Raw genomic sequence first — 44,550 nt, 5'->3', positions numbered from 1 at the left:
CGGGCCGCGTCCGGGTCGGACGGATCCACCCGCAGCCGGCGCACGATCAGCACGCGCCGATCCCGCGCGAGGTCGAGCGCGGGATGCAGCAGGGTCTCGGCGGCGGCCCTCGCCACGCCGGGCGGCGCGGCGGCGCGGAGGCGCTCGACCACGAGGTCGGTCACTGCTTGCCCTCCTCCTCGGCCAGCGCGAGCAGCAGCTCCTCCATCAGCGGCCTGACCGGGTAGGTCGTCTCCCGGCCCAGGCCCCAACTGGCGACGAAGAACACGTACAGCTGGCTGCTCGGCACCGCACCCAGGTCGGGGAGGCCCGCGAGTCCGGCCAGGTCGTCGAGCTGGAGGAGGGTCCGGGGGAACACCTGCTGGTGCACGACGTAGTACACGAACGGACGCCCGAGCTGTTGCGGGGCACGGTCGCTGGTGTGCAACCGCTCCCGCACGGGGTTTCCCTCTTCGTCCTCGCCCCACGGCGCCACGGTGGGCACGGGACGCCGGTGCCAGGAGTCGCGGAGCATCGACTCGGCGACGTCCCAGTCGATGAGCCCACCGAAGCGGGCCAGTCGCCCGAAGAACTGCTCCGGCTTGAACCCCGACGGGATCCCACCCTGCAACGAGTCCAGGCGGAGGAGCAGCCGCTGGAGCAGCGGGATCGCGACAAGCAGCGCGGCCGACCGGTCGCCGTCGAGGCGGAGCAGCCTCTCGTGGAGCGCAGCCAGTCCCTCGCCGAAGCTCGCGACGAGATCGCGGGCGACCGGCAGGAAGCCGGCCGGCGGGAGCAGGCCGAACAACTCGCTCGCCACCGCGTCGGACGCCCTGTTCTCCTTCCACAACTGGTTGGTCTGCTCCGTGAACTGGTGGAACCGGGCCTGCCCTGCCGCGATGCGCTCGTCACCGGTCAGCGTTCCGGTGTTCCCCCCGGCCGGTTCGGGGTGGACGATCCGCCGGCGCGCCGACCACAGGTCGAGGTCGGCGACGGACAGCCCGTCCCACCAGAACACCGCCAGCGGCAGGTCGTCGGTGGTCAGGTCGGTCAGGGTCGCGAGACCGGTCGGGACGTAGGGGTCGAACAGGCCTGCGGGCAGCCCGCCCCAACCGGGGGTGCCCAGGTCGGAGTCCGCCGCCGCGCACCACATCGCCAGCATGTTGCGGCGGTTCGCCGCCGTGACCTCCCGGCCGCCCACCTGCGTCAGTGCGGGAAGCGCGATCGCGCGGAACTCCAGTCCCGCGACCGTCCACTGGCCGGCGCACTTGCCGCCCTCGGTACGTTCGGCCGGCCGCACCGCGATGAGGTGGGCGCCCGCCTGCAACGGCGAGGCCGCGGTCGGCGACGGCGCCGAGCCGCAGCAGTGGAAACCTGTCAGGTCGGGCGCGGTGGGCGCCTCCAGCACGCCGAGCAGCGGGAGGGTGGTCTCGGCACCGAGGGTGACCGGCCGCCCGGACCTCGTGATGCCGGCGCCGGGGGCGACGGTGAGGGTGTTGCCGCCACTGCCTTGCGGCGCTCCGGCCGCAGCCCCGGCGCCGGTGGACACCCGCAACCCCGTGATGATGCCGTGCCCGGCGGCGCGACCCAGAAGCCGGTCACGCTCGCGCGCCGCATCCTGGTCGGCCGTCAGGTCGGTCGCGGTGAGGACGCGTCCGGTGCGGTAGCTCGGCCACCGCAGGCCGGCGGTGGTGCCCGGACTCGTGGTCTCCGGGAAGTGGCTCTGCAGGTTGAACGCGGTCACCGGGTCACCCCCGTTCGATCGTGTGCCGGCTGAAACACGTCACGAGACGCTCGGCCGGGTCCCATCCCAGGAACAGGATCCCCGCCTCATCGATCCACTGGCCCAGGGTCGTTTCCTGGCCCCGCACCTCGACCTTGATGTCGTCGACCGGAAACAGCAGCCGGAGGTAGGCCGGCCACGGGGGCTCCGACAGCTCCGTCCGCTCGCCCACGATCGTCCACACGTTGGGGTAGGTCGGGTGCCGCTGCACCTCGACGATGTTCAGCGGCGCGCCGGTCGGCTCCTCGAAGATCTTGATGCCGACGTCCTGGTCCCGGACCAGCAGCACGTCCTCGACCGCCCCCCGCGGTTGCGGGTGGAACCAGACCTCGATCACGGGCAGCTTCCGGTCCTGGACGGACGGGGTGAGGGTGGCGAACTCGACGGTGGCCTGCTGCGCCGCCGGGGCGGCGCCCACGTCGTCGATGAGGGCCACGGCGTAGGCGTCCACGTCGCCCTCGGCCGTGGCGTTGAGCAGCACGGGCGACCCGGACGCGACCACCTCCGCCAACCTGCGGTCGCCCCCGTCCGACTGGACCACGGTCTCCCCTCCGGGGAAGCGGACCCGCAGCATCTGGCCGTCGCGCACCGTCAAGTGCGTGGTCGGGGTGACCGGGACCAGGCGCCAGCGGTCGCCGAACCGCCCCCCGCCCTCCGGGGCGGCGCGATACTCGCGGCGGGTGCCGTCGTCCAGGTGGACGGCCACGCGGTCCGGGAGCGCGACCGGCGAGGCTCCCTCGGCGGTGAACCAGGCCCGGATGGCGGTCAGGCGGCCGTCCGCGGTGACCGTGGCGGAGAGCTGGGCGAACTCCTGCGGCTGCCCGGCGGCGGCGTCGTCGATCCAGGCCGTGGCGTAGGCGTCCACGTCGCCGTCGAGGCGGGCGTCGACCAGCACGAGGCCCGCCTCGACGGCCTCGGCGAGCGTTCGGTGGTCGTCGTCTCGCCCGACCAGGGTGTCGTCCCCGGGGAAGGTGACCCTCAGGAGTTCGCCGTCGGCGACCGTGAGCCCGGCGGCGTCGGGGGGCACCGACAGCCGCCACCGCTCGTCGAAGGGGCCCGCGCCGACGGGGGCGGCCCAGTAGGACGCCGACGTGCCGTCGGACAGCGTCACCGTGAGGGAATCCGGCAGGCGCACGTCCTCGCCGCTGGTGAACCACGCGCTCACCCCGGTCAGCGTGCCGCCGGCGTCCACCTCCGGCGAGAGGTGCGCGAACTCCAGCGGCCGGACCAGCGGATGCGCCCGCGACCCCAGCAGCTGCACGAGCTGGCCGTGCAGCAGGTACGGACGTCCGGTGTCGTCCGGCGCCTCGAACTCCTCGACCTGCGGGGACGCCACGTCGAACGGGTTCGCGGGCGTGAAGGTGAGGGTCGACAGCAGGATCTCCGGCACGGGGGTCGGCTCGCTCGGTGTCACCACCCCGGGCGGGGTCGTCAGGTCGGGCAGCAGCGCAGGGCGCACCCTGGTGACCCACTGGACGAACAGCCGGTCGAGCACGTCGGGGGCCGCCTCGGCGGGGATCCGGAACCGGCTGGCGCCGGACGGCCACAGGTCGTCGGGCCCGTCGCCGGCCGAGTCGAGCAGGCCGAGCAGGGCGACCAGCAGGTCAGGCTCCTCGGAGTCGCCCTCCGGCAGCCCGGCGACCGCGTCGACCCGCGCCAGCAGGCGGGCGAGTCGGCGGTCGGTGTCCCACCGCGGCATGGGCGGCCGGTCGAAGGTCAGGTCGACCTCCCAGCAATCCCGGATGCGGGAGGGCGTCATCAGCTCGTCACTGCTGCTGCACGGCGAGCCGGGCAACGGCACCAGGGTGTCGAGGACCTGCTCGTAGCGCGCGACGACGTACACGGTGAGCCTCCCGTCGGAGAGGCGGCTGGCGACCGTGCCCGGCTCGGCGAGTTCACGGGCGGCCAGCCACTGGCCCAGCCGCGCGCACTGGGGGCAGCGGATGACCGCGTCACGGCCGAACTGGTCGACCAGCAGGCCGGGGCTCACCGTGACCTCGACGTCGCTCTCGGCGCCGGCGGGTCGGCCGGCGGTCACCTGCAGCCCGTAGACCGTCCCCAGGCCCGCCAGGCCGCGCTGGGCGAGGTAGCGGTGGTACAACCAGTAGTTCTGCTCGGTCACGACGTCGTCGACGCCCAGCACCATGCCGTGGGCGTAGTTGACGCGCTGGTCCGGGCCGGACGTCACCGTGCCGGTGGAGATGCAGGTCTGGGTCATCGCTGGTCCTCTTCCCTGGAGTGGCGAATGCGTGGCGTCTCGGGGCGGGTCACAGGGGTGGCCCGTCGGGGAGGCGGTCGCGGCCGGTGACCATCCGGTCGGTGACGTCGAAGGGCCAGGTGGCGCTGAGGTGGCCGGCGGCCACGAGCGTGAGGTCGAGCACGATCGGCGTGAACCGCCAGCTGTCGCCCAGTTCCGTGTCCAGCCCGAGCCGGGCGGCGTCCACCATGAACGTGCTGTCGTACACCTCCAGGGTGTACTCGGCGTGCGCGGGCTTGCCCTGCTCGACGATGCGCCGGGCCAACTCCACCTTGTCCTGCTCCAGGCAGCGCGGCACCTGGAGGACGAACCGGTGGGCGTTCTGGCGGACGCGGTCCAGGCCCGGGCCGCGGGTGAGGAACCGTTCGACCAACCGGATGCGGGAGCGCGTGGCCGGCACCCCGTGGAGCCGGAAGACGCCGCGCTCGCTCACCGCGGGGTCGAACAGGACGCGCAGCATGCCCACCAGCCCGGCGGGCGTGCCGCGGCGGCGGTGGAAGGCGTCGACGTGCTCGATCAGGAAGCGCCGCCGGTCCACGGGCCAGGCGGGGTCGAGGAGCAACGCGAACCACCGGCCCAGCCAGTCCAGGTCGACGTCCCGGGCCGTCCGCGCGTCCAGCAGCAGGTGGGTGTGCTCGATCTTCTCCTCCAGCACGGTCAGCACCCCTTCCGGGTTGGCCAGCATCCGCTCCAGGAACCGGGCGCCGAGGTCGTGTTCGGCGTAGACGGCGGGCAGGTAGTGCTGCACGTAGGAGAACCGCGGGAACCAGGCGCGAAGCGACCGGATCGCTGCGGACGCGCGTCCGCAGCCGCTCAGCGTGACCCGCAGCTGCAGGTAGCGACCCACGACGTCCTGGAACAGCAGTTCGAGCGTGCCCAGCCCGTCCGGGAGCGGTGCGGCCGGGTCGCGCGGATCCCGCTGGTCACGCCAGGGGTCGGCCCAGGGCAGCTCCGAACCTCCGCCGCGCCGGAGCGGGGCCGGTTGGGTCACCCAGGGCTGGGCGGGGAGCACGTCGACCTCGTCGGCGGCCCGGGCCTCGACCAGGATCGAGGTGCCGGACGGGACCAGCGCGTCCAGCAGCAGGCGGTGCCACACGCACGCGGGCAGTCGGGAGTCGAACGGCTCGCCGGGCAGGTCGCCCACCGGCGGCGGAGTGACCAGGGTGGCGGTGCCGGCGAACCGGCACTCGGTGAACACCCCGACCTCGATCCACCGCTCGCCGAAGTCGTACCACAGCGACCCGGCAGCGCGGACCAGCGCACGGCCCGCCCACCGGCGCAGCGGCAGGAAGTCGTCCTGCGCCACGACCGCGCCCGTGCCGGGGTCGAGGGTGAAGGCCACCACCTGGTCACCCTGGGCGTCGGCGAGGTACAGCAGGGGGTTCTCCAGCGGGCGGGCGCTGCCGGCGGGCAGGTAGGCGAAGTCGTGGGCGAGCAGCGAGATCCGGCGTGGTGTGTGGGTGGGGTCGTCGCTGTCGATCACCTCGATGATGTCGCGCAGCGGACGCGACCACACCAGCGTCTCCCGGGCGAAGCAGTGCACCGTCGAGTAGCCGGGGTCGGCGTCGGACTCCAGCACCAGCACGGTGCCCGGCGGACCGGGCTCGATGCTGACCGGCCGCAGCGGGGTGCCGTCGCCGCCCCGCAGCGCCCAGCCGGGGGTGCTGGGCTGGGTCCGGTACGCCCGGGTCGTGACCGTGCCCTCGGCGTCGAGGTCGGCGAAGGTGCCGGGCCGGGTGTTCTCCTCGCCGGCCACGCGCAGGTTCCGGTCGAGGTGCCAGTAGGTGCCGTGGTCACGGTCCAGGACGAGCACCCCGCCCTCGGCGGTGTCGGCCAGATCCCACGGAGCGAACGGGGCGGCCCCGAAGGTGATCCGCTCGGGTCCCCCGCCGGCATGCAGGTCGAAGGCGAACAACCCGGCGCCGGCCGGCCCGTCATAGCCGACCACGAGGTGATGCGTGGTCGTGACGGCGAGGCCCACCAGCACCGCCGGGTCCACCGGGCAGGTGACCACGCTGCCGAACCGGGCACCGGCGGGGGCACGGCAGCCGCAGTGGGCGTGCAACTCGTCGATCGTCCACCAGGGTGCGGACGCCGCGGCTCCGACTTCCCGGTGGTGGATGGTCCGCCGGTCCGGGCCGATCCAGTACCACGCCCCGTAGCGGTCGCGCCCGGCGCCCCGGCGGGCTTCCGCGGTCATCGGCAGGGTGCGCAGCGCAGGCTGGAAGCGGGCCGTGTCGCGCCGCAGCCGCAGCCAGTCGCGTCGCGCGTCGTACTCCCAGGCGCTGTCGGGCAGGGAGAGTTCCGGCGACGGCCCGATCGCGCCGACGTCGCGCAGCGGGAGGTCGTGGACGGTGTCGAGGCACGCGCCCCAGTCCATCGGCCCGTGCAGCAGGTGGAACTCGGATCCCTGGACGTCCATGGTGGCCTCCTCAGCACGTGGCCGGCACGACCGGCACCGAGACGAGGGTGAGCGGGACGGGCTGCGCCTGGGCCCGCGGGTCCTGGGCCTCACCGGTGCCGACCAGGACGGTCGCGTCCGGGAGTTGCAGCCCGGTCATGGCGACCGTGGACAACGGCGAGACGACCACCGCGGCGCCGCCCGGGCTGGGCAGGGCGGCCGTCATCAGCACCGAGTGCACGTACCGCACCCCGGGGACCCGGGTCGCGACCGCCTCCACGTCCTGGGTGCGCAGGGTCAGCCCGAGGGGCCACCCGGTGCCGTCGAGGCCTCCGGTGAGCGGGCTGAGGAAGGTGCGCACCGCGGTGGCCACCGCCTGCTCCACCACGGTCGGCACCTGGCCGGGGACGGGCACGATGCCGACCGACACCCAGACACGCACGTACTCCGGGCCGCGGACATGCAGTTCGGTCGTGATCAGGCGGCGGGGCTCCAGCCAGCCGCAGACGGCGTTGAGGAACAACCGGTCCGGGCTGGGGGACTGCTGGTTGAGCGGGTCCGACCGCGGCACGACCAGCAGCGTCACCACGCCGGGCACCCTTTCCTCGGGTCCGGCCTGCGGGTGGAACAGGGGCAGCACCTCGACCCGGCCCAGGTCGACGCCGGGGGTGCGGCGGGTGAGGTCGGCGAAGTCGGTGGCGGTCACCAGGCGGTCGCGGTGCCGCAGCCAACTGCTGATGGCGGCCTCGCCGTCGGCCGCCGACTCGCCGGCGCCCGCCCCCCACGTCGGCAGCGGGTTGGTGACCGTGAACCCGCCCGGCAGGGTGGCGCCCTTGGTGATCGCCCCGATCGGCTGGGTGCCCTGCAGGCCCCCGCCGTACCAGTAGCTGGCCCGGACGAGGGCCCCGCGTGGCACGCGTGCGCCCGCGAGGCCCGAGCCGAAGGTGATCCGGCCGGACGCGCGATCGAGGCTGAACGACTGCCCGTCGCGGGGGGCGGCGAAGAGGTCGTCGATCTCCCGCCAGGCGACCCAGGTGTCGGGGTCGCGACCGGTGTCGTCGCGCACCTCGACGACGAGGGGGTGCTCTGCGTCGACGATGACCGGCTGGTTCGCCAGGGTGAACCCCTGGAACGGCGTGCCCGTGCCGAGGCCGAGTTGCTCCGCGGCGACGCGGACGGCCTGGGCGACCCGCACCGCGTTCACTCCGACCCAGGTGATCCGGGTGGAGGGCGCGACGGTCCCTGGCTGCTGGAAGCCGTCGTCGCAGCAGCACTCGTCGTCGATGGCCGTGGCCGTCGCCGGGGCCGGGCCGGGGGCGGGGCCGCCGGACCCCGTGGCCGGGGTGGACTCGGTGGGGTAGCGGAGCCGGAGCCAGGAGACGAGCCGGCTGGAGACCTCGGGGTCGTCGAGCCGCGGCGGGTAGTCTCCGGCGCCCTCCTCGGCCGGGTCGAAGGCCCACACCAGCAGCTTCTCGTACGCGGGCAGCCGCACCTGGATGATGCCGGGCCCCTGCAGGACGGGTTCGGCGTAGCTCAGCTCGAGCCGGCGGTACTTGGCCGGCCCGAGGCCGAACCCCTCGCCGGCCTGCGCGGACGGGTCGGGCTCGGCGATCTCGACGAACAGCCCCGGATCGGTCACGTCGCTGCCCACGGTCGGGGTGACGAGGGCACGCCCCTCGATCCGGGCGGCGGGGTACACGCCGATCGAGAGCACCTGGTTGGCGATGGCGGCCCGGACCTGCGCCCGGTCGGCGTTCGGCGGCGCCAGCAGGGCCAGCCACACGCAGCGGTCGATGGTGCCGTGCTCGGCGTCGGCCAGGTCCACGACCGGGTCCGGCCGGCCGGTGGCGGGGTCCTCCAGGCGCAGGGGCGCGTAGTAGGTCAACTGGGTGGTGTCGGTCTCCAGGAAGGACTCGTACACGGTCCGGTAGCGTTCGCGCGCCTCGGCGTCCGGCTGGTGCGGGCGCTTGACGTAGGCCTGTGCGGTGACGGGCAGCAGCGGCAGGTCGACGGCGGTCGCGAACGGGACCTGACCGGCCCGCAGTTCGGTCCCCGCCGGGAGCACCGGGCCCGCCTCGATCGCTCCCTTGGCGTTGGTGACGGTGACCAGGCCGAGCCCGGGTGTGGGCGGCTGGAGGGCGATCCCCAGCATCGACAGGAACTTGAGGCGGTTGGCCTCCGGGATCCGGTTGCTGCGGTAGAGCAGGTTGTCGGTGAGGAAGGCGAACAGCTCGAGCAGGGTGATGCCGGGGTCGCTGGCGTTGAGGTTGGTCCACTCCGGGGTGTGGACCGCGATGCGTGCCTTGACCTCGGCGACCAGTTGGTCGTAGCCGCGGTTGTCGAGGACGGGGATGTTCAGGCTCACGGGGGCCTCCTCAGGTGTCCCGGCTCAGGGTCATCGACACACGCTCCGCCACACCGGTGGCGACGAGGGTGTAGCTGACGGTGATGTCCACGGCCCGCACGTCGGCCGGGCTGACCGTGGCGGTGACGTCGTCGAGCCGGATGCGCGGTTCCCAGCGGGCGAGGGCGACCTGGATGTCCTCGACGATCAGCCGCAGGGTGGCAACGGTGTTCGGTTCGAAGAGGTACCGGTCGACCCCGCACCCGAAGCCGGGCCGCTGGACCCGCTCCCCCGGCCGGGTGCGCAGGATCGTGGCGAGGCACTCCCGGACGTTCAGCTCCCCGGTCGACCAGGCGACCGAGCCGTCGGGGCCGACGCGGGGTGGAAACGACATCCCGGCGCCGTAGAGCAGCGCCTCGCGGCTGGTGGGGATCATGGCCTGGGTCCCCTCGTGGTGCTGGCGACCATCGGGATCGGGAAGCAGATCTTCAGGAAGGGGAGCCACCAGAACACGATGTTCAGCAAAATCAGGAAGATGAACATCACGATGAAGGCGACCAGGAAGATGATCTGGAGCGACAGCGAACAGATCTTGCCGAGCTGGACCTCGAGGGCCTGCTCCAGTCCCTCCTCCTTCAGGATCTTCGGGGTGACCTGCGTGAGCACCTTGCGCAGGGACGGTGGCATCTCGATCGCGACGCCCCGGTTGAACTGCCTCAGGTTGTTGATGTCGGGCAGCTGCAGCAGGATCGGACGGGCCGGCGCGTCGGCGTCCATCGCGCGGGCCAACTCGAAGGCCCGCGTGGGTTCGCTGAGCACCGGGCGGCACGGCGGGCTGACCCACACCAGGCGGATCACGTAGCGGGGGTCCGACTCCGCAGTCCCGTCGGGGTTCGGGGTGCGTCCCGGCCCGTGCTCACGGATCATCCCCTGCAACTCGGGCGGCAGCGTCGGCGTGTTGCCCTCGACGGCCGCGGCGGCCAGTCGGGTGAGGCTGCCGCTGGTCTGGTGCCCGGCGAGCCAGGCGCCCGGAAGCGGAGGGCTGGTGGCCGACCGCAGGTCGTAGGCGCTGGGCGGGCTACCGGGGGAGTCGTCGCCCTCGGCCAGGGGCAGGTAGTCCGTGGGGACCACCAGACTCCTGAGCGCGTCGGTCAGCGACGTCTCGGTGCCGTCGACGAGCAACTCGACGGCCGTCAACCCGTCGTACAGGGCCTCGGCGGCCGATCCGCCGGGCAAGGCGGTTCCGAGCACGATCCGTTGGTAGACCGCCTTCTGCTCCTGCCGCAGCCAGGCCATGAGGTCGAGCAGGACGAACAGCGAGGCGTAGCCGACGTTCATGCCCGTGGTGCCCGGCTTGCGCAGCTGCGTCCACGGGACGACCACCCGGTCGACCAGCGTGTCGACCGCGGGGTCGTCCAGCGGGCCGAGTCCGAGCGGTTGCCGGAGGGCGGCCAGGGCCGCCGCGGGGTCGGCCATCACGGGCTCGACCGACTGGCGCCGGGCGACCGGGATGTAGCCGAAGTACACCCGGCGCGCCGCCTCGCGGCCGGCGGGCAGCCCCAGCCGGGCGGCGGTGCTGCCCGGCGTCCCGAAGCCTGTGACGGGGGCCGTGTGCAGGGGGTGCTCCTCCTCGCCGTCGGCGAGAGCCGCCCCGGCGACCGGCAGCCACTGCCGGCCCACCCGGGCACGCTCGGTGCCGTCGGGGGCCAGTTGCCTCAGCACGAAGAAGGCCCGGTCCCCCTCCCGTGCCGAGACCAGGTGATCCGGGATGCCGGGCCGTCGGCATGCCAGGGTGGCGGTCACGAGGTAGTACCGCATGCTGAGCGGCTGGTACAGCCGGAACGGGCCGGTCGCCGTGCTGGTCCCGGCGGCGACGCCGGACGGGGCGGTCTGCTCCAGGTCGTCGGCGTGCCCACCCGCCAGGAGCCGGGTGAAGTCGGTGACGAAGTCGTCGCTGGCGAACTCGGCGATCCAGGGCTGGGCGATGCCCGAGGCCGCCGGCCCGACCGGGCCGCGCCACAGCGGGGAGGGGGCGAGCCACTGCAGGTCGGAGGAGCTGTGCTTCGGGATCGGCAGCACCCGGGTGGGGATCATTGTCTGGGTCATGGGTCACCACACGTTCCCGGCGCCGGGGGTGTAGCTGCTGCCGATGACGGTGGAGGCGATGATCGCGTTGCACGAGATGGCCCCCGAGTAGGTCCACATGCCCGAGTTCACGGTCGCGGAGCCGCAGTCGACGGTGATCGTGGGCGCGGAGATCGACAGCTTGCTGGCCGCCGTGAGCGTGACCCCGCCCGGGGCCAGTTCGAGGGAGTTGCCGTTGCTGTCGGACGCCGTGACCGTGTTGCCGGCATCGGAGAGCTCGACCTGCTGCCCGCCCGGTGTCCGCAGGGTGAGCGTGACCGCGCCCCGGGTGTCGTCGAGCGTAATCTTGATGCCGCTGCGCGAGGTCAGCGAGCGGATGTTGTTGTCCGAGCCCACGCTCTCCGGGGCGGAGTCCCGGCCGTTCCACAGCGATCCGACCACGTACGCGTCGCGTGGGTTGCCGGCACCGAAGCTGACCAGCACCTCGTCGCCCACCTCGGGGACGAACCAGCTGCCCCGTCCATCGCCCGCGTTCATCGTGGCGAGCCGCGCCCAGGGGGAGAACTCTGCCGCGTCCGGGTCGGGCGCCCACGGCAACCGGACGCGCACGCGCCCCTGGCCGTGGGGGTCGGAGTTGTCGGTCACGAGCGCGGGGTAGACGCCGTAGTAGTGCCGCCCCGGGTCGCTGACGAGCGCCTGCAGGCTGAGGTCGACCGCATTCGGGTCGAGGCCGGTGTGGCCGCTCATCGCGCACCCCCGATCCCGGGGCGCTCGACGTCCAGGTGCGTGCGCAGCCCTGTGCGGAGGTCGTAGGTGTGCCGGACGCGGGTCACCGTGTAGCGCCCCTCGAACATCGTCCCCAGACCGCCGAGTTCGACCGGCCCCCCGACCCGGGCCGCGGGCGTGCCGCCCGTGACGGCGGTCCCGGTCACGAACCGGCGGGCGCGCTCGAGGTACGCGGCCCTGGCCAGCGCGCGGGCCTCGTCGGCCGCGAGCGGGACCCCGCGCACCAGCGGCTCCGTGCGTCGCCCCCGCGCCTCCTCCAGCAGCGCCGTGCCGGACGTGAGCGAGCCGAGTTCCGCGCCGAGTTCCCCGGCACCGATCGCCTCGTCGATGGCGTCCTTGTCGGCCACCGACCAGCCGGTCGCGCGCACCTCGCTGACTTGGTCGGCGAGGTCGGCCCGAACGGCGAACGACAGCAGGTTGGCGCCGTAGGCGAGCCGGGGGACGTCCGCACCCATGCCGCGTCCCGGACGCCGTGCGACGTGCAGGTCCCGGCCGTCGAGCCACACCTCGGCGTCCTCCTGCCGGGCCAGGCCGCGCAAGAGGGCGAGGTCGGACTGGTTGAGCTGGGCCACCACCGCGCGCTGGACGGTGGGCACATCGACCCGGGCCCGAATCCCGTGCTCCCCGGCGATCCGGTCGGCGACGGCGCCCAGCGAGCTGTCCTCGAAGGTGCGCGTGCGGCGGGTCAGGCGCAGGTCGTAGAGGGCGTCCTCTGCGTGCACCGTCGCCTGTGCCACGTCGTCGGGCCGGTAGTCGGCGGCGATCGAGCTGATGGTGCCGCTGAACACGGTGGTGCGGTCGGGCCCGAGCGCCACCGAGAGCTCTGCGCCGAAGTCGAGCAGGTCGCGGTCGGCGTACAGGAACCCGGGCCGCCCGTTCCGCTGGCCCCAGTTGCGCACCGTGAGCACGCAGCGGCTCAGCCCCACGATGTCGCACTCCACCTCCAGGGAGAGCAGGTTGTCGGCCAGCTCGGGCTGGTCCTGCCCGGCGACGGTCAGGCCCGGGGTGGCGACATAGGCGGCAAGGACGCTCATGGCTCAGTCGGCCCGCAGCCGGTGGGACAGACGCGCCCGCTCGCCCAGCCAGACGTCGAGCCGGGCGGCCAGGTCGGTCTCCGGCTCCGCGGCGGCGCGCGGCGCGGCGGGCGGGGGCGGGGGCGGGGGCGGGGGCTGGACGACCTCCACCTCGTTGATCTGGATGGGCATGGTCACGCTCCTTCGAAGGTGATCGTGGCTCGCGGGTTGATCACGGTGCCGGCGGTGAGCAGCCGGGGGTTGTCGATGCCGTTGGCGGTCGCCACGGCCTTCCAGTCGCCGCCGCCGGCACGCGCGGTGAGGGACGCGACGCTCTCCCCGGAGCGGCTCTGGGCGAGTGGTGTCGTCCCCACCCCGGCGCCGGCCGAGGCGCCCAGGCCCAGGGACGCCGAGGCTCCGCCGCTGATGCCGATGCCGGCCGACATCGACACGCCCGCGCTCACCCCGAAGCCGGCACCGATCGAGGCGCCGGCCCCGAAGGGGGTGTTCGGGCGGCTGGAGGGAGACGGCGCGTTGTCGCGGTTCGGCGGTCCCACCGAGGCGAAGCCGAGGTTCACCACGGCCCGCAAGGGCACGCCCTCGGAGGAGAAGAAGGTGAGGGTCTGGCTCAACGAGCTGACCGTGCCGAAGAACAGGAAGGTGCCCCAGCTGAACCGGACCACGCGCCGCTTCAGCTCGTCGGGCAGGGTGAGCCGCACCAGATGGTCGGTCTTCTCCTGCACCGAGGTGCCCGCCGTCGACGTGTCGAACGTCAGCTCGACGGTGAGCGTGGAGCTCTGACCGGTCTGCTGGGCCGCGGACTTGTTGGCCAGCCGGTCATCGGCGGGCGCGCTCCCGTCGGCGCTGCCGGTCGGGGTGTAGCTCAGGGAGAGGGAACCGGGGTCGAAGTCAACCGCCAGATCCACGCCGCCGGCGACGGCCTGTCCGCTGTCCCTGTCCCACTCGGTGATCGTCGCGTGGCCCATCAGAACCCTCCGATCGAGGCGGACGCCCCGGCCGAGAACGATGCGCCGGCCGAGAACGATGCGCCGGCCGAGAACGATGCGCCGGCCGAGAACGACGCACCGGCGGAGACCGAGCCGCCGCCGGAGACGGACAGCCCTGCGCTCAGGCTCACCGACGCGCCGATCCCTCCGACTGCCCCCAGCCCACCGGGAGGGACCGCGCGCAGGCTGCGGTACACCAGGGCCAGCTCCTCGATCGCCACCGCCTGGTCGCCCCGTGCCTGCAGGCCGGGGGCCTTGATCCGCACCGGCAGGCAGCCGTCGAGGGCGAACGCGATCGCGGGGTCGCCGGCGGCGGTCAACACGGTCACCTGCCCGTGCGCGGTCACCACCGAACCGGGACGCGTCCCCTGCGTGAACCACGTCCACAGCTGCAGGTCCGATGTCATGCCCCGCCGCAGCACGAGCTGCGCCCCGGTGACACGGCCGATCAGGTGCACCTGGGCGTCGTTCACGCCGCCCACCTCGACGGTGGCGGGCTGCATGGTCAGCTCGAGGCCGTCGCACTCGGCGAACGCACCGTCGCAGAGGGGGCTGGTCACACCGGGCAGCGGGTCGTCGAGGTCGAGCAGCACCTCGAACCGGAAGACTCCCAGCAGCCCGGTCATGACCCGGCCCCCAGCTCCAGCAGGCCGTCGCCGGTGCGCAGCAGGCTGATCGTGATGAACTCCACCGGTGACGTGGGCGCCACGTGCAGGTTGACGACGACCTGGGCGTCCGCGGCGGGGTCGGGGGAGGGTCCGGCCACCTCGACCCGCGCGGCATGGAAGGCGCCCGCCGCGGTGAGCTGGGCGAGCAGCGACTCGAACCGGCGCGCCACCATCGCGACGAAGCGGTCGTCGGCCACCTCGAAGACGTACCGGCGTCCGGCCCGCAGCACGAGCTTGCGGAGCCAGCTGACGGTGCGCCGGACGGAGAGCTGGAGCCACGGTGCGTCCGCCAGGGTGTGGGCGCTCAGGGGGGCGAACCCGTTCGGGCCCTGCCGGATCACGTTGAGATGGGCGTCGAAGAGGCGCCGGACGTCGGCGTCGGCCAGCGGCGTCCCGGCGAGTGCCACGGGGCCCCGCAGCGGGACGGCGGCGGGAGCGACCCACACGCCGCGGCGCAGTTCGCGGGCCGCGACCATGCCGGCCACCGGCCCGTCCGGGGGTATCGAGGCGTCCGCCGACAGCAGCAGCCACGGGTGCCAGAGCGTGGCGTGGGCCAGGGGCACCACGGACGCGTCGGCGCCCAGGGCCGGCTCCCCGGCCAGCCGCACCTGCCAGGCCAGCGCGTCCGGGGCGTCGAAGTGCAAGGGCAGGCTGAGCAGGGCGACCCGGTCGGCGAGGGCGGCACACAGGGTGACCAGTGCGACCTGGACGCGCTGGGCGGGGGCCGGGTCGTACGCCCGGGGGTCGACGAGCTCCAGGTGCAGCTCCTGCGGGGGCGAGGACGGCGTCGGCGGGGACGTCTCGACGGCGGGGGGTGCCTCCTCGGGTGGGGACGACACCTGCGACGGGCAGCAGCGGAAGTCCGACCAGTCGGTGGGCTCGGGCGGGGGCTCGGGAACGATCACCTCCACCGGCGGCGCCGCGGGCTCCCACTGGCGGTGACCGAGGTCGGGGCACGCCACCAGCCCGACCTCGTCGACGGCCGCGAGGACGTGGATGCCCCGCAGGGCGACCGGGTCGGGGCTCAGCGAGGTCAGGGCGTCGATGTGGGCGACCAGGGACGCCACCGTGTCGGACGCCACGTGCGGGTCGAGGAAACAGGCCACGGGGTCGAAGCTCGCCAGGTCGTCGTCCCCCCGGTCGATGGGCGGCGCACTCGTGGCGGTGGCGTCCGGGACGACGAGTCCCCCGGCGGCGAGGAGCGCCGTGGTGTCCGCGGAGGTCCGCAGCACCAGCGAGCGGCCCGGCACCGGGACCTCGGCGCCCGGCGGCTGGAACCCGGCGGGCCACGAGCCCAGGCCGAGGTCCGCGTGCCGTTCCAGCAGACGGGCCTCACCGTCGACGGCTTGGTCGACGCGCAGGTCGAACCGCAGCAGGCGCACCGACACCAGGGGGGTCACCGAAGGCAACTCCCCGAGGGCGCCCGGTTCCACCCCCGGCCCGACGAGTTCGCGGAGCACGTCCAGGTGCACCCCGGCGTCCGTGGTCCGTCGTGCGCCGGTCCGCACGTACAGGTGGGGCAGTGCCGCGCCGAGGTCGACCTCCAGCAGGTCGCCGTCGGCGACGCTTCCGGCGGCCCCGATCGGGAGCACGAGCTGGCCGGGGGCGTCCCCGTCGATCCGCTGGTAGGCGTGCCCGTGCGGCAGCGCCCTGCGCGTCACGCTGGTGGCCAGCTGGATTCCCGCCGACCAGGCCCCGGCCCAGGCGGCCTCGACGATCACCTCGTGCGCGACGCCGGTGAGGTCCACGACGCGCAGGCCGGGCACCGGCCAGCGCGCGGCCCGTGCGTTCGGCCCCGCGACGCGCACGACCCAGCAGCGGCGCCCGCCGTTGTCGAAGAAGGCCCGCACGGCGGCGGCGAGCCGGGCGAGCACGGGGCGTCCGTCGTCGAAGGCCAGCACCAGGTCGCCGCCGAACACCGTGCGGTAGCCGTTCGGGTCGTCGAGGGCGACGGGGGTGTGGAGCGGGCCGCGCTCGGCGAACCCGACGAAGGCGGCGACGTCCAGCCGGACGGGGGCCTCGCGCTCGGGCAGGGTCGCCTCGACGACGACTCCGGGGAGCCGGCCGTCGAAGGTGAGCCCGCACGCGGTCATGGCGCTACTCGACGACGAGGTCTTCGATGGACAGGACCAGCTCCTCGATCGCCACGTCGGTGCCGGTCTTGGCGTTCAGGCTCGGTGCCGTGTAGCGGATCGGGCGGGCGTTGACCAGCGTCCAGGTCATCACGGTCGCCGTGTGGGCCTCGTCCTGCAGCTGGATCTGCACGGTCCGCAGGCCGTCCTGGGAGCCCGTGCGGATCTGGTGCACCCACTCGTACAGGTCGAGGGCGCCCACCACGCCCCGCTTCAGGGTGACGTCCCCCACCTTGTAGAGTCCGTTGATCTTGACCGGGCGGTTGGCCTTCGAGTTGCCGGCCCGGTACTCCATCGTGGTGGTCTCGATATTGATGCCGGTGACCTCGGCGAAGCCGCCGCGCACGGTGTTGGCGTCCCCGGTCTGGAAGTCGACCAGGTAGTTGAAGTTGCCGTAGGGGTTCTCGCGTTCCTTGGCCATCGTCGTCTCCTTGTCGTGTGGTCGCCGGTCAGGACTGCGCCGAGGCGGTGAACTGGCTGATCCGGAAGATGACGAACTCGGCGGGCTTGGCGGCCGCGATGCCGATGCGGCAGATCAGGCGGCCGTTGTCGAGGTCGTCAGGGGTCATGGTCGACTCGTCGCAGTGCACGAAGTACCCCTGTTCGGGCGCGCGTCCCAGCAGGGCACCGTTCCTCCACTCCGTGTACAGGAAGCCCTCGACGGTGTGCCGGACGGCGTCCCACAGGGCCGGGCCGTTGATCTCGAAGACCACCCACTGGGTGCCCTGGTCGATCGAGCGTTCCACGTAGTTGAAGTAGCGGCGGATCGAGAGGTACTTCCACTCCGGGTCGTCGGAGATGGTCCGGGCGCCCCAGACCAGGAAGCCGGAGCCCGGGAAGTACCGCAGGCAGTTGACGCCCTCGGGGTTGAGCAGGTCCTGTTGGGACTTGTTGACCCTCAGTTCCAGATCGAGGGCGGACCGCACCACCTCGTTGGCCGGCGCCTTGATGACGCCGCGGGTGTTGTCGGAGCGGGCCCACACCCCGGCCAGGTAGCCGGACGGCGGCACGAGCACCCGCCCGCCGCTGATCGGGTGGGACACGACGAGCCACGGGAAGTACAGGGCTGCGTGCGTGGAGCTGCGCAGGTTGCGGTAGTCGAGCACCGTGGACGGCAGGCTGTCGGGCGGTGCGTCCAGGGCCGCGACCCGGTAGAGCAGTCGTTCACAGTGGGTGACCACTGCGCCGGCGATCGCCTGGGCGATCGGGGTTCCGGCCGCGGGGTCGGTGGACCAGCCGGTGGAGGAGCCGGGCGCCGCCACGATGGAGATGTCCTCGATCGACTCCAGGGCCAGCAGGCCGTTGGACGGCAGGGCGGTGGGATCGTCTTGGTAGTCGGTGTAGGTCGGCGAGCCGCCGTACTCGGTGACGTCGGGGGCGTTCCCGTCGGAGCCGTCGTGGAGCGCGATGACCCGCTGGCGGTCCGCCAGCGGGGTCGCCGGGTTGGACGCCGTGGCCAGGGCGTCGCCGCCGAACAGCACCCGGGCGAGCAGGCCCGCGGCTGCGTCGGCAGGCGTGCTCGGGTCCACCAGCTCGTCGGCACCCTCGATGGCCAGTGGCACGGTCAGCGCCTGCCGGCGGGTGGGCGGCCTCCTGGTCAGCACGGTGGTGAGGCCGGTGCCGATCGGGCGCGGGTCGAACCCGAACTCGCCCACCGTCACGGTGGGACCAAACGACGGGAGACCGCGGGCGTCGGAGGTCGGTCGCTGCACCTCGACGAGCACGCTGATCGGGTACACCGCGTCCACGTCACCGAGCGCCGCCTCGGTCGCCCCGGACAGCACCCAGTCGCCGGCGGCGTCGCGACGAACCACGAACACGTTGCCCGTCGGGGTCGACCCCCCACTGACCACCCAGACCGTATCGAACTCGCGGACGCGGGTCAGGGTACGGAAACCGCCGACCGTTACCAGGCAGTCGCCGCCCGACCGCAGCGTGAGGATCACCCGCAGGTTGCCGGCCGCGCCCGGGAATCGCGCCCGCATCGTGACGGTGGGCGCTCCCGCGTCGTCGGGGGTCGGCACGTCGACCCTCCCGTGGGCGTCCCCGGGCGCCGCCGGGTCCGGGTGTGCGAAGGTCCGGGCGACGTAGAGGCTGGCTCCCCCCTCGTCGAAGAATCCCTTGACGCCCAGGGCCATGTGGTTGGTGAACTGACCACCGCCGTCGAACACCAGGTCGGCCGCGTCGCCGTAGATGGTGACGAAGTCGGCGTACGACGTGAGCAGTTCGGGCCGGCCGCTTGTGGGCCCGAAGCGGGTGGGGCCGACGAACGCCGCCACGCTGGTGCTGACGCCCTGGATCGTTCGGGGACCCGGGATCTCCTCGACGTAAACGCCGGGTGCGAGGTACTGCGGCATGACTGGTCTCCGCTCGCTGGATGGTCGGTTCAGGCCGGGGTGGCCGTCAGGGATAGAGCCAGGACCTCGCCGAAGGTGAGCGTCCTGGTCAGGGTGGGGCCGCCGCCGGGGTCGAAGGTGGCTTGGGCTTGACCGAGCACCGACGCGGTGTCGGGGACATCGGGGTGCTGCGGATCGGTGAAGGTGAGGGTGTCCGGCGCGCTCGAGATCCCGATCTCGACCGTCCAGGTCATCGTGGACAGCCCGGGCCCGGCCGGCGGTGAGCCGAACAGCGGCGGCAGCGCCTCGGGGTAGGGGGCGTTCAGGAGGAACACCCCGGCCGCGTCGCACCGGGCGGTGTGGGCCCGGCCGGCGAGTTCGATGGTGAGCACGGCCCATGGCAGCGGCCGGGGGCCGCCGGCGCTGAGCACCTGACCGCGCACGACCGCCCAGCCGCCCCGGGGGAGTGAGGTGGGCGCCGCGTGGAGGGTCACCGTGTGCGGCGCTGGCTGCGGCACGGTGACGTCCGTGAGCACCGGCAGGTAGCGGCGCCGCGGGTCGGTCACCAAGACGCGATAGGGCCGCGAGGTGGCCGCGGGCCAGTCCAGCGGCCCGTCCCCCGGCGCGCGGACGCGCTGCTCGAGCGGGTGGTCGGGCAGCGTTCCGAAACCGAGGAGCTGCGACGTCGGCGAACGCCGGGCGGTACGCCGGGCGCGAGGGTCGGTGCGCGGCCACGCCTCGGCGACCAGACCGGAGACGACGGTGCCGCTCACCGCGTCCCGGCAGTCGAGGCTGAGGACGCCGCGGTAGCCGAGCCGCTCCAGGGGGACGGTGCTCACGAGGGCCTCCTGACGTCGAACTCCCGCACCCGCACCGGCGGGCCGACGGGGACGTCGGTCGCCGATTCGATCCGCACCACCTTGGCCTGGTAGGGGACCGACAGCTGGAGGCTGCCCGGGAGCGCCTGCCACAGCTGGAAGACCTCGTCGTTGGAAAGTTGTCCGGCGAGGACCTCGACCGTCTCGTCCTCCCGGAAGACACCCGGCATGGCGGCGTTCAGGAAGCCCGACGACAGGACGGGCTGGTCGGCGAAGGTGCGCATCGCGAAGCCGAGCAGGGCGTGTTCGCTGGCGGCGCTCGGCGCCCACGCGGTGAGCAGGAGGTACACGACGACCGGCAGCGGCCGGCGCTGGTCGGGGCCGGCTGCGGGCAGCGTGCGCTGCGTCGCGTCGATCGCGACCTGGTAGACGAAGACGGAGATCCCCGTGGCCATCGGGGTGGAGAAGGCGGCCCCGTTGTAGACGGCGAACTGGGGCTGGAGGCCGCCGGGGGTGTGCACCCACGACTGCTCCAGAAGCCGGCGCACCGCCTCGGCCACGGCACCGATCGCCTGGAAGGTGGCCACTCACGTCCCCTCTCCCGTCCCCCCGCCCTCGCCGGGCTCTGGGGGCTGACTGCGCAGCAGTCTGATCGGCGCTCGTTGCCCGGGCGTCACCGCGGCGTTACCGATCGTGCTCAGCCACATCCTCACCGTGTCGACGATGGCAGCGTCCGTAGGAGCGTTGTGCCGCACGAGCGCGGAGGAGTTCAGCAGATCGCCACGAGGGTCGGTGTGGCTCACCATCCTGCGCCGACCGAACCGCTCCGACCACACACTGACGACGAGAACGTTGACGGGGCTGGCAAGTTCATCCCGGGCGCTGACCATGGGAACAATGGTGGTCACGGAGCCCTACGGCGATATGACGGGCGGATGACCGCCAGTGTCACCGGCCCATCACCCCGGCCACCTCCCCACCAGGAAAGCACGCCCGCGGCAAGTCGGTCCTGCGCTCGGGAACCGACGACAGGCTACCCCCGCGCACAGCGGCATGAGCGAGTGTTCGCGGGGGTGTGGCGTGAGGCGCGGACGACCGGCCGCGCAGGTCGCGCAGAGTAGTGCGTTTGGCGTTGGCGATCTGCCTCGCCCTCATAAACCGAGCTGCAGGATGCGCTCGTTCCTAGCTCGGACGAACTCGATGCTGTTCTTCCGAAACGTGGCGTATTCCTCCGGGGTCGTGGCGTGGGCAGGGAGGGGGAAGTCGGTCACGACGCCAGGTTCTTCCTGCTCGACGACCTCGTGACCCCCGACCGCGGCGGCGTGTGGTCATTGCTGCATGGAGCGGGTCCAGCAGGAGCTGCACGGCCACCGCGGCCGCAAGGGCGACCCGCTGTACACCGCGCGGCGGACCCTGCACACCGGCGCCGACCTGCTCACCGAGCGCCAGCACGAGCGGCTCGACAAGCTCTTCGCCAGTGAGAAGCACGAGCAGGTCGAGCTGACCTGGGGTGCCTACCAGCGCCTCATCGCCGCCTACCGAGACCCCGACCGCGCCGCCGGCCGAGCCGAGGCCCGGTCGGTCATCGACGCCCTCACCGACGGTGTCCCGGCGCCGCTGGTCGAGCTGCGCAAGCTCGGCCGCATCCTGTCCAAGCGGGCCGAGGACGTCCTGGGCCTACTTCGAGCGGCCCCGCACCAGCAACGGACCCACCGAGGCCGTGAACGGGCGCCTCGAGCACCTGCGCGGCCTCGCCCTCGGCTTCCGCTACCTCACCAACTACATCGCGCGAGCACTCCTGGAGGCCGGCGGATTCCGACCCCCACTACACCCTGGATTGTGAAGGGCCGGATTGTGAAGAGCCTGATTAAGCGTCGCCGACCAGGTAGGGGTGCACCCCGAGGCGCTGCGGAGCTGGGTCCGGCAGGCGGAGATCGACGGCGGTGTCCGAGGCGGCACCACCACCGATGACGCGTGTGTCATGCTGGTCGTGCAGGGCGCGGCGGTCGAAGGGGGCGCGCGCCTGGGGCCGGGACGAAACAAACCCTGCCAGGGGCCACTGTCTTTTGCCCTCTTCGAGGCAGCTAAACATCAACGTCGTTCTAGCGACGCGGTCGACGAGCTCATTGTCCCCTCATGAGAACATAGTTGCGTGTGAAGGCTCGATGCTTTCCTCCGGCCGCGCAGCCGCCGTCTTCGCCATGAGGGAAATAGAAAAGGACATGACACTTTTCGCAGAAGCGCCAGTCATCCTGCTGAGAGGACCTGGGTGGCACGTCGAAGGGCAATAGGTACTCGCGCCCGTTTTCCTCGCCGACGTGGGCTAGGCGTGGCTTCGACCACTTTGGGCAGGCCCCCTTCGTCTCGCCACCGTCCCAGAATAGCTGGCTGCATCTGCGGCACTTCCGCCACTCCGTAGATCGATTGGGGCCCGGCTGGCCGAAGGGAACGCCCAGCGTGTGGCCTGCAGCTCGGTGGCCGAGATAGCGCGGCTCACCAATAGTAGTGCCGTCCGTCCCGACGACGACCGGCCTCGAGGTGCTTGTGTCGACGCGAGCAGGACACTTGCCTGGCCTCAGCTTGTGGAATAGACCCTTACAATCTGTGCAGGTCACCCAGTCAAAGTCGAAAGGTCCCAGAGTGGCTTTTTCTGTCACGACGAACTTGACGGCTACCTTCTTATTTCCGCCACTGATTATCCCCCAGCTGTCGTACAAGTCCTTGTGGGGGCCTGCTACGTAGTAGTTCTGTTCATTTGATGTTGAGATGAATGGTACGTTCCAGCGCATATAGAAATGAGTACCTTCGTCATCGAGGGTGTACCACAAGCGCCCCTCCGTTCCTGTAGCCACAGCACCTTCGGAGGATCTGCTACCCACAACTACAGAAGACATGGCCGCAATCTCCTGAGTCGGTAGCGATTCGCGCGCGAAAGCCCCGTGCTCATGCGCTTGCCTCGACATTTTAATGGGTCGGGACGTAGCATTTGTGATCTCGATGACTGCCGACCGGGCGGCGGTAGCGAGGATTCGAGAGACGGTCGCGATCAACTCTTCGGCCGCTTTGGCTTCCTTAGCGACATCCTGGATTGAAACCATGCTTGCACCCCCGTCCGTCAGGCGCAACAGCGCGCCTATCCACGGTACGCTCCTCGGCCCGAGGCTGGCAAGGCCCGATCCAATCCGCTACAGGTCGCGCACGCACATCGGCAGTTGAGGACGGATCACCGACTATCCCGGATGACCGGTCGACGGTCCGTATGAGCGCGAATCGGGACGGGGTCTGTCCGCTGAACGGTGTAACTGGCGTTCCATGGTTAGAGGTTCTCCGCTGCCGGCATGCGGTCGGCGAAGGTGATCGCGAAGGCGTTCAGGGCCGGCTTCCACCGGGTGACCCATCGTGCCTGCCCGAGCCCCTTGGGGTCTAGGGACCGGGTGACCAGGTACAGCGTCTTGAGCGCGGCCTGCTCGGTGGGGAAGTGGCCCTTGGCGTTGACCGCGCGCCGGTAGCGGGCGTTCAAGCTCTCGATCGCGTTGGTCGAGCAGAGCACCTTGCGGATCTCGATGTCGTAGTCCAGGAACGGGATGAACTGCTCCCAGCTGTTGCGCCACAGCTTGGGGATGGCCGGGTAGGCCTTGCCCCACTTCTCCTCGAACTCTTCGAACGCCGCCCAGGCCGTGAGGTGTGTGGCTCCCACCGGACAGTGACCAAAGAAGGGAGAATCTCCCCGAGGAGGAGAACAGGTCAATGTCCAAGTACAAGAAATATACGCAGGAATACCGCGATGAGGCGGTGAAGATGGTGCTGGAGAACGACCAGCCGATCGCGAAGGTCGCGCGGGACCTGGGCATGAACGAGGGCACGCTCGGGAACTGGGTCAACAAATATCGGCGTGAGCACCCGTCAGCGAGGAGCTCTCTTTGCCGGATCGTGCGCGGTTGCGGGAACTCGAACGCGAGAATCGCGAACTCCGGTTGATGAACGACTTCTTGAAAAAAGCAGCGGCCTACTTCGCGAGGGAGCAGCAGTGAGCGACAAGTACGCGCTCATTGCCGCGGAGCAGGCCACGGGCGAACCGGCTCCCTCGGTGAGTGCGATGTGCTCCGGCCTGGAGGTGTCGAGGTCGGGGTTCTACGACTGGCAGCGGGCTGAGCCGTCGAAGCGGCAGCGGCGGCGGGCCAAGGTCACCCGGCACGTGCACGGCGCTTTCGAGGCCGGCCGCGGCACGTACGGGGTGCGGCGGGTCCATGCCATCCTCACCCGCTGCACCGACCCCGAGGTAGCCTCGGCGTCGATCGACCTGGTCCGCGCGATCATGCGCGAGGAAGGCCTGGCCGCCTGCCAACCCCGCGCCTACAAGGTCACCACCGAGCAGGACCCGGACGCCGACCCGATCCGCGACCGCCTCCACCGGGACTTCACCGCCGACACGCCCGGAGCGAAGCTGGTCGGTGACATCACCTACATCAAGACCTGGGAGGGCTGGCTGTACCTGGCCACCGTCATCGATTGCTGCACCACACAGGTCCTTGGCTGGTCGATGGCCGACCACATGCGCACCGACCTCATCTGCGATGCCCTGACGATGGCCGCCACCGGCCACCAGCAGCCGGTTCAACTGCACGGTGCAGGGCGGCCTGAGCCGCCTCGGTGGCGTCGGCCAGGTAGCCGCCCAAGGCCTCGGCGTGATCGCCGGCCTTGGCGCCGCCGGCGCCGCGATCGGCGCCGACGTCACCAACCAAATGGGGGTCGGGCACAACACCTACCCCCCCGACTTCAGCCAGGCCGGACGCCGCGCCACCTACGCCGGTCAGTCCGACGCCGGTGACCGCGGCGGCGGCGAACCCACCAGCGACGGGGCGGACGGCGACCCCAGCGCCCCCTCAGTGCCCAGTAGCCCTCCGGACGCCAGCCCCGGCGATAGCGCCCCGAGCAAGCAAGGCGACGCGGGCTCGTTCTCCATCAGCAGTCCGTCGTCCAGCTCGGGGGCCGGACGCCCCGCCGTCCCACCGACCACGAGTGGAGCCGGTGGTTCCTCCGGTGCTGCGGCGGCCGGGGAGGTCAGCGCGTCGGATGCCGCCGTCCTCCTCGTCTGACCCAACCTCCAACACCCTGAAAGGGGACCGTGATGGCGATCGTGTACGGCGACTACTCCAAGGACCGGATCGGCTGGTTCTTCGGCCGGACCGGCTGGCAACTCGGCACCCTCGCCGTCACCAGCCTGCCGGTCTTCTGGGCGGTCAACACCCGCGCCTGGCCGCTGGTCGGCACCCTCGCCGGAGCGTGGGTCCTGCTGGCCCTGCTGGTGGTCGTTCCGGTCCGCGGCCGTCCCGCCACCGGCTGGCTGATCGCCTCGGTGAAGTACGCGATCGGCACCCTGACCGGGTGGACGGTGTTCCGGTCCCGCGCCGGCCAGGGCCGCGCCGACGACCTCGACCGAGTGGACCTGCCCGGCGTGCTCGCCGGCGTCAGCATCCACGACGGACCACCCCACGGCCCCCACCAGGCGCGGGTGGCGATCATCCAGGACACCGCGGCGCGCACCTGGGCGGTCACCGCCTCGGTCACCCACCCCGGTATCGGGCTTGCAGACCCCGCCAAACGGCAACGTCTGGGCGCCGGTTTAGCCGATCTGCTCGACGTGTGCGCCCGCACCGAACTCATCGACGAGGTCCTCCTGCTGGTCCGCACCGTTCCCGATGACGGCGCCGAACGCGACCTGTGGCTCCGCCGCCACCGACGTCCCACCAGCCCCCAGCTGGCGCGGCAGGTCAACGACGACCTCGCCCTCGCGTTGTCGCGGGCGTCGGTCCGCACCGAAGCGTTCTTCACCCTGGTGGTCCCCGAACCCCGGCTCGGTCGGGAGGCCCGCGAAGCCGGCGGCGGCCTCGACGGCCGGGCCCGCGTCCTCTACGGGCTGATGGCCGAGGTCGAGGGCCAGCTCCGCGGCGGACTCGGGATGACCGCCGTCAGCTGGCTCACCTCCCCGGAACTGGCGTTGGCGGTGCGGACCGGGTTCGCCCCCGGGGACCGCGCGTGAGCTTCATTTCTTCGGCGCTGCGAGACAGGATCAGTGAGGCCGACATCCTGCATGCCGTGGAGCAGGTGGCATACGTGAGTGAGCCTGATGATGACTCCCCGGCAAAGCGGTTCCTGCTGGGTTCCACACCGGCGGGCGACTGCTCGAACTGGCGATCCTGACGTTCGACGGTGGCAATCAACTGGCGGTCCATGCCATGAAGGCCCGCCGCAAGTACTGGCACCTGCTCGACTAAACGGCCCCTCGTGAGGGGACGGCCCGGCTGTACCGAGTTTGGCACCGACCATCCCTGAAACGCGACCATGTGAGGGTGGCTAGAGGGGATGCTCGAGACGGCTTGTCTTGAGCGTGGCGGCTAGGGGAGACGTGTTCCGCTGATGGGCGTGTGGGGGTGTCGTCCGGCCAGTCAGAGGGTTACTGGTTCGAGTCCAGTCGGGGGAGCCAAGCAAAGGCCCTTGTGGGAGCGGTGTAGCCGCTCCGGCAGGGGCCGTTGTCATCCACGCCGGCTCCGGTGGGAATGTCCGCGACCATCGACCAGGCGCAGTCCGCCTGCTGGGACTACGGCGCGAGCTTCCCAGGATGGTCGCTCGTAGATCGCGGTGGGTGGCGATGTGTCGGCCCGGATTCCTCCGGGCCGACACAGGCTTACCCTTACCCCTTCACGCAGAGCAGGGTCTGCAGGCGTGCGACGACGTCGACCAGGTCGCGCTGGGCGTCGATGACCGAGTCGATGTCCTTGTACGCCGCCGGGATCTCGTCGACCACGCCGGCGTCCTTGCGGCACTCGATGCCCTGGGTCTGGGCCGCCAGATCCTCGGCCGTGAACTGGCGCCGGGCCGCGTTGCGCGACATGCGGCGTCCGGCACCGTGGGACGCCGACTGGTAGGAGGCCGGGTTGCCCAGCCCGCGGACGATGTAGGAACCCGTCCCCATCGACCCGGGAATCACGCCCAGGTCGCCCAGCCCGGCCCGGATCGCGCCCTTACGGGTCACGTTCAGCTCCGTGTCGTCGTAGGTCTCGACGGCCACGTAGTTGTGGTGGCAGCGGATCGGATCCTCGAACGACACCCCCGGCAGACGGAGGGCCAGCTCGTCGCAGACCGCCTGCAGCATCACGTCGCGGTTGAGCAGCGCGTAGGCCTGCGCCCACCACAGGTCGTGCAGGTAGGCGTCCATCTCGGGCGTGCCCGCGAGGAAGACGGCCAGATCGCGATCGGGCAGCCCGACGTTGTGCTCCTGCTTCTGCGCCACGCCCATGTGCACCTGCGCGAGCTGGTTGCCCGTGCCGCGCGAGCCGGAATGCAGGGTCACCCACACCCGGTCGTCGTCGCCGGCGCACAGCTCGACGAAGTGGTTGCCGCCACCCAGCGTGCCCACCTGCGTCATCGCCTTGTGCGTTGCCTGTCCGGACGCCGCCGCCTTCGTCAGGTGCCGGGCCTCGAGTGCGTCGAACCCGTCCATGACGGCGCGGTAGCGGCGTCCGAGGTCGGCATGCGTGCGCACGGTGCTCGGCTCGTCGCCGTGCGACGCGAATCCGACCGGCACCACCGCCTCGATGCCGTGCCGCAGGGCGGCCAGGTCGTCGGGAAGCTGGTCGGGACGCAGGTTGGTGCGCACCGCCGTCATGCCGCAACCGATGTCGACGCCGACCGCCGCTGGTGCGACGGCCTGGTGCATCGCGATCACCGAGCCGACGGTGGCGCCGAGTCCGTAGTGCACGTCGGGCATGACGCGGACGCCGTGCGTCCACGGCAGATTGGCGGTGTTGCGCAGCTGCCGCTGCGCGCCCTCCTCGATGTCGGCCTCATGGGCCCACATCCAGGTGTTCTCGGCGCCGGACAGCGGCACCGGGTATGGCTGGTGCTCGCTGCGCTCGCGCCCAAGCTCGTTCATTGCTTCCTCCTGTTGGTGTGATGGGACAACAGGGGTGCGGACGCGGCTCATCGCCACGGATCGCAGGAAACGACTGCAGAAGAAAGTCTCGTCCTCACCCCACGGTTCAGCGCTGGCGCGCCGGACCGAACTCGGGGAGTTCAAAGGCGCGCGCAGCAGGCTCATAGGTCGCATTCATGCGACGGAGCTGCAGGGCGTCCATGGGTTGACTTCTTCCTCAGGTGCGCGACGCCTCGCGCAGGGCCGCCCGGCATCAGGGCAGCAGATCAGGATGTCAGATCGAGCCGGCTGCTTCAACACCAACCACGACTTGAGGCGGTTCCCTGGGCGCCCACGCTGTCGATCGGTCAGCCAGTGCTAGAACCCGTTAAAACGCCCAAGGGCAAGTGTGTGCGATATCGAGCGCACGTCGGGTAGGAGCGTCTAAGTTTGGCTCCACCCAACGAGAGGAGCGCAGATGCAAGGCTTTGCAGTCCTGGACCGGCAGCCAGCGTCGGCAGTTGTTGTCGTCTGGCAGACGACACGCGTGGCGCCCTCGCGGGCAGCCCACGCGAACGCTGTCAGCGTTGACCTGGACTCCGACGCGGAAGGATTGCGCAAGGTTCACAGCCTGACACGAGACTTCGCGGTGCTCGCCACCGAAGGGTCTGACCTGCGCGGGCTACCGTTGGCAGCACGACAACTGACGTCTGCAGACCTGGAGCTTCTAGTACGTGAGACGACCGAGCGTAGGATCGCCATCCAGGGCGCAGTCCGGGACTACATCGCACGCACTCGTCGGCGGGCCGCGGTTGTTCCCACGTTTCCAGAACTCATCTCGGTAGCGACACCGTGTCGTGGGACCCCGGTCGAGCGGACCCTTCGTCTTGCCAACAACCTCGCCCAGCTTTGGAGCCAGTGGCTAGCAACCGATGAGGAGCGCCGTCGTCGCACCGTAGACAGCAGGGGCGTAACCCCGTGGATGATGCCGGAGGGGCTCGACTCCCCAGCTCACGCCATCTTTCCGAGGCAGTTCGGCATGCTGATCGAACCTCAGCCGTGGGGGGCCTTCAGTGCTTGACTTCAGTGCGATCGACTTCGAGACGGCCAACAGTTACCGCGGCTCTCCCTGCTCGGTTGGGTTGGTGAAGGTCCGCGATGGAGTTGTGGTCGACTCGCGGTACTGGCTCATGAGGCCACCGGAATCTGCCAGCGGGTTCTCGCCATTCAACGTGTCACTGCACGGCATCACTGAAGAGATGGTGGCCACATCGCCTCACTGGAAGGAAGTTCTTCCCAAGATCCTCGAGTTTGTTGGCGACGACACGATCGTGGCTCACAATTCTGGCTTTGACATTGGGGTGATTCGATATGCCTGCGCCGCCGACAATTTTGAGTGGCCGGAGTTGCGCTTCTTGTGCACGATGGTCTTGGGTAGGCGTGCGTATGCGCTACCCTCCTACCGACTCCCATTCGTGGCCGAAGCTGCTGGATTTGTCGCTAGCAACCACCATCACGCACTTGCGGACGCTGAAGCAGTCGTGGGCATCATCAACGGGATGGCGAGCGCTGCGGGCGTCCGTACGGTTGGTGACCTCGCGACAGCTCATGGTGTTTGTGTGGGACGAATGCAGTCTGGCGTCTATAAGGGATCGGTCTGCACCCTTGGCGGCGGAAGCGGCAGGCTCCTCGCGCCTGAAGCACACCTTGACGCCGACCCGGATGGCTATCTGTACGGACGCGTGGTTGTCTTCACGGGGGCGCTGATGTCCATGACGCGTCAGATCGCGTGGGATGCAGTAGCCAAGGCGGGCGGAAGCCCTGAGGCCAACACGACCAAACGCACTAACGTTCTGGTGCTGGGCGATTTCAATCCCGCCAATCTGCGGCCCGGAGCCACTTACTCGGGAAAGACGCGACGCGCTTTCGACCTGCAGGCCAAAGGTCAGGACATCGAACTCATGACCGAGGCGGATTTTCTTCGAGTGCTCGAGGGTGATGACTTGATCCCAGTTCGTGTTGAAACTCGTGGGTCCAAGGCTCCCCTGTCAGCGCCGACTGCTGAGTCGAGCCGGTGTCGCTCGTGATGGAGTGGGGCGGTGGTGTGGGGTGCCGGACTGGAGGGGGTTCGTGCGAGCACGCGTTGACGCAATTCTTCGTTTATCCGAAGCTTTGTGTATGAAGCTGCGGGTCAGGGACGTCGCTGACATGGCTGGCCGCACCGAGCGGGCGGTGCAGTTGGCCGTGCAGTCCGGGGCGCTGCCCGTGCTGCGCCAGGTGGGGCGCTCCTTCGTGATCGACGACGTCGCCGCACTGGCCTGGGTGCGGTCGAACGCCGCTGGCCGGGCTTTCTCCCCGCGCGTGCGGCGTTGGCCCTGCTCGACCGCGACGAGCCGAGCGAGCTGTCGGCGTCCGAGTTGAGTCGCCTGCGGCGTCGGATGCGGGCGTCGTCGGTGGCTCAGCTCGCCCACGCCGTGGGTGGCGTCGGCGGAGCGTGGGGACGGTATCGACGCACGGGGCGAGGCGCCCTGGTCGGCGTCACTGAGGTCGACCTGATCGACGAGGGTATCGTCGGGCAGGCGAGCCGGCGGCTGTTCCAGGTCGGAGTCCTGGCTGACTTTGAATTGCGCAACCCAGTGGTTCTGGACGCCGGCGGCGACCTGTGCGTCGTCGAGCGCCCGGACCAACTCACCACGGCACGCGCGTTGCTCGACACGTATCTGGTGCGTGACGCGCGGGCCTCACGCGTCGCCGCCGAGGTCATCGTGGAGCGGTTGGTCCGTGATGGCCGCTGACGGCGGTAGCTCGGACCCCGCCGCGTCCGAGCTACGGTGGGTCCAACCCCACGCGACCGAAAGGCATCCCCATGGCACGCATCGCCCTCATCGGCGGTCACGGCAAGGTGGCGCTGTTGGCGTCCGAGCTGCTCACGCAGGCCGGGCACAGCGTTGACGCGATCATCCGCAACCCCGACCACGCCGGCGACGTGGCCGCGACCGGCGCCACGCCGGTCGTCGCCGACGTCGAGAGCCTCGACGTCGCCGCGCTCACCGACCTGCTCGCGGGTCACGACGTGGTGGTCTGGTCGGCCGGAGCCGGCGGAGGCAACCCGGCGCGCACCCGCGCCGTCGACCGGGACGCCGCCATCCGTTCCATGGAAGCCTCTGCCGCAGCCGGCGTCCCGCGCTACGTGATGGTGTCGTACTTCGGCGCCGGACCCGACCACGGCGTCCCGGCCGACAACCCGTTCTTCGCGTACGCCGAGGCCAAGACGGCCGCCGACGCCCACCTCGAGGCCAGCCCGCTGGCCTGGACCATCCTGCGCCCGAGCAGCCTCACCCTCGATGCGCCCACAGGGCGCATCGATGCGGACGCCGCCGCGTCCGGGCATGTGTCGAGGGCGAACGTCGCCGCAGTTCTGGCGGCGGTGATCGACGCCGACCAGGACGCCGTGGCCCGCCGCATCATCGCGTTCAACGACGGCTCCACCCCGATCGCCGACGTGGTGAGCGGCGCCTGAGGCGTCCGACCTTCGCGCAGCCGAGGCGGTCAGGTCACCACCACCGGCACATGCGTCCACCCGCCGACCGGAGCGACTTCGCGCTGGTGCGTCCGGGTCGCCGAAGACTCCCTCGTCGCGGTTGGCGGACGTCCAGTGCAGCTTGACGATCTCCCCCTCGGGGATCGACGCCCCGCCGACCCGCACGGGGCAGGTCGTCCGGCGTCGATTCGAGACGAACGGGTCGTCGATGCGCAGCATCTCGTCGAGGGCGGCGTCCAGTTCGGCAGCACTGACGCCGGCGCCAGCCTGTCCGTGGACAGTGCGGTGGCCAGCGCGGTGAGTCGGCGGATGGGCTTGACGCCCTTCTTCGGGATCGTCACCGAGGGGAGGGCGGCGAAGGTCTCCCAGACCTCCTGGGGCACCTTCGGGTTGGGAGCAGGTCCACCGGGTCGAACAGGACACGGCGTCCCTCACCGCCTCCGGTGTCGTTGTCCTCCTCGTCCTTGGAGGTCGCGTCCTTCATCAGCATTTCGGCCACTCCCGTGGCGGTCTTGCGGTCGAAGAACGGCAGCAGGCAGTCCACCCAGTTCAGCAACTCGCTGCCCGGGATACGCCGGGCCAAGGGGGTGCGGATCATGCGTCCAAGCAACTGGGTGCTGTGGGTGCGGTCCTTGGCTGGGCGCATGGAGACGAGAACTTCAGCCCTCGGGCAGTCCCAGCCAGTGGAGATCGCAGACTTGGCCAGCAGCACGCGCACGTGCGTGGCGTCCTGCACCCGCTGCGGCTCGACGTAGGGCACTCCCTGCTGACCGACCAGCAGGTCCTGGTGCTCACCGAAGACGTTCGCCACAGCATCAGGGCCGAGTTCGGGCCAGGCGTCGTAGATCGTGTCCAGCGTCCGCACCAGCGTGGCCCGCACGATCCTCTACTGCAAGGATTGGCTACGTTTCAACCTCACGGGCGAGCGCCTCACCGACTACACCGAGGCGTCGCGACACTTCCTCGACGTGGCGTCCGGCACCATCTCGGACGCCCTCGCCGAGCGTCTCGGCATGGCGGACGCCACGGCGCTGGTGCCGCCGATCAACCCGGCGGACGCGCTCGGCGGCAGGGTCGACTGGATCCGCAGCACGCTCGGTCTGGCCGACACCCCCTGGTCGGAGATCGAGGTCGAGGCCGAGCAGGCAGGGCCGGGCAGCGGCGGCGTCCTGTACCTGCCCTACGGCTCGCCGGGAGGCGAGCGCGCCCCCTTCCAGGACACCAACGCGTCGGCGTCCTGGCTCGGCATGAGCGTGTCGACGACGCGGCAGCAGATTCTGCGTGCGGTCTACGAAGGCGTCGCCTTCTCGCTGATCGAGTGTGTCGACGTGCTCGGGGTCGAGGGGGATCTCGTCGTGTCCGGCGGCGGCTTCCGCTCCGATCTGGTGTGCCGGATTCTCGCCGATGCGACCGGACGCCGCGTCTTGCGGCAGGACGCCCCCGAGGCCGGTGCGCGCGGTGCGGCCGTGTGCGTGCTCGTGTCCGCCGGCGAGATGCCCGACCTGAAGACGGCGGCCGAGGCGCTGGCCACCGGCGTGTCGCCGTTCGACCCGAACCCCGACAACGAGGCGTTGTACGCCCAGGCGCACAGCGTGTACGTGGCCGCCCGCGACGCGCTGCGCCCGGCGTGGCCCCTGATGCGGGAGCTGCGCGCGGCCACCGCAGAGAAGGAGAACTGACGTGGAGACACTCACCGACGAGCAGACGGCGGGCCAGCTCGACGAGCTCATCGCCGTCGGCGGCCAGTCCGTGCGGCAGGGACTCGCCCAGGGGAGCGGGGGCACGGTGCGCGTTCTCGGCCAGGACGTCACCCGCCTCAGCGCAACCTATCGATCCGGGCCGACCCCGTCGAGCGAGTGGAAACTGCACTCGGCGATCTACGCCAGGCGGCCCGACGCCCGGGCGGTGATCCACCTGCACCCGCAGTACTCGTTGCTGCTGACGGCGCTGGGACACAGGATCCGGTTCATCACGCAGGACCACGCCTACTACGTGGGCTCCTACGGCCAGACCAAGTACTACACGAACGGCTCCGACGAACTGGCCGAGACGGCGGCGGCCGAGGTCGCCGACGGACGCCACAACGTGGTCGTGCTCGGGCACCACGGCATCGCCGCGCTCGGCGAGACCGTCGAGTCGGCGTTCAGGCGGGCGCTGAACTTCGAGGAGGCGGCCATCATGACCTACCGGGCGCTTCTGCTCGGCGACCGCGACTCTGTCTTTCCGCCCGAAGAGCTCGCCAAACTACACCACCACTAGGAGAGATGATGGTGAAGGTACTCCTGTCGGGCGACGGATTCGTCACGGTCGACGTGCGGGCCCGTGCGTTGGCCCGCCACCTGCCCGAGGCCGAGACGGTGAGCCTGGCCAACGAGTGGCCGCTCGAGCCGGTGGGCGACGTCGGCGGCGTCCGCGAGGCGCAGGGCGACGAGGAACGCCTCATCGAGGCGCTGCGCGGCTGCGATGTGTGCTTCACGCACACCCAACCGGTCACGGAGAAGGTGCTGGCGGCGTCCCCGGACCTGACAATGGTCACCGTCTGCCGGGGCGGGCCGGTGAATGCGGACGCCGACGCGGCGACCGAGCACGGCGTCCTGCTCACGTTCACCCCCGGTCGCAACGCGACCGCGACGGCCGAGCACTCGGTCGCGATGATCATGGCCGCCGTCAGGCAGATCCCGCAGCGGCACGCCGAGCTGGTGACCGGCGAATGGCGCGGCGACTACTACCTCTACGACCAAGTAGGTCCCGAGATCGCCGGGTCGACGGTCGGGCTGGTGGGTTATGGGGCGATCGGTTCGCGGGTGGCGGCGATCATGATGGCGCTCGGAGCCAGGGTGGTGGTGTACGACCCCTATCTGAGCGTCGACCTGCCGAGTGGCGTCGAGCGGGTGGAGGATCTGGACGCGTTGCTCGCCCAGTCGTCGATCGTCACGATCCATGCCCGGGAGACGGCCGAGAACCGCGGACTGATCGGGGCCCGCGAGCTGGCCCTGATGCCGGCGGGTTCGATTCTGGTGAACTGCGCCCGCGGTGGGCTGCTCGACTACGACGCGCTGTGTGACGTGCTCGATTCGGGGCACCTGTTCGCGGCCGCCTGCGACGTGCTGCCGTTCGAGCCGCTACCGCCGGATCACAGGATCCTGAGGACGCCGCGGCTGACGGTCACCCCGCATCTGGCAGGGGCGTCCAGGCAGGCTGCGGAACTGGCGGCCGACATCGGCGCCGCCGACATCGCGGCGTTCGTGCGTGGTGAGCGGCCGCGATACGTGGCCAACCCGACGGTGCTGGGCTGACGCCGGGGCGGCCCCGCGGGCGTCAGACGAGCTGAAGGACGACGGTCGTGCCGTCGGCGTCCTGCTCGAGGTCGAAGCGACCGCCGTGCAGGCTGAAACCGTGCGAGGTGACGGTCAGGTCGGGGGCGTAGCCCCACCAGGTGTGGCCGGCGCGGGTCCACATGGCGTACATCGTCATGGCCTCGGACAAGGTGAGACCGGTGCTGTCGGCGAACAGGGTGACGCGGCCACCGGCGAGCGCGACGTCGACGTCGGAGCCGCGCGAGCTCAGCGTGTCGAGGATGCGGAGGACGGGCTTGCGCAGTTCCACGGGGCAGGCCCACAGCAACTCTGCGGGGGCGTCGGCCGCGGTCTGCAGCAGTGAATCGGTGATGTCGATCTGCAGTGTCATGATCTCTCCCCAGGGCGGGCACTGCGTTCGCAGGTCCGGCTTGCTGTTCACCGTAGCCCCGGACGGGTTCGCCGAGGCACTCCCCACGCGGGCGACACGTGTCGTGGTGGCGCCCCCGACGCCACCGTCGCGTCCAGTCGGTAACATGAGTCGGCCGGGGCGGTAGCTCAGCCGGTCAGAGCAGGGGACTCATAATCCCTCGGTCGCGGGTTCGAGCCCCGCCCGCCCCACCCAAAGTGTCTTACGGGAACACGCGACATCGCTGTTCCCGGTCGCTGAGCCTGTCGAGGCGTCCCGTTTGGCTTCCTTGCCTCCGGTCGCCTCTCGAACGATGGTCGCGAACGGTTCCGCGAGGCGCGAGTGTAGCTGCTCGTCCTCGGTGATCTCCAACCGCGTGTAGAACGCTTGGTTCGCCAGCCTCCTGCTCCCGTCGTCCGAGTGAGCGTAGGCACGGCGCGCGTCGGTAAGCAGCCGCAGGCTGTCGTGGAGGAACCCCCGACCGCCGACGCGCAGTTCGTCGTGCTCGCGCAGGCGGTGCTCGATGTCGGCGAGTCCGGCTCGGACGCGGTCTTGGTGCCGCTTGAGAGTCGGAAGGTCGATGGCGTCGGCGAAGTGCGCCGCCAGGAGCTTGTCGCTCTCGGCTTCCAGGCGTGCACGGTTCGCCGTGAGGTCGGCGAACTCCTGATCGCGGCCAGCAGATCGCTTGTCGAACGCGGCGTCGACTTCGGCGGCGAGGTGCCGGTAGTCGTCTTCGCTGATCGTGATGCTCGCGTAGGAGTCTTCGACCAAGCGCTCCGCAACCTGGACGGGCACCGCTCGGCGGGTGCAGGTTGTCCGTTTTGATGCTCTACCGGAGCAGACGAAGTAGGCGTAGGTCGTGCCTCTCGGATTGGTGGCGAAGTCCAGCAGCATCCGCGACCCGCAATTGCCGCAGTGCAGCAGGCCTTTCAGGTGGTGAGCGTGCTGGACGTGCCTGGTTGCGTGCGCGTTGCGAGCCTTCAACAGCGACTGCACCTGATCGAACAACGCTGGCTTCACAATGGGCTCGTGCGCGCCGGGATGCAGCGCGCCCTTGTAGCGGATAACTCCGGCGTAGTACGGGTTCGTCAACACACGGTAGAGCGCATTCTTCCCCAGCGGCCTGGATGGACGCTTCGGCGACGGCACCGACACCAGGCCACGCGCGGTGAGATCCCGCAGCAGCGCCGTCACAGAGGTCTCGCCGGCGGCGTAACGCTCGAACGCCCACGCGATCAGCGGTGCACGTTCGGGATCAACCTCGACGGTGCGTATCTCGCGGCCTTGGTCGTCGGTCTGGCGCACGTTGAGGTAGCCGATGGGAGCGCGTCCTGGGGTACCGCCTTGCGCGACCTTCTGCGTCAGCCCCTTGGTGACTTCGGTGGCAAGGTTGCGGGAGTAGAACTCCGCGATGCTCGACATGATTCCGTGAACGAGCATCCCCGAAGGCGTCTGATCGATCGACTCTGTAGCCGACACGAGCGTGACCCCGGCGCTGATGAGCGCTTCGTGAATCTTCACATCATCGGCGCGGTTACGGGCGAGCCGGTCGAGCTTGTGCACGATGCAGAACTGCACCCGCGACGCGGCGATGAACGCCAGCATGTCCTGCAGTCCGTCACGATCCGCTGAGCGCGCTGATTCTCCGGCGTCGATGAACTCGCGCACGACCCGCGCGCCCAGCTCGTCGGCTTTCCTCGCGTTGGCCTCGCGCTGGGCGGGGATCGAGAAGCCTTCGTCGGTGCCGCCGCGCTCGGCCTGCTCCCGCGTCGAGACGCGGAGGTAGGACACAGCCAGCATCACGGGGGTCTCGGCGGCCCGCTCGGACGTCGTGGTGTCGAGTGTCGCGGTGCTCATCGTGGGCCTCCTTGCCGGGGTGCTTCTTGGTGTCGATCCTCTCGCGCACCCCTGACAAAGCGAAGAACTCAGTGGCGCGCAGACGCCAGGTCCTCGGGCGGTGGAAGCCCGTAGGGGTCGGGTTCGCCGTTCACCCAGGCGCGGTGACGGGCCTCGGCGATGCCCAGCACCCACTCGATCAGCTTGCCGAGGTCAGGCGCCTCGCGCCGCGTCACCCGCAGCCTCAGATTCCTCTCGTCGCCTCGCATGCCAGACAGGTGCACGGGCCTCCACACGATGCACACTTTCGCCCGTCCGCCCGTCCGCCCGTCTCCGCTTTGAGGTCACACGCGTCTTGCAGGTCGAGGTAGAAGAGCCGGGCACTACCGGCTCAGAAGTCACCGGGTGCGGGTGCTCACCTGCTCGCCAGGAACGGAGGTGAGCATGACGGTTTCGATGCGCGTGATGTCGGCAGGTGATGGCTACAAGTACCTGCTCAAGACGGTCGCGGCAGCCGACGGCAACAGGCCGCTCTCGACGCAGCTCACTCGTTACCACATGGAAGAAGGCACACCGCCCGGCCGCTGGCTCGGCGCAGGCGTAGCGGCCCTCGGCAAGGGCGAGATTCAGGTGGGCGACCGAGTATCAGAAGACCAACTCCAGCTCCTGATGGGCACGGGCTGTGATCCGATCACCGGCGACAAGCTCGGCCTGGGCTTCCCTGCGTACAAGAGCCAGGACGAGCGGATCGAGGCACGGATCGCCGCTCTTGACCAGACGCTCACACCTGGGGCCAAGGGCGAGGCCATCGCGCAGATCGTTGCCGAGGAGACAGCTCACAGCACACGGCGTGCGGTCGCAGGCTTCGACTTCACCTTCTCCATCCCGAAGTCCGCATCGGTGCTGTGGGCAGTCGCCGACGCCGGGGTCCAAGCACTCATCGGGGAGGCGCACCATCGAGCGGTTGCGGAGGTGGTTGCGTTCATGGAACGTGAAGTTGCAGCCACCCGCGCGGGCGCAACCGCCGGAGACGGCGCGGTTGCGCAAGTCGATGTCACCGGGCTCATCGCCACCGCCTTCGATCACTTCGACTCCCGCGCCGGCGACCCCCACATCCACACGCACGTGGTCATCAGCAACAAGGCCAAGACCGTCCTCGATGGGAAATGGCGCTCGCTTGACGGCAGACCGATGCACGCCGCCGTCGTTGCCCTCTCCGAACTACACGAAGCCGTGTTCGCCGACCATATGACGCGCTCCTTCGGCGTCTCGTGGGAGGAGCGCGAGATGGGGCGGGACCGGAATCCGGCGTGGGCGATCACCGGGGTTCCGGAAGAGCTGGTCTCGGAGTTCTCGTCCCGTGCCCGTCACATCGACGTCGAGAAGAACCGGCTCATCGCCGAGTACGTTGCCCATCACAGACACCAACCATCGAACGCGACGATCCTCAAGCTGCGAGCCCAGGCCACGCTGGCCACGAGGCCTGAGAAGCAGGTCCGATCCTTGGCTGACCTGACCGCCGAGTGGCGGGATCGCGCATCCAAGACTCTCGGTCGGGACGCGACGACGTGGGCACGCGAGATGACCGACTACGACAAACCGCTCCTGCTACGCGCCGACGACGTGCCACTCGACGTGATCGGCGAGCTCGGGCGCTCGGTCGTCGAGGTGGTCGGTGAGAAGCGCTCGACCTGGCGGCGATGGAATCTCATGGCCGAGGCATCCCGGCAGACGATGGGCTGGCGGTTCGCCACCACGCAGGACCGGGAAGCCATCGTCGCGATGGTCGCCGACGCCGCCGAACTCGTCTCGCTTCGGCTGACGCCGCCCGAACTCGCCGCGTCCCCGGTTGTGTTCCGTCGGCCCGACGGCACCTCGGTGTTCCGGCCGAAGAGCTCGACCGTGTTCACCTCCGAGTCCCAGCTCGCGGCGGAGGACAGACTCCTGGAACGAGCAGCGAACCTGGCCGGTCCGACGGTGCAGCTCGCGACGGTCGAGAAGATCACGCGCAGACCCGACGCGGACGGTCGGATGCTCGGCGACGACCAAGCCGATGCCTTGACCCGCATCGCGGTGTCGGGACGGATGCTCGACGTGCTGGTCGGTCCTGCCGGGGCAGGCAAGACCACCGCCATGAACGCACTCCGCCGCGCCTGGGAAGCCGAGCACGGCGCCGGTTCCGTCGTCGGGCTCGCGCCGTCAGCGGTCGCCGCACAGGTCCTCGCCGATGATCTCGGGATCGCGACTGAGAACACGGCGAAGTGGTGGCAGAACCACATCCTCCACGGCGACACGTTCGAGGCGGGTCAGCTCGTCATCATCGACGAAGCCTCCCTCGCCGGCACCCTGTCGCTGGACCGCATCACACACCTCGCCCAAGACGCGGGCGCGAAGGTGCTGCTGGTCGGCGACTACGCCCAGCTCCAGTCCGTGGACGCCGGCGGTGCATTCGCGATGATCGCCAGAGACCGCGCCGACACCCCCGAACTGGTCGACGTTCACCGCTTCACCCACGCCTGGGAGAAGACCGCCTCACTCGAGCTACGCCACGGACACACCCGGGCCATCGAGACCTACCTCGCCCACCAGCGCATCACCGACGGCGACGCCGAGGCCATGACCGACACGGCCTACAACGCCTGGCGCGCCGACCGCGACGCCGGACTCACCTCGGTGCTGATCGCCGAAACCCACGAAGACGTGACCGCGCTGAACCGTCGCGCCCGCGCCGACCTGATCCTCAACAAGACATTGATCCCCGACCGCGAAGTCGAACTGCGCGACGGCACCGCCGCAGGCGTCGGCGACACCATCATCACCCGACGCAACAACCGGAACCTCCGCACCATGGCAGGGCGGGACTGGGTACGCAACGGCGACATATGGACCATCACCGCCGTCGGCGACGACGGGACAATCACCATCGCACGCGACTACGGCACCAGCACCACCATTCGCGACGACGGAACCATCAGGGCTCGCAGGCGAGGGCGCAGGTTCGGCGGCAGCATCGTCCTCCCAGCCTCGTACGTGGCCGAGCATGTCGATCTCGGCTACGCGGTCACCGCCTACCGCGCGCAAGGCATCACGACCGACACTGCGCACGTCCTGGTCGAACCGACTTCGACCCGAGAGACCTTCTACGTCGCGATGAGCCGAGGACAGCACGCGAACCATGCCTACGTGACGCTCGACCGCGCCGACGACCATGCCCAGCCGCACCCTGGTGACGACCCACACGCCACCGCGCGAAGCGTGCTCTACGGCGTTCTGCAGCACAGCGCCGCCGAACTCTCCGCGCACGAGACCATCGTGGCTGAGCAGGACCAGTGGGGCTCTATCGCTCAGCTCACCGCCGAGTATGAGACGATCGCCGCCGCCGCTCAGCACGACCGCTGGGCCACCCTCGTCCGTGGCTCCGGGCTCACCGACGAGCAGGCCGAGAGCGCCATAGAGTCCGAGGCGTTCGGCCCGCTCACGGCTGAACTCCGCCGGGCTGAAGCGAACCATCACGATGTCGATGCGTTGCTGCCGCGCCTCGTCACTGCGCGTGGATTCGGCGACGCGGACGACATCGCCGCCGTCCTCCACTACCGAGTCGAGCGGGCGACCGCCCGCCCGGCTGGCTCGGGCCGGACTCGCAAGCCACCGCGGCTCATCGCCGGCCTCATCCCACAGGCGCACGGGGCCATCGGCGCCGAAATGCGAGCAGCCCTCGACGAGCGAGAAGCACTGATCGAGGCACGCGCCGACGCCGTTCTCGAAGCCGCGCTCACGGAGAGCACGCCGTGGACGAACCTCTTGGAGCAGCGCCCACCGACCGGCGACGAGCCGCGACCTGGCGCAAGGCTGCCCGCGTGGTCGCTGCCTACCGAGACCGCTACCGCGTCACCGACGACGCACCCCTCGGCGCCCCACCCGAGTCTGCGGCCCAGAGGATCGACGCTGCGCGGGCGCGTACAGCCCTGGACAGAACGATGAACCTCGCTCGCGTCGAACAAGATCAAGAACACTCCCGACACTCTCGGACCCAGCGAACCGGGCCGTCGCTGTGAGCCAGAACGAGCTTCGGAGCGCCGCGGCCGCTGTGTCGTCCGGCCCGACCCCCGACTCCTCAGGCATGATGGACAGCACCATGACAGTTCGAGCTGGATCGGCGACACGTATCTCCTGACACCGTTCGCCAGGACGGAGGCAGACGTGGCCGCTGAAGAGGTCTCGGTCAACTTGGGAGACGCGACGCCCCGACGCTTGCTCGTGGGTTGGGCGAACGGGCAGGACGCATGGGTGCGTCAGATCACTGCCGAAACGATCCTCTCTCGCCAGGCGCCGAGCGATGCCCTGCTGGACGCCGCCTACACCACCTTCCTTGCGGAGAAGGGGCTTGGCGATGGTGAGGCCCCGGAAGTTCCGAAGCTTGAACTCGTCGCCACGGATGCGGCGGAAGAGGAGACTCTTGAACTCGTCAGTCTGGCGAGCATCGAAGGCGTCAATGCGCTCGCCGCTGACCAAGAACTTGGCTTCGACCCGGAACTGACCGTGCTCTTTGGGCAGAACGGATCGGGGAAGACCGGGTATGCACGAATACTGAAGCGCATCTCGGCTGTTCGGACCGCTGAAGACATCCTGCCGAACGCGCACACCGCCTATCTCGACAGCCCGCCGTCGCCCAGCGCCACCATCCAGTACCGACTGTCTGGCATGGACTCCTCGGTGATGTGGAAGGACGAATCCGGCCTTGCGCCATTCTCCCGCATCAGCGTCTTCGACGCGAGCGCAGTCTCGTTGCACGTTGACAGCGATCTGGGTTACGTCTACACACCGGCCGAACTCGCACTGTTTGGTCACGTCGCTGCCGGGCTGCAAGGCATTCAGCAGCGGATCGCAACCGAGGTCAAGGCCTTGGCGCCGGGGAGCAACCCGCTGTTGTCGAGGTTCACGCGAGGTACGAAGGTGTATCCCGTGATCGAGACCCTGGGTGCCACCACAGACCTCGCGGAGCTTGACGCACTGGCAACGCTGCCTGACGGTGCCGAGGCCGACCGCGAGCGGCTCGAAGGTGAGATCGCGGCGCTCCGTTCCAACTCGCTCGACGCGATTCTCTCCAGCACACAGGAGACGGTACGTCACCTCAATCGGCTGCACGGCGTGCTTACAACAGCGATGAACTTCGATGCGGTCGTCTACGAGAAAGCCCGGGTGAAACTCCAGGAAGCGGAAGGTCGAAGGACAGAAGCGCGAGAGCAACTCTTCAGTCAGGATGAGCTGCCAGGCCCCGCAGATGGGGAATGGCAGGAGTTCATCGTTGCGGGAGACTCGTACCGCCAACACCTTGACCGCGAGCACTATCCAACTGCCGGAGACAAGTGTCTCTACTGCATGCAGGAGCTCAGCCCGACGGCCTTGAACCTGCTGACTCGCTATCGCACGTTCCTCGATGAAACGCTTGTCCGTCAGGTCGCGGACGCGAACACCGAGGTGCGCAACTCCAGCCTCAGGTTCGACGAAGCCGAGCTCACCCGCGCGAACGAGTTCGCCACAGAACAGCGGGATGGTGAAGACCCACCGGTATGGGCGAGCCAAGCATGTGACGTGCTCGCGGCGGCCCGAGCCGCAGCTCAGGACACCGCGAATGGGAAGCCCGTGACCGCAGGCACCCTCCGAGAGAGCGCAGAAGCAGTGGCCTCCAAAGTCGGAGCCGAACTGGCGACTGCACGGGCGGCCGTTCAGCAGATGTCGGAGGACAAAGCAAATGCGGCGAGCGCGCTCACCGGAAAGCAGAAGGAGCTTTCAGAACTCACGGCACGCATTGAATTGAACCGGAACATCGCCGCAGCCCGCGAGTACGTCCGACGTGCGCGAAGAGCGCAACAACTTGACAAGCTCTCACGGGTCATTTCAAGCGGCGCGTCGAAGCAACTCACGGTCCAGTCCAAGCTTGCCAGTGAAGACCTCGTGAACAAGAACTTCGAGACGCTGTTCGCCGAGGAGTGCGCTCGTCTTCGAGCGCCTCAGGTCGCACTTCGATTTCAGGGGGCGTAGCGGACAGGCGCAACGCAAGAAGGCGGTCGCCTCCTACAAGCCCTCTGCGGTGCTCTCGGAAGGTGAGCAGAAGGTGTTGGCGCTGGCCGACTTTCTTGCCGAGAGTCGGATGCGAGGGACCAAAGCACCTCTGATCTTCGATGACCCGGTCACAAGTCTCGACTACCGCAGACTTGATGAGGTTGCTGCACGCATCCAGAATCTCGCCGAGACACATCAGGTTGTTGTCTTGACCCACAACATCATGTTCGCGTCAGCGCTGATGGCCGCCAGGCAGAACAAGAAGCTCAGGACGAAAATCTACGAGGTGCGCGACGGTGGAGAGGCCAAGGGAATCCTGGCTCCGGACGTCGAGCCGAGGCTCGATACGCCGGCCGATCTAGCCAAGCGGATCAACGTCAAACTTCAAGAGATGACCAGCGCGGAGCCCGTGGTCCAGGATGCACTCATCAAAGAGACCTACGACCTCATCCGCGCCTGGTGCGAAGCATTCGTTGAGCAGGAACTCCTGCAGAACGTCACACAGCGATATCGCAAGAACATCATGATGACCCGCCTGTCGAAGATCGACAGTTCTCGGCTCGATGCTGCCATCGCAGTCATTGAACCTCTCTTCGATCGTGCTTGCGAACGGATGACCGGACACTCTCACGCCGCCGAGTACATGAGCACCAAGCCGACTGTGAGCGAAGTGCAGGAGGACTGGGAGAAGGCGAAAGCAGCGCGCTCGGCATACATCGCCACCTGAGCGGCAGATCGTAGAAGCGGCTCGCAGGCAGCTACAGGGCGCGGGTGCTCATTGACTTCGTGGCTGTTGACGGCCGCCCTGAATCGCGGGAAGCCGCAGATGCCCGGATCGCGCTTGCGCCGTCACGTCCGCGTGGAGAGAGCAGGTCCGCGGCATCGTCACCAGTGACGCGCCATCTCGCAGGAGTTGGTGCGGCCCGGCGCTCGCTGCGCTGGTCACCGGGCCGGGAACAGCTCCGACAGCGCGGCCAAGCTCGTGCGCACGCCGGGCGTCGGTCATCGATCCAGAGCGAACGCCAGCCTCGACCACGACGGTCGCTGTGGAGAGCGCAGCCATTAGGCGCGCCCGAGCAATGAAGCGATGGCGCGTCGGGACTGCGCCGGGTGGCATCTCACTGACCATGAGGCCCAGGTCGGCCACCCGCTCAAGCAGTTCACGGTGACCCATCGGGTACATGCGGTCTGCGCCGTTCGCCATGACCGCGATCGTGTCGCCGCCGGATGCAAGGGCCGCTCGATGGGCCGCTCCTTCGATGCCGTACGCACCGCCGGCCACGACAAGCCGCTCAGCGTTGGCGAGGTCGGAGGCAAGCTGCCCGGCCACATGGTCGCCGTAGGAGGTCGAGGCCCTCGCGCCGGTGATCGTGACGAAATCGCTGAGCGGTCGCGCGAGGAACGATGTCGTGCCACGAGCCCACAGGACGTATGGCCGTCGGTCGCCAAGATCGTCGAGCGCGGAAGGCCACTCCTTGTCGCCGGGGACTAGCGCGCCGATACCAGCGCGCTCGGCTTCGACGACGTTCTGCTCAAGTGTCCGAGCGTCTGAGCGCTCGAACTGGGAACGCCACACCTGGGCGTCAACGTTACTGAGGCCCGGCACCACGTCGTCACGTTCGGCGAGTCGGAGCAACTCAAGCGCTCCCAGCTCGCCCAGGAGTCGGCCTGTTACCGCGTCGTCTGGTTCGACGATCATCGACAGCACCATCCGTGCTGTGCGCTCGTCCTGGACTACGTCGCTCAGGTTCGTCATCGTCGGGCCCTCTCACTCCTACAGAGAGGTGCGCGCGGCAACTCGGGAGCGAAGGGTTCCGTGAACGCCGACCCCGGCGTACAGTGGATGGTGAGGCAGGTTCTCCTCATATTGCGGGTCCTCCGGGA

36 protein-coding genes, 1 tRNA gene and 4 pseudogenes are annotated in these 44,550 nt (G+C 69.9%); 15 read left to right on the top strand and 26 right to left on the bottom strand.

What is annotated here, in order from left to right; all coding sequences use genetic code 11:
• Positions 1 to 160: 160 nt before the first annotated feature.
• Genes KILIM_RS06640 through KILIM_RS06565 form a run of 17 tightly spaced genes read right to left on the bottom strand, consistent with a single transcriptional unit; the run spans position 161 to position 20,499 of the window.
• Positions 161 to 1,723 (bottom strand): hypothetical protein, encoded by a 1,563-nt coding sequence (locus KILIM_RS06640; protein ID WP_006591880.1) that lies wholly within the window; start codon positions 1,721 to 1,723, stop codon positions 161 to 163.
• A 4-nt stretch (positions 1,724 to 1,727) separates the two neighbouring features.
• Positions 1,728 to 3,980, bottom strand: coding sequence for a hypothetical protein (locus tag KILIM_RS06635; RefSeq protein WP_006591879.1), 2,253 nt, complete (start codon positions 3,978 to 3,980; stop codon positions 1,728 to 1,730).
• Between the two features lie 49 nt (positions 3,981 to 4,029).
• Positions 4,030 to 6,441, bottom strand: coding sequence for a phage tail protein (locus tag KILIM_RS06630; protein ID WP_006591878.1), 2,412 nt, complete (start codon positions 6,439 to 6,441; stop codon positions 4,030 to 4,032).
• Between the two features lie 10 nt (positions 6,442 to 6,451).
• The gene (locus KILIM_RS06625; protein WP_006591877.1) at positions 6,452 to 8,785 is read right to left on the bottom strand and encodes a putative baseplate assembly protein; all 2,334 of its coding nucleotides are present in this window, start codon (positions 8,783 to 8,785) and stop codon (positions 6,452 to 6,454) included.
• 10 nt (positions 8,786 to 8,795) lie between these two features.
• The gene (locus tag KILIM_RS06620; protein WP_006591876.1) at positions 8,796 to 9,200 is read right to left on the bottom strand and encodes a GPW/gp25 family protein; all 405 of its coding nucleotides are present in this window, start codon (positions 9,198 to 9,200) and stop codon (positions 8,796 to 8,798) included.
• Positions 9,197 to 10,870 (bottom strand): hypothetical protein, encoded by a 1,674-nt coding sequence (locus KILIM_RS06615; protein WP_006591875.1) that lies wholly within the window; start codon positions 10,868 to 10,870, stop codon positions 9,197 to 9,199. The genes KILIM_RS06620 and KILIM_RS06615 overlap by 4 nt, the downstream gene beginning before the upstream one ends.
• A 3-nt stretch (positions 10,871 to 10,873) precedes the next feature.
• Positions 10,874 to 11,596, bottom strand: coding sequence for a phage baseplate assembly protein V (locus KILIM_RS06610; protein WP_006591874.1), 723 nt, complete (start codon positions 11,594 to 11,596; stop codon positions 10,874 to 10,876).
• Positions 11,593 to 12,669 (bottom strand): phage late control D family protein, encoded by a 1,077-nt coding sequence (locus KILIM_RS06605; protein ID WP_006591873.1) that lies wholly within the window; start codon positions 12,667 to 12,669, stop codon positions 11,593 to 11,595. The genes KILIM_RS06610 and KILIM_RS06605 overlap by 4 nt, the downstream gene beginning before the upstream one ends.
• 3 nt (positions 12,670 to 12,672) lie before the next feature.
• Positions 12,673 to 12,840 (bottom strand): hypothetical protein, encoded by a 168-nt coding sequence (locus KILIM_RS24340; RefSeq protein ID WP_006591872.1) that lies wholly within the window; start codon positions 12,838 to 12,840, stop codon positions 12,673 to 12,675.
• Between the two features lie 2 nt (positions 12,841 to 12,842).
• Entirely contained in the window at positions 12,843 to 13,634 is a 792-nt protein-coding gene (locus tag KILIM_RS06600; protein ID WP_006591871.1) for a CIS tube protein, read from the bottom strand.
• Positions 13,634 to 14,281 carry a phage tail protein gene (locus KILIM_RS06595; protein ID WP_006591870.1) on the bottom strand — a complete coding sequence of 216 codons (648 nt, stop codon included), beginning with the start codon at positions 14,279 to 14,281 and terminating at the stop codon, positions 13,634 to 13,636. Before KILIM_RS06595 ends, KILIM_RS06600 begins: the two co-directional genes overlap by 1 nt.
• Positions 14,278 to 16,416 (bottom strand): hypothetical protein, encoded by a 2,139-nt coding sequence (locus KILIM_RS06590; protein WP_006591869.1) that lies wholly within the window; start codon positions 16,414 to 16,416, stop codon positions 14,278 to 14,280. The genes KILIM_RS06595 and KILIM_RS06590 overlap by 4 nt, the downstream gene beginning before the upstream one ends.
• A 4-nt stretch (positions 16,417 to 16,420) precedes the next feature.
• Positions 16,421 to 16,876, bottom strand: coding sequence for a phage tail protein (locus KILIM_RS06585; protein WP_006591868.1), 456 nt, complete (start codon positions 16,874 to 16,876; stop codon positions 16,421 to 16,423).
• A gap of 28 nt (positions 16,877 to 16,904) precedes the next feature.
• On the bottom strand, positions 16,905 to 18,812 hold the full coding sequence (locus tag KILIM_RS06580) for a phage tail sheath subtilisin-like domain-containing protein (protein ID WP_006591867.1): 1,908 nt from the start codon (positions 18,810 to 18,812) through the stop codon (positions 16,905 to 16,907).
• 29 nt (positions 18,813 to 18,841) lie between these two features.
• Entirely contained in the window at positions 18,842 to 19,630 is a 789-nt protein-coding gene (locus tag KILIM_RS06575) for a hypothetical protein (protein WP_006591866.1), read from the bottom strand.
• Entirely contained in the window at positions 19,627 to 20,196 is a 570-nt protein-coding gene (locus tag KILIM_RS06570; protein WP_006591865.1) for a Pvc16 family protein, read from the bottom strand. The genes KILIM_RS06575 and KILIM_RS06570 overlap by 4 nt, the downstream gene beginning before the upstream one ends.
• Positions 20,197 to 20,499, bottom strand: a complete 303-nt coding sequence (locus KILIM_RS06565) for a hypothetical protein (protein ID WP_040562450.1) — start codon at positions 20,497 to 20,499, stop codon at positions 20,197 to 20,199.
• A 445-nt stretch (positions 20,500 to 20,944) separates the two neighbouring features.
• Between KILIM_RS06565 and KILIM_RS23175 the strand changes: the two are divergent.
• A pseudogene (locus tag KILIM_RS23175) lies at positions 20,945 to 21,452 on the top strand (ISL3 family transposase); the annotation flags it as partial.
• A gap of 280 nt (positions 21,453 to 21,732) precedes the next feature.
• Here KILIM_RS23175 and KILIM_RS23910 read toward each other — a convergent pair.
• Both KILIM_RS23910 and KILIM_RS06555 read right to left on the bottom strand, forming a co-directional pair.
• Positions 21,733 to 22,707: a hypothetical protein gene (locus KILIM_RS23910; RefSeq protein WP_006591862.1), complete on the bottom strand. Its 975-nt coding sequence runs from the start codon at positions 22,705 to 22,707 to the stop codon at positions 21,733 to 21,735.
• A gap of 218 nt (positions 22,708 to 22,925) precedes the next feature.
• Positions 22,926 to 23,285 (bottom strand): annotated as a pseudogene (locus KILIM_RS06555) (transposase); the annotation flags it as partial.
• A 71-nt stretch (positions 23,286 to 23,356) separates the two neighbouring features.
• Here KILIM_RS06555 and KILIM_RS06550 point away from each other — a divergent pair.
• From KILIM_RS06550 to KILIM_RS23165, 4 genes are all read left to right on the top strand, one after another.
• Positions 23,357 to 23,587, top strand: coding sequence for a transposase (locus KILIM_RS06550; protein ID WP_006591860.1), 231 nt, complete (start codon positions 23,357 to 23,359; stop codon positions 23,585 to 23,587).
• The gene (locus KILIM_RS23170) at positions 23,502 to 24,437 is read left to right on the top strand and encodes an IS3 family transposase (RefSeq protein ID WP_157551520.1); all 936 of its coding nucleotides are present in this window, start codon (positions 23,502 to 23,504) and stop codon (positions 24,435 to 24,437) included. Before KILIM_RS06550 ends, KILIM_RS23170 begins: the two co-directional genes overlap by 86 nt.
• A gap of 300 nt (positions 24,438 to 24,737) precedes the next feature.
• The gene (locus KILIM_RS06540; protein ID WP_006591858.1) at positions 24,738 to 25,649 is read left to right on the top strand and encodes an SCO6880 family protein; all 912 of its coding nucleotides are present in this window, start codon (positions 24,738 to 24,740) and stop codon (positions 25,647 to 25,649) included.
• Entirely contained in the window at positions 25,646 to 25,810 is a 165-nt protein-coding gene (locus KILIM_RS23165; RefSeq protein ID WP_217997066.1) for a hypothetical protein, read from the top strand. The genes KILIM_RS06540 and KILIM_RS23165 overlap by 4 nt, the downstream gene beginning before the upstream one ends.
• Positions 25,811 to 26,300: 490 nt before the next feature.
• On the opposite strand, the gene KILIM_RS06535 is transcribed toward KILIM_RS23165, so the two are convergent.
• Complete coding sequence (locus KILIM_RS06535; RefSeq protein ID WP_006591857.1) at positions 26,301 to 27,542, bottom strand: RtcB family protein; 1,242 nt, start codon at positions 27,540 to 27,542, stop codon at positions 26,301 to 26,303.
• A gap of 1,052 nt (positions 27,543 to 28,594) precedes the next feature.
• On the opposite strand from KILIM_RS06535, the gene KILIM_RS23160 reads away from it, so the two are divergent.
• From KILIM_RS23160 to KILIM_RS06520, 3 genes are all read left to right on the top strand, one after another.
• Positions 28,595 to 29,608: an exonuclease domain-containing protein gene (locus KILIM_RS23160; RefSeq protein ID WP_006591855.1), complete on the top strand. Its 1,014-nt coding sequence runs from the start codon at positions 28,595 to 28,597 to the stop codon at positions 29,606 to 29,608.
• A 282-nt stretch (positions 29,609 to 29,890) separates the two neighbouring features.
• Positions 29,891 to 30,316 carry a hypothetical protein gene (locus KILIM_RS06525; protein ID WP_157551518.1) on the top strand — a complete coding sequence of 142 codons (426 nt, stop codon included), beginning with the start codon at positions 29,891 to 29,893 and terminating at the stop codon, positions 30,314 to 30,316.
• 71 nt (positions 30,317 to 30,387) lie between these two features.
• Positions 30,388 to 31,041, top strand: coding sequence for an NAD(P)H-binding protein (locus tag KILIM_RS06520; protein WP_006591852.1), 654 nt, complete (start codon positions 30,388 to 30,390; stop codon positions 31,039 to 31,041).
• Between the two features lie 102 nt (positions 31,042 to 31,143).
• Here the strand turns inward: KILIM_RS06520 and KILIM_RS25425 are convergent.
• Positions 31,144 to 31,485 (bottom strand): annotated as a pseudogene (locus KILIM_RS25425) (cytochrome P450); the annotation flags it as partial.
• A complete protein-coding gene (locus KILIM_RS06515; RefSeq protein ID WP_006591851.1) occupies positions 31,400 to 31,942 on the bottom strand; it encodes a hypothetical protein in 543 nt (180 codons plus the stop codon). The gene KILIM_RS06515 and the pseudogene KILIM_RS25425, both read right to left, overlap by 86 nt.
• On the opposite strand from KILIM_RS06515, the gene KILIM_RS23150 reads away from it, so the two are divergent.
• Genes KILIM_RS23150 through KILIM_RS06500 form a run of 3 tightly spaced genes read left to right on the top strand, consistent with a single transcriptional unit; the run spans position 31,911 to position 34,358 of the window.
• Positions 31,911 to 32,741, top strand: coding sequence for a xylulokinase (locus KILIM_RS23150; protein WP_006591850.1), 831 nt, complete (start codon positions 31,911 to 31,913; stop codon positions 32,739 to 32,741). The genes KILIM_RS06515 and KILIM_RS23150 overlap by 32 nt on opposite strands.
• A gap of 1 nt (position 32,742) precedes the next feature.
• Positions 32,743 to 33,321 (top strand): class II aldolase/adducin family protein, encoded by a 579-nt coding sequence (locus KILIM_RS06505; protein WP_006591849.1) that lies wholly within the window; start codon positions 32,743 to 32,745, stop codon positions 33,319 to 33,321.
• An 8-nt stretch (positions 33,322 to 33,329) separates the two neighbouring features.
• Positions 33,330 to 34,358, top strand: coding sequence for a 2-hydroxyacid dehydrogenase (locus KILIM_RS06500; protein ID WP_217997065.1), 1,029 nt, complete (start codon positions 33,330 to 33,332; stop codon positions 34,356 to 34,358).
• A gap of 22 nt (positions 34,359 to 34,380) precedes the next feature.
• Here the strand turns inward: KILIM_RS06500 and KILIM_RS06495 are convergent, their stop codons facing one another.
• A complete protein-coding gene (locus KILIM_RS06495) occupies positions 34,381 to 34,749 on the bottom strand; it encodes a hypothetical protein (protein ID WP_006591847.1) in 369 nt (122 codons plus the stop codon).
• A 156-nt stretch (positions 34,750 to 34,905) separates the two neighbouring features.
• Here KILIM_RS06495 and KILIM_RS06490 point away from each other — a divergent pair.
• Positions 34,906 to 34,979 (top strand) — tRNA-Ile (locus KILIM_RS06490).
• Here KILIM_RS06490 and KILIM_RS23145 read toward each other — a convergent pair.
• Positions 34,939 to 36,567 carry a recombinase family protein gene (locus tag KILIM_RS23145; protein WP_246308853.1) on the bottom strand — a complete coding sequence of 543 codons (1,629 nt, stop codon included), beginning with the start codon at positions 36,565 to 36,567 and terminating at the stop codon, positions 34,939 to 34,941. The genes KILIM_RS06490 and KILIM_RS23145 overlap by 41 nt on opposite strands.
• A 125-nt stretch (positions 36,568 to 36,692) precedes the next feature.
• Positions 36,693 to 36,872, bottom strand: a complete 180-nt coding sequence (locus KILIM_RS23905) for a hypothetical protein (RefSeq protein ID WP_157551516.1) — start codon at positions 36,870 to 36,872, stop codon at positions 36,693 to 36,695.
• Positions 36,873 to 37,047: 175 nt separating this feature from the next.
• Here KILIM_RS23905 and mobF point away from each other — a divergent pair.
• From mobF to KILIM_RS06470, 3 genes and pseudogenes are all read left to right on the top strand, one after another.
• Positions 37,048 to 40,658: pseudogene (gene mobF / locus KILIM_RS06480) on the top strand (MobF family relaxase).
• 145 nt (positions 40,659 to 40,803) lie between these two features.
• On the top strand, positions 40,804 to 42,645 hold the full coding sequence (locus tag KILIM_RS06475; protein WP_006591843.1) for an AAA family ATPase: 1,842 nt from the start codon (positions 40,804 to 40,806) through the stop codon (positions 42,643 to 42,645).
• Positions 42,646 to 42,694: 49 nt separating this feature from the next.
• A complete protein-coding gene (locus tag KILIM_RS06470) occupies positions 42,695 to 43,393 on the top strand; it encodes an AAA family ATPase (RefSeq protein ID WP_006591842.1) in 699 nt (232 codons plus the stop codon).
• A gap of 48 nt (positions 43,394 to 43,441) precedes the next feature.
• Here the strand turns inward: KILIM_RS06470 and KILIM_RS06465 are convergent, their stop codons facing one another.
• Entirely contained in the window at positions 43,442 to 44,422 is a 981-nt protein-coding gene (locus KILIM_RS06465; RefSeq protein ID WP_006591841.1) for a DNA-processing protein DprA, read from the bottom strand.
• Positions 44,423 to 44,550 lie beyond the last annotated feature (128 nt).

It is taken from the genome of Kineosphaera limosa NBRC 100340, from assembly GCF_000298215.1.
GTDB lineage: Bacteria > Actinomycetota > Actinomycetes > Actinomycetales > Dermatophilaceae > Kineosphaera > Kineosphaera limosa.
Note: the sequence above shows the minus strand (reverse complement) of the source record. Positions and strands in the feature narration are given on the sequence as shown.

What these genes read in the sequence shown, in the direction of transcription:
- KILIM_RS06565 (WP_040562450.1), bottom strand. Translation starts at nt 20,499, where the DNA reads ATGGTCAGCGCCCGGGATGAACTTGCCAGCCCCGTCAACGTTCTCGTC.
- KILIM_RS06630 (WP_006591878.1), bottom strand. Translation starts at nt 6,441, where the DNA reads ATGGACGTCCAGGGATCCGAGTTCCACCTGCTGCACGGGCCGATGGAC.
- KILIM_RS06465 (WP_006591841.1), bottom strand. Translation starts at nt 44,422, where the DNA reads ATGACGAACCTGAGCGACGTAGTCCAGGACGAGCGCACAGCACGGATG.
- KILIM_RS06620 (WP_006591876.1), bottom strand. Translation starts at nt 9,200, where the DNA reads ATGATCCCCACCAGCCGCGAGGCGCTGCTCTACGGCGCCGGGATGTCG.
- KILIM_RS06595 (WP_006591870.1), bottom strand. Translation starts at nt 14,281, where the DNA reads ATGACCGGGCTGCTGGGAGTCTTCCGGTTCGAGGTGCTGCTCGACCTC.
- KILIM_RS06605 (WP_006591873.1), bottom strand. Translation starts at nt 12,669, where the DNA reads ATGAGCGTCCTTGCCGCCTATGTCGCCACCCCGGGCCTGACCGTCGCC.
- KILIM_RS06535 (WP_006591857.1), bottom strand. Translation starts at nt 27,542, where the DNA reads ATGAACGAGCTTGGGCGCGAGCGCAGCGAGCACCAGCCATACCCGGTG.
- KILIM_RS06615 (WP_006591875.1), bottom strand. Translation starts at nt 10,870, where the DNA reads ATGACCCAGACAATGATCCCCACCCGGGTGCTGCCGATCCCGAAGCAC.
- KILIM_RS23145 (WP_246308853.1), bottom strand. Translation starts at nt 36,567, where the DNA reads ATGCTGGCTGTGTCCTACCTCCGCGTCTCGACGCGGGAGCAGGCCGAG.
- KILIM_RS06600 (WP_006591871.1), bottom strand. Translation starts at nt 13,634, where the DNA reads ATGGGCCACGCGACGATCACCGAGTGGGACAGGGACAGCGGACAGGCC.
- KILIM_RS06635 (WP_006591879.1), bottom strand. Translation starts at nt 3,980, where the DNA reads ATGACCCAGACCTGCATCTCCACCGGCACGGTGACGTCCGGCCCGGAC.
- KILIM_RS23905 (WP_157551516.1), bottom strand. Translation starts at nt 36,872, where the DNA reads ATGCGAGGCGACGAGAGGAATCTGAGGCTGCGGGTGACGCGGCGCGAG.
- KILIM_RS23910 (WP_006591862.1), bottom strand. Translation starts at nt 22,707, where the DNA reads ATGGTTTCAATCCAGGATGTCGCTAAGGAAGCCAAAGCGGCCGAAGAG.
- KILIM_RS06520 (WP_006591852.1), top strand. Translation starts at nt 30,388, where the DNA reads ATGGCACGCATCGCCCTCATCGGCGGTCACGGCAAGGTGGCGCTGTTG.
- KILIM_RS06495 (WP_006591847.1), bottom strand. Translation starts at nt 34,749, where the DNA reads ATGACACTGCAGATCGACATCACCGATTCACTGCTGCAGACCGCGGCC.
- KILIM_RS06585 (WP_006591868.1), bottom strand. Translation starts at nt 16,876, where the DNA reads ATGGCCAAGGAACGCGAGAACCCCTACGGCAACTTCAACTACCTGGTC.
- KILIM_RS24340 (WP_006591872.1), bottom strand. Translation starts at nt 12,840, where the DNA reads ATGCCCATCCAGATCAACGAGGTGGAGGTCGTCCAGCCCCCGCCCCCG.
- KILIM_RS06580 (WP_006591867.1), bottom strand. Translation starts at nt 18,812, where the DNA reads ATGCCGCAGTACCTCGCACCCGGCGTTTACGTCGAGGAGATCCCGGGT.
- KILIM_RS06500 (WP_217997065.1), top strand. Translation starts at nt 33,330, where the DNA reads ATGGTGAAGGTACTCCTGTCGGGCGACGGATTCGTCACGGTCGACGTG.
- KILIM_RS06550 (WP_006591860.1), top strand. Translation starts at nt 23,357, where the DNA reads ATGTCCAAGTACAAGAAATATACGCAGGAATACCGCGATGAGGCGGTG.
- KILIM_RS06540 (WP_006591858.1), top strand. Translation starts at nt 24,738, where the DNA reads ATGGCGATCGTGTACGGCGACTACTCCAAGGACCGGATCGGCTGGTTC.
- KILIM_RS06610 (WP_006591874.1), bottom strand. Translation starts at nt 11,596, where the DNA reads ATGAGCGGCCACACCGGCCTCGACCCGAATGCGGTCGACCTCAGCCTG.
- KILIM_RS06590 (WP_006591869.1), bottom strand. Translation starts at nt 16,416, where the DNA reads ATGACCGCGTGCGGGCTCACCTTCGACGGCCGGCTCCCCGGAGTCGTC.